Here is a 57,671-nt window from a genome sequence, read left to right on the forward strand (position 1 = left end):
AGGCCCGCGCCGCCGGCGTCGCCCTGCGCGATCCGGTGTCGGGTGAAATCGTGTTCAACTTGGTCGACGACAAGCACACGCGCCTGCGCCGCGTCTCGCTCGCCGAAGGACACGGCCTGGTCGGAACCGTGATGCGCAAGAACGACGTGGTGCTCGTCCGCGCGGATCAAAACGGCAAGAGCGAAAAGGGCGAGAGGACGGAGAAGGGCGAAAAGGCCGAGAAGCGCGGCGCGAAGTCGGCGGCGGGCAAGACGGCGCCGCCCGTCGACGAGAAGCTGGGCTTCGCCTGTCACTCGGCCCTGGGCGTGCCGCTCGAGGGCGAAGAAGGCGTGCCGATGGGGGCGGTGGTGCTCTACAACAAGCGCCACGAGAAGCACTTCACCGACGAGGATCGCGGGCTCCTGGCGCTCATCACGGCCAACGCATCGACCGCGATTCAGCTGCAGCTGGCGCGGGAGGCGCGCGAGCGCGAGGAGCGGCTCACGACCATCGGGCGCTTGATGTCCGGCATGATCCACGACGTGAAGACGCCGCTCACCGTCATCCGCGGCTACTTGCAGATGATGCAGAAAGAAGACCGCGCCGAGCTGCGCGATGGCTATGCCGAGCAGGCCCTCAAGCAGTTCGAGCACCTGAGCAGCATGACCCGCGACGTGCTGGAGTTCGCGCGCGGCGAGCGCACGGTGCTCATCCGCAAGGTGTACTTGAAGCCGTTCTTCGACGCCGTGAAGGCGGAGCTCGAGCCGGAGTTCCAACGGCGCGGGCTGGAGCTCGCGATCGAGCTGAACGACAAGGGAACCGCGCGCTTCGACGAGGGAAAGCTGCTGCGCGTGATCCACAACCTGGCGCGCAACGCCGAGGAGGCGATGACGGACAAAGGCGGGCGCTTCCTCATCAAGGTCACACGCGAAAAATCCGCCGATGCCGCCATCGTGATGACCTTCTCCGATACCGGGCCCGGGATCCCCAAGGAAATCGAGCATCGCCTCTTCGAGTCGTTCGTGACCAGCGGCAAGAAGGGCGGAACGGGGCTCGGCCTCGCCATCGTCAAAAAGATCACCGAAGAGCACGGGGGAACGATCACCGTGCACTCGACGAACCGCGGGGCGACGTTCAAGCTACGACTTCCGCAGAAGTGATGGCATGGTTGGCGCTTCGACGGTCCTAGCCTCCAGGCTCGGGCCTTCGCCGAGGGATGGCATATGCACATTGCACGGATCGGGCTCTCGACATTGGTGCTTGGCGCGCTTGCGCTAGCGCCGATGCTCGTCTCGAGGGTGGCGCACGCCGATCGCGCGTCGCACGAGCTGCCTCCGTGGACGGATCCGAACGACCTTCCGCTCTCGCCCTCCATGCGCTCGCTCGTCACCCAGCGCGCCGAGGTGCCGATCTTCTCCGTTCCTGGCAAGCTCGACACGCGCCGCGGCACCATGATGCCCAACGCCAGGCTCCCCGTTTACGGCGCCAAGCGCGCGCCGAACTGCAACGCGCGCTGGCTGCTGGTGGGGCCCTTGGCCTGGGTTTGTGCCGATGTGGTGGACCCTTCGCCGGAGCCGGCGTGGTCGATCAAAGAGCGCGGGCAGTGGGCGAGCCTCCCCGGCAGCGATGGGCTGCCCTTCCGCTACTACTTCGTGGGCCAGAACGGCGCGTTCGGGTACGAGGAGCCGGGCCAGTCCGAGGAGGCGTCGCCCGCGCAAGAGTACGAGTCGGGGTTCATCGTGGCCGGCGCCGAAGAGCGTCATGTGCGGGGTGAGCGCTGGCTGCGCACGCCGCGCCGAAGGTGGCTCTCGCTGCGCGAGCTCGCGCCCACGAGCCCCTCCTCGTTCCATGGCGAGAAGATCGAAGGCGAAGCGCGCGCCATGGATGTAGCTTGGGTCGTCTCCGACAATGCCAAGGTGCGCCGCGGGCCGCGCTCCAGCGACGCGGCGGTGGGCGCGCGTCCGCGGCTGGCGCGCGTGGTTTGGAAGGAGGAGCGGGCGGTGGTCGGTGGGGCCATGGTGCGCATCTCCGAGGATGGTGCGACCCCCGAAGAGTGGATGCTCGCGCGCGATCTCGCGCACCCGACCGTCTCCGAGCGCCCGCAGGAGGTCGCGGCCGACGAGCGGTGGATCGACGTGGATCTCGCGTCGCAAACGTTGACGGCGTACGTGGGCAACCGGCCCGTGTACACGACCTTGGTGTCCACGGGTCGGGGCACGCCGGGCAGCGATACGGCGACCCCCAAGGGCTCGCACCGCGTTTGGGTCAAGCTGGCCACGACCAACATGAACAACTTGGAGCGCGAGGACGCCGATCGGCGGTACTCGATCGAGGACGTGCCGTACGTTCAATTCTTCGATCGCGGGGTGGCCCTTCACGGTGCCTTTTGGCACAAAGACTTCGGCCGGGTGCACAGCCACGGCTGCGTCAACCTGGCGCCGCTCGACGCCGAGTGGTTCTTCAACTGGACCTTGCCGCACCTGCCCGCGGGCTGGAGCGCCGTATTTCCTACGGCGCTCGAGCCGGGGACCCTCGTGCGCGTGCGCTAGCGTACGTGCGCGGTGGTGCGCGCGGGAGGGACCTCGATGTGCCATACGTCGGGCGCCACCTCGGCGGCGGTGATGGTCACGTCGAGAAAGAGACGCAAAAGCTCGATTTGCGTCAAGCAATGCGTCGACGGTCGCACGGTCCGAAACGCGCCGCCTGCGCCGAGCGCCATGGGGAGCAGCAGCTGGTCGGCCAGGTGCTCGCCCACCGGCACATTGGCCGCGATGTAGCGCGCCGTTTCGGCGGCGACCGCGTGCGCGACCGTCTCCGCGCGCACCCCGCGCTCCCCGAAGCCCGCCACGATTTCGGTCACCGCGTCGCTCTCGACGATGGCCAGGAGCGCATTGCCCGGTCCCTCGGGGCGCTCGATCATGAGCGGCTTGCACCACGCGCGCTCCCAACCGAGCGCGCGCGCCAAGGTGTCCAGCTCGCGCAAGGCCACCGACGGCGACACCTGCGCGATGAGCGCCGTCGCGCGGCGCGCACGGATGTCCCCGCGTTCCAGCAAGGTGAGTCGGTCGAGGCTCTTGGCCGGCTCGATGGTCGCGGTCCATCGCCCGCCGCCCGCGGGGTAAAAGCCGTAGCGCGTGAGCTCGCACGACACCCGCGCCCCCATGCGCGCGAGGATCGGCAAGAAGGTCTGCGTGAGAAAGTCGAAGGGCGGGGCCATGGGGTTGTGCGTGCCGCCCTCGAAGGTCAGCTGCGAGGGCCCCGCGGCGCCCAGGAGCAACGGGAGAAACACGGTTTGAAACACCAACGTGGTGCTACCGGCCCCGCCGATGGCAAACGTGTAGTCCCCGCCGCGGAGGGCCTTCGGATGAAATTCGAGCTCGACCCCGCCGATTTCGGCGCCTCGAACCTCGGCCTCGCCGATCTGGGCCGCCGCCTGCACCGCCGCCAAGTGCTGGCGCATCAACCCCGGCTTCGCGCGGCCGCGCCGGATGTTGGCGATGCGGATGGGGGTCCCCGTCAAAAGAGAGAGCGCGAGGGACGAGCGCAGAATCTGCCCGCCCCCTTCGCCCATGGAGCCTTCGATCGTCAGCCATTCGGTCATCGTCGCTACCCCTTGACGCACACCACTTGACGCAAAGTGTGCACGATGTCGACCAGCGAGCGCTGGGCGTTCATCACATCGTCGATCGACTTGTACGCGGCGGGCGTCTCGTCGATGACGTCGGCGTCCTTGCGGCACTCGATCCCCTTGGTCGCCTCTTGGTGATCCTGCACGGTAAAGGTCTTCTTCGCCGCGGTGCGCGACATCTTGCGCCCCGCGCCGTGGCTGCACGAACAGAAGCTCTCGCGATTTCCCTTTCCGCGCACGATGAACGATTTCGCGCCCATGCTGCCGGGGATGATCCCGAGCTCACCCTCGGCCGCGCGCACCGCGCCCTTTCGCGTGACCAGCACGTCGGCACCATAATGGCGCTCGCGCGCCACGTAGTTGTGGTGGCAGTTCACGGCCACGTTGGTCAGCTCGAAGGGCGGCAGCGCGCTCTCCTTGGCCGTGCGCACCACGGCCTTCATCATCAGCTCGCGGTTCTTGGCCGCGAACTTTTGCGCCCAGCTCACCGCCTTCCAGTAATCGCCGAAGTGCTCCGTTCCCTCGGGGAGGTACGCGAGATCCTGATCCGGCAGGTTCACCAGCCACCGCTTCATGTCCTTCTTCGCCAGCTCGATGAAGAAGCTCCCGATGCGGTTTCCCACCCCGCGCGAGCCCGAGTGCAGCATGAACCAAACGCGGTCGCCTTCGTCCAAGCACACTTCGATGAAGTGATTTCCCGTCCCCAACGTTCCCAGGTGGTTGGCGGACGCACCGCGGTCCAGCTTGGGAAATTTGTCGATCAAGAACTTGTAGCCCTCGTCGAGCTCACCCCACGCGCCCACGACGTCGGCCGGCAGTTGGCCCCACGCACCGCGATCGTTGCGGCCGCCGTTGTCCGTTCGGCCGTGGGGAACGGCCGCCTCGATGGCCGTGCGCAGGCCGCGCAAATCATCCGGCAGATCCGACGCGCGGAGGGTCGTTTGCACGGCCATCATTCCACACCCGATGTCGACCCCCACCGCCGCCGGAATGATGGCGCCCTTGGTCGCGATCACGCTCCCCACCGTGGCGCCGATCCCGGTGTGCACGTCGGGCATCACCGCCACCCACTTGTGGATGAACGGGAGCGCCGCCACCCGGCGAAGCTGCGCCTGCGCCTCCGCCTCGAACGGAACTCCCACCGTCCAGGCCTTGATCGGAGCCCCCTCGGTTTCCATGGTGATGTGGGTCGCTTCGGTGATGTTCGCGTTCATGACCATCCTATAAGCACGGCCGGTGCCAACGGCACGCTTCGATGGTTTTGCCGGATTTGCGGCGGCTCGATGCATCCAGGCTGCGTTTGGCCTTATCCTATCGTATAAGATCGATACATCTCGATATGGCGCGACGAAAGCTGGTCGTCCTCGGTCTTTTGGGAACCACCCTCGACGCGGGGCATGGAAATAAGCGCTGGGAGCGCTGGCGGCCGACGGTGGCGCTCACGCAGCACGAGGACTTGCTGGTCGACCGGCTCGAGCTGCTTCACGGGAAGGACAGCGCCGCGCTGGCCGACACGGTCGTGGCCGATATCGGGCGCGTCTCGCCGGAGACGGCGGTCGTTCGGCACGCCGTGGAGTTCAAGGATCCTTGGGACTTCGAGCACGTCTACGGGAGGCTCCATGATTTTGCGCGGGCGTACCCCTTCAATCCCGACAAAGAGGACTACCTCGTTCACATCACCACCGGGACGCACGTCGCCCAAATCTGCCTCTTTCTTCTGACCGAATCGCGCTACCTCCCGGCGCGGCTGCTCCAAACATCGCCGGCGCACCGGCGCGATCCGAACGAGCCGCGCAGCGCACGTGATGGCCGCGATCCGCGGGACGGCCGCGACGCGCGCGACACGAACGCCAAGAGCTCCGCGCGGCTGGGGCCCGGGACGTATGCGATCATCGATCTCGATTTATCGAAGTACGATCGATTGGCGTCGCGCTTTCAGAAGGAGAAAGATCTCGGTCAGTCGTTCTTGAAGTCGGGCATCGACACCAAGAACGCCGCCTTCAACGAGCTGATCGAGCGCATCGAGCGGGTGGCCGTCGCCTCGCGCGCGCCCATCTTGCTCACCGGGCCCACCGGCGCGGGCAAGAGCAAGCTGGCCCGACGCATCTTCGAGCTGAAGAAAGCGCGCCGTCAGATCACGGGCGAGTTCGCCGAGGTCAACTGCGCCACCCTCCGCGGCGATGCGGCCATGAGCACCCTGTTCGGGCACACCAAGGGCGCGTTCACGGGTGCCGTCGCCGATCGTCCGGGCCTCCTCCGCAAGGCGCATCGAGGGGTGCTCTTCTTGGACGAAATCGGGGAGCTCGGCTCGGACGAGCAGGCGATGCTCCTTCGCGCCATCGAGGAGAAGGTCTTTTATCCCCTGGGCTCGGACCGCGAGACCAGCAGCGACTTTCAGCTCATCGCCGGCACCAATCGAAACCTGCTCGCGCGCAGCGACACCGCGCGCGCCCCCACCGGGTACGAATTCCGAGACGACCTCTTTGCGCGCATCAACCTCTGGACCTTTCGACTGCCGGCGCTGCACGAACGTTCCGAGGACATACCGCCCAACCTGGACTTCGAGCTGGAGAAGGCCTCGCGCGATCTCGGGGTGAACATCACCATGAACCGCGAGGCCACCGAGCGCTTCCTCCGGTTCGCCAGCAAATGGACGTGGCCCGGCAACTTCCGCGACTTCAACGCATCCGTGACGCGCATGGCCACCTTGTCGGACGGCGGCCGCATCACCGAAGACATCGTCGCCGCCGAAATCGAACACCTCCGCGCTCGCGCCCAACCTCCGCCCCCATCCGGCCCCCGTGCGGGCGAGCTCACGGCCCGCATCCTCGGCGCCGAACGGGCCGCCCGCCTCGATCGCTTCGACCGCGTCCAGCTCGAAGACGTCCTCTCCGTGTGCGAGCGCGCCCGCTCCCTATCCGACGCCGGCCGCGAGCTCTTCGCCAACTCCCGCACCGAACGCACCAGCGTCAACGACTCCGACCGCCTACGAAAATACCTGGCACGCTTCGCAATCGACTTTGCGTCCTTGAAGGACGATATACACAGATAAGCCCCTATCCCCTCGTATCGCCCCGCCGGGGCGGGGGAGCCGCCCAATGCACCCCTCGCGCAAAGATCCCTCGATGCCCGCACATGGCCCGCTCCTTGCTGAACCCGATGCAGCCGCCCGCGGGACTTCGGCGTGACTTCCGTTACCAGCCTTTGCAGCTGTCCTAGCCTCGTCGCGCTTCTTTCTCCCCGGGCGGCGCTCCACCATGTCCGCTGCCCTCGATCGCGTTACCCGAGAAGATTGGCTCATGTTCGTGAACGCCTGCTTTGCGTGCACGGGCCAGCGTGAGTTCTATTCGGATGGACACGGCCAGTCCGTGTCGATCGATTTCCTCCACCAGTACATCCTGGGAAACTACCGCCGCCTCTATGCGCGCGCCCTGGCGTGCGGTGTCAACGACTTCAACGCGTCGTTGATCCTCGCGAACCTGCTCGAGACGGGGAAGGCCACGCCCGCCGATCACAAGGCCGAGGAGGGCGCCTTGATCGCGCGCGCCCTGGAGACCTTGCCGGCCCACCGCGCCATGCACCTCCTGGAGCGGCTCGCCAAGCGGCGCGTGAACAACCGCCGAACGCGCGCCATCATCCGGCAATTCCTCGGGTCGCGGCCCAACCCGGAGCACCACGCCGTCAAGTACCGGCGCTCGTTCCGCCGCGCCGCGCTGCACGCGCACCTTCGGCTGGAGGGCGAGTATGCGACCTTCTTTCTGCGTGGGGCGAACATGCGCGCGTACGCAACGCCGCTCTTCGAGGCCTTCCGAAAGGCGCACTACAGCGCGAGCGCCATCTACGAGCTGCCCTTCTCCATCGCGGAAGGCCTCGCGCAAAAGCACGGCGTACCGCGCGATACGTTCCTGAAGCGCATCGAGCCGAACCTCACGCACACCGAGCGCCTCCGCCTCCAGAGCGCGAGCCACGACTCCCTCGGCGCCGCGTACGCCCTCGAGCCGAACAAGCTGCCGCTCACCAAGCTCGCGAGCTACATCGTGTCGCGCCCGGATCGGGCCGCGCGCCGCGCCGAGCTGCACGACGCGCTCTGGGCCTCCGCCCGCCGCGCCGTTCGTCGTTCGAACGCGCGCTTCGGCAAGGTGGCGTGCGTGCTCGACCGGAGCTACTCGTCGTCCGGCTCGACCGAGAAGCGCCGCCGTCCGCTCGCCGTGGCCCTCGCCGCCTCGTACTTCCTCCGCGCGGCCTCGGCCGAATACATCCCGTTCTGGACCCACCCCACGGGCGACGAGCTCCTCGTCGACGCGCGCGGCGCGACCGATCTCGCCACGCCCATCTTGGACGCGCTGGAGACCGAGCCGGATCTCTTGGTCATCGTCTCCGATGGCTTCGACAACGATCCGCCCGGGATCGCGGGCCAGGTCCTCCAAGCCGCGTGCGCCCGGCTGCGCGTGCCGCCCATCGTTCACATCAACGCGGTGTTCGACGCGGAGAGCTACGCGCCCAAGTCCCTCTGCCGCGCGGTTCCCACCATGGGCATCCGCGACGCGGAGGAGCTCCCCACCGCCATTTTGTTCGCGCGGTTCGCGCGCGCCGACGTTCACCTCGACGAGGTGCTCGCCTCCCTGGACGCGCGCGTTCGGCATTTCTTGCGACCCCCCACGAAGCGAGCTGCATGATGAAGACGGCAAAGCTTGCCCTCACCAACCTCCGCACCGGATCGCCGCAGACCCTCGGCGCCATCCGGCTCGTCCCCATTTGCCGCGACCGAGCGCCCGGCGATCTGCGCATTCGCCTGCGCGACCTCGTCCCCGCGCCCGCCATCGTGTCGCTCGACGGTGCCCCCGGCGAGCCGGGGTTGAAGTACGTCTCGTACGTGCCGCACGGCCTGGTCGTGGCGCATACCAAGGACGGCGCGCAGGCGAGCTTCGGGACCACCCTGGGCGAGGAGCGCGGGGCGCGCGGGCGCTGCGTGAACCTCTTGCACCGCATGGTCAAGCGGGAGGACGACGTTCGGGAAGGCGCGACGAGCACCGCCCGATTCCGCCTCTTGCCGCTTCATCTCGCGATGGAAGGCTTCCTCGCGCACCACTTCGGCGGACCGGACATCGCCTGGAGCGAATATTCGCAGCACGCCATCCGCCGCGGGCTGGACCCGCGCGCCGAATCGAGCGTGCGCGGACGGTCGCTCCCCGGCTTCGAGGCCGCGCTCCGCGTCTTCGAGATGCACCCCACGCAGGTGGGCGTGATGATCTTCGTGGCCGACGCGCTGGCCTCCGTCTTCGTGGTGTCCCACCCGAGCGACTACCGGCTCCTGCACCGCTCCGTGCTCGAGGACTTCTTCGGCCAGCTCGTCTACGAGTACGGCCTCCTCTATCCGGAGACGCCGCCCATCGAAACGCCGCTCCACGAAGAGCGCATCGCGAGCATCTCGGATCTTCGGGCCGAGGTGGCGCGGGCGCGCGGCGAGTGGGAGGAGTATGCGCGCCTCCTGGCGGACGGCTTGTTTCGCCGGGAGGTGCGGGTCGAGACGGTTCGCTCCATGGCCCCGTTTCGCCTCGAGCGCTTCATGCCCGACTTCGATCCCGACGAGGAGTGCCACCTCGGCGAGCGCATCGTACGCGATGACGGGACGGTCGAGTACATGAAGACCTTTCGCCTCTCGGCCGCGCAGGTGCGCCGTGCGCATTTGCTCGAGCAGCTCGCGCGCGCCGGTTGGAACCTCGGCGACGCGGCAGCACGACTCCGGTGTACGCGCGACGAGCTGGTCAAGCGGCTCGACAATGCCGGCTTCGGCTACTTGCTCGCGCCCCACGTGCTACGTGCCAGTGGAACGGCCCCTTGACTGAGTATACCGTACGGGGGTGATCGGCGTCGTTTCCGCTTTCCGCGATCTGGGGCGTCTGCGCGAAATCTCGACGGTGCTCGTGCGCCACGGCTTCGGCGAAATCGTCACACGAGCCGGCTTCGGCGGGCGCCATCGGGCCCCGCGCACGGACACGGCGCTGGCCACGGTGGGCGATGGCTCGGCCGAGCTCGCGCTGGAGGCCGGGGGTGACGAATTCTCCGACAGCGAGCGACAGCGCGGTGAGGAGGAGAAGAAGCGCATCTCCACCTCGGAGCGCCTGCGCCTGGTGCTGCAGGATCTCGGCCCCTCGTTCATCAAGCTCGGGCAAATCATCTCCACCCGCGGCGACATTCTGCCCGCGGAGCTCATCACCGAGCTGAAAAAGCTGCAGGACGATGTCCCGGCCGTTCCCTTCGCGGACATCAAGGCCGCCATCGAGGAGAGCCTCTCGGCCCCGCTCGATCAGCTCTTCGTCAGCTTCGATGAAAAGCCGCTGGCCACCGCATCCATCGGGCAAGTGCACCGCGCCGTTCTGGCCACCACCGAGCCCGATGGCGAAACCCGCAATGTCGATGTCGTGGTCAAGGTGCAGCGTCCCGGCGTGGGGGCCACGGTCACGCGCGACTTGGAGCTCCTGCACATCATGGCGGCGGCCGTCGAGCGCGCCATCCCCGAGACGCGGATCTACTCGCCCATCGGTCTGGTGCAGCAGTTCGATCGCTCCATCACCAACGAGCTCAATTACACGGTGGAGGCCGACAACGCCGAGCGGTTCGCGCAGAACTTCGCCTCCAAGCCCATCGCGCGCTTTCCACGCGTCTACAAGCAGGTGAGCTCCAAGCACGTGCTCGTGCTCGAGTACTTCGAGGGGCGCAAGGTCGACCGCGCGGTGGCCGATGGCTTCGACGGCAAGCGCATCGCGAAAGAGGCGCTCGCCATCGTCATCAAGATGGCCTTCGAGGACGGCTTCTTTCATGCCGATCCGCACCCGGGCAATGTCATCGTCATGGGCACGCCCGAGGCCCCCAAGATTGGCCTCATCGACGTGGGCATGGTGGGCCGCCTCTCCCCCGAGCTCCGCGACTACACGGTCGATCTCATGGTGGCGGCCTACCGCAAAGACTCGTACGGCGTCGCCGATGCGCTCTACAAGATCGGCCGGCCGACCAAGAAGGTCGACATGCGCGAATACCGCGCCGAGGCGGCGATGCTCGCGGAGAAGTACTTGGGCCGGCCGCTGAAGGAGATCGAGATGTCCGCGATGATCCGCGATCTCGTTCAAGGCGCCATGAAGTACGGCATCGAGATCCCGACGGACTTCATGCTGGTCGGCAAGGCGCTGATGACCATCGAGGGCATCGGCAAGCAGCTCGACCCCGATCTCGACGTCTTCGGCATCGCCGGCCCGCACTTCATCGAGATACTGCGGCTCAGGTACTCGCCGCAAAAGCTCGGCAGCGAGCTGCTTCGCGGGGTAGGGCAGCTCTCACGCGCTGGTTACGACATGCCGATGCAAGTGGGCGAGGTGCTGGAAGACCTCCGCCTTGGCCGCCTGGCGCTTCGCACCGTCGACCCCGAGCTTCCGCGCGCCACCGACCGCCTCGGCCGCCGCATCCTCACGGGCGCCCTGCTCGCGTCCCTCGTGGGCAGCGGCACCCTCCTTCTTTCACGCGGGACGCACGAGGGCTACGGCCAAGCGATGCTGGCCATCGCCGCCTTAATTTGGCTCGGCCACACGGTTCTCGACCTCTGGCGTGGTCCAAAGAAGCAATAATCCTCAGCTATTTTGCGAAGTGACATCATGCAGGCACAATTTGACTTTGTGCATGCGCGGGTTAGCGTGAGGGGCATGGTGACGTACAGAAAACGGGCGCCGCCGCGGAAGCTTCCGATCTCGGACGTGTCTCCGGCGACCCAGGCAGCCATACAAGCAGGCCAAGTAGGTCAAGCAGGTCAAGCGGCCAACCAACTAACCCAAATCACCGTGCGCGGCGTTTCCGCCGAGCTCACAAGGAGGCTTCGCGAAATGTCCGAAGCACGCGATCAAAGCATCAACACCATCGTGCTCGATCTTCTCGAGCAGGCTGTGGGCCTCAACGATCGGCGCGAGAGGCTCCGTCGCTACACCACATGGACCGAGTCCGAGCTGCACGAGTTCGAAGGCTCCCTCGACGCGCAACGAACCATCGATGACAAAGCTTGGCGCTAGCGCATCGAGCCGCATCGTCCTCGACACGTCGGCCTACTCGCATTTTCGTGCGAACCACGCCGAGGTCGTCGACTGGATTGCCCGTGCGGAAGTCGTCTACCTGCCGGTCACCGTGCTCGGTGAGCTCGAGGCGGCATTTCTATGCGGAACGCGCACCAAAGAGAACCAAGTCGCCCTGCGCGACTTTCTCGACGAGCCCTTCGTCGCGGTGCTCCCCATCACCTTGGATGTCGCTCGCGTCTACGGTGACCTCTTCGCCACCCTTCGCCGTGCGGGCACGCCCATCCCCATCAACGACGTCTGGATCGCCGCTACCTGCATCGACGCCGGAGCGCATCTCGTCACCTTCGACGAAGACTTCGCGCGCATCCCACGGCTCGCACAGACGGTCTGCTCGGTCACGAGCCAGAACCGAAGCCCGTCAGCACACGACCGCCGTAGCCAGTACGATTAAATGAAAACCCGCGGCACGCTTCTGTGAAATCTGCGCACCGCGGGACGGTTCGTTCGGATAGAGCCCTGCATCGCGAAAGCGATGCCGCTCGTCAGCCGATCTTGCCGAGGATGAACAGCGAAACGACGAGCGCGAACAGAACGAGCGACTCGATGAGCGCCAGGCCGAGAATCATCGGCGTCTGAATACGGGCGGCGGCTCCCGGGTTGCGGGCGATGCCTTCGAGGGCTGCACTGGCCGCGCGACCCTGTCCCAGACCGCCACCGAGCACCGCGAGGCCGATCGCGATCCCGGCGCCGATCCCGGCCCACATCTTGACATCATTCGCGTTCGAGCCGGCTTTGGCAGCCGTTTCCTGTGCGAACGCGGCGGTGGAGATGAGTAGCGTCGCGAGCGAGGCGAGTACGGGAGCGAGCTTCTTCGTGGTCGACATCTTCAGGGGCTCCTTTAGGAGGACCCGCCTTTGGCGGGGGCAATACAGAGGGTCAGCGAGAGAGGAGACGTTCGAGAGAGGAACGTTCTAGGGAGAGCTTCTAGGGAGAGCGTCTGCGAGCGAGCCGTTTAGTCGGTTTTGTACAGTCCGCGCAAGAGCATCGTTTGAGCAGCGGTTAAGCCGCAGTTATGCAGCGAATGGCAAAAAATGCCGGGAATCACGCAGGGGGCTGCAGGGGAATCTGCGTGATGTCATGTTTTTTTCCCGGCTGGTGATCCTCCACGTGCTCTTCGTGCTCGGTCGCGAGCGCGATGTAAACGGTGGACAGCAGGGTGAAAACGTACGCCTGGACGGCGATGACGAGGGTGCCGAGGAGCATGATGACCACGGGGATCACCAGCACCACCAGGGAGTGGAAGATCGAGACCAGCAAGTGGTCGACCGACATATTGAGCATCAAACGAACCGACAGGGTGATCGGCCGAATGAGAAGGCTCATCAATTCCAGCGGGAAGATCAGGAAGGCAAGCCACCAAACCGGGCCGGCCAAGTGCTTGATGTACCCAAAGCCGTTTTCCTTCAACCCGTAGTAGTTGAAGGCAAAAAACACGACGAGGGCCGATCCGAGCGTGATGTTCCACGAGGACGTGGGCGGGGCAAAACCGGGGATGAGACCCAGCAGATTGCCGAAGAAGACGAATGCAGCCGCTGTCCCGACCACCGGGAAGTAGCGCTTGGCGCGCTTGGCTCCCATCGCGTCCTTCATCGTGTCGTAGACGGTGCTGACGAACAGCTCGAGGAAGGTGCGGGTGGTGAGCTTGTCCTCGGGAAGAATGGCCGAATCTGCGACGCCCGAGGGACCTTGAGCGATCTTGGCGCGCGTGAGGAACGCCGCGACCACGAGGATCAGCACGATGAAAATGCTGACCACGAACGGTTCGATCGTATGGGCGGTGACCGGCTTGTGGCCGAAAAGCGTGGGGCCGAGGCTATGGGCCAGCTCTCCCAGGATCGGAAATTTCGCGATCAGGTACGTGAAAAACGACGTGTGCTCCGGCATGTCGGCCTCCGCTCTACACTAAGGAGAGGACAATTTCACTCGCGAAAGAGCGTACCGAGCACGATGCCCAATGGGAGGGCCCCAATTCCCGTCAAAAAAGGCAATGGGAGAAAGATCTTTCGCGAGAGAAGAAGGATGACCCCGGTGAACAGGAGGAGAAACTTGAGGAGCACCACGGGCGCCCACCGGGCCCCTTGACGGGCGGGGTCGATGCCGACCATCGCCGACACCATTCGCGTCAGCACATAGAGGTCGAGCACCGCGAGGGCCACGCCTGCCGCGGTGGACAGCGCAGCATGCGCACCGAGAAAAAGCCCGGCTCCGGCGGTCATCAGCGCGCCGGTGGCCAGCACCGGGATCAAGGAGGGGATGCGCGGCCTGGTGCCGGTGCCTTGGCTTTGGTGGTCCTTGCCGGGATCGTCGTCGTTAGGGGCGATCATCCGAGTTTTCCTTGGCGTCGTCCTTGGAGACGTCTTCGTCGATGCCCGGGGGCGGGCCGTTCTCACGGTCTTCTTTCTCGAGCGCGCGCTGCTCGAGCCGGGCCATCACGAACAGCGAGCGAAAGCCTGCAAACGTGCCGAGCGCGAGGCCCACCCACGTGAGGTACCCCGTGCCGAAACGGTGATCGAGAAAGCGACCGACGAAGAAACCCGCCACGATCAGCGCAGCGAATTCGAAGCCGACCACCGCAAATCGTCCGAGCTGCTTCACGTGTGAGCTGTTCTCCTCCCGTTTTCCGTTCATGCCCAACCGGCCCCGGGTGCCCGACTTTTCTCGGGCGGCGCGGGACGCCGGGCTCTATCATGCGCATTATGCACAAGCTTGAAATTGGTGCGAAGCCCTGCGTTTTCCCAGCTTCCGCACGTCCGTACGCTCGTGCCACAACGCTCTCGTGCGCTCTGGCGGCCGCGTTTTCCCTCTGCGCGACCTCGAGCGTCGCGCGGGCCCAGCAAGGAACCCTTCCGCCTCTTCCTCCCGCCGGGCCTTCCACTGCGCCGTCGCCGCCTCCTCCGCCTTATCCGGGCCCCGGCCAGCAGACCGCGCCGGCCCCGGCGCCCGCACCGGCCCCAGCGCCGCCCGTCTATTACACGCAGCCTTCGTCGGTGCCGCCGCCCCCGCCCCCGTTCGAGTACGCGGAAGCACCCGAGCCGGTTCATGCACCGCGCTACGCGCTCTACGTGGGGGCCTCGCTCCGTTATCTCGGCTTCGGTGGCAATTTCTACCGCAATCAGAACCGCGAGCTGGAAACCTCGGGGAACTTCGTTCGAAGCGGACCAGGGCTCGAGCTCAACGTGGGCGCGCGCCTGGGGAGGAAGTACATCCCGTTTCTCTTTTGGGAGCACGGCTTCATGCGGCAGGGGCACCGCTTCGAGGGGAGCGACGCCACGTCGTCCAGCGACTTGGTGGGGCTCGGCTTCCGCTACATCGCGGGCGACGTCGATCGGGCGGGGTTTCTCTCGGAGCTGTCGATTGGCATCCGCACCATCACCGTGAAGAAGGGCGGCGAGACCTACAAGATGTCCGGATGGGAGATCTTCCGCCTCGGTTTGGGCGCTGAGATCCGGCTGTCCAAGCTGTTCACCATTTCCCCGATGGGGCACATCTCGAGCGGTGTTCTGAACGACACCGATGGCGACATCACCTTTAGCGCCGAGGGGTCCCGCGATGGCCTTACGCACCCCACGTCCATCCACGGTCGCGGCATCCAAGACGGAAAAGCGTACGTGGTCGTCAGCATCGGGTGTGGTGCCCACTTCGACCTCTTTGGAAAATAGCCCGCCCGCGACCATGGCTGCAGGTTGGCCTCCGTATCTGCGCGGGGTGCGGGCGGCGGTCACCTTGCTGACCCGTCTTCCCGTCGGGGGCTTCCCCTATTCGGAGGCCGATTGGCGCTGGTCGGCCGCGTACCTTCCCCTGGTGGGCGCCTTTTTGGGCGCGGTGCTCGGGGGGGTGTGGCTCCTTACGGTGCGCGCGGGGCCCGCGGTCGCCGCGGTGGTGGTGCTCGCCATGTCGCTCTTGCTCACGGGGGCCATGCACGAAGATGGCTTGGCCGACACCGCCGATGCCCTCGGCGGCGCCACGACGCGCGAGCGCATGTTCGCCATTTTGAAGGATAGCCGCATCGGCACCTTCGGGAGCGCGGCGCTCGCGGTGTCGCTGCTCTTGCGCGCGGCCTTGCTGGCGCGCCTCGCGGAGATCGCGCCCATCGTGTTGGTCTTCGCCAACGCGGGCGCGCGCCTCGTTCCGGTGTGGCTGATGGCGGCGTTGCCTTATGTGACCGATGCGGCGGTCGCCAAGAGCTCGGCGATCGCTGCGGCGGGCCGCGTGCAGGTCGCCGTGGCCACGGTGATCTTCGGGGCGCTCGCGTGTGGTGTGTGTATGATGCATGCATTGAGCGCCGTGGAGCTGGGCGCGGCCCTGGTCAGCGTGGTGCTCGCGGGGTGGCTCTGCGCGGCGCGGTTTCGCGCGCGGGCCGGAGGGATCACCGGTGACTTCCTCGGCGCGGCGGAGCAAGTGAGCGAGTGCGTGCTGCTGCTGGCGGTGGCCGTGGCTCGTGGAGGTGCATCGTGAGCCGCGGCTCGCTCTGGGTGGCACGGCATCCCCCGGTGCACGCGCCCAACCTTTGCTATGGCCGCACCGATGTGGCCACGCGCGTCGCCCACGACGAAGCCGCTGCGCTCCTCGCCGACGCGTTTCCATCTGCGGCCGCGACCAACGACGCTGCGGCGGCCAACGACGCATCGGGGTGGCCGGAAATCGTTTGGACGTCGCCGGTGTCGCGTTGCCGCTGCGTGGCGGAGCATTTTTCCGCGCGCATCGGGGCCGAGCTTCGGGTCGACGGTGCGCTCCATGAGATGAGCATGGGCGCGTGGGATGGGCTCACGTGGGCCGAAATCGAAGGTCGGGACGGCGAAGCGTATGCGCGCTGGCTCGCGGAGTGGGAGAACGTGGCGCCGCCGGGGGGCGAGGGGCCGCGCGATTTGGAGCGGCGTGCGGTCGCCTGGTTGGCGGCGCTCGACCCCGAGCGCCGGCATGCGTTGGTGGCGCACGCGGGCTTCGTTCGGGCGCTGCACGTGGTGCTGGCGGATCGAACGTGGCCCGAAGCCATGGAAATTCGAGTGGAACACCTTGTGTGGAGTCGGATGCATTGGCCGGCTGCGCTTGACAGCGGGAGCGTGTGTGGGTCAGCATGCGCGCCGTTGTTGACAAGCTAATTCGCTTCGGGTGCCCGCAAGGGTACAAGAGGGAAGCCGGTGACATGCCGGCGCGGTACCGCCACTGTATGTGGGGAGTTACGGTCCATCGCCACTCACGCTCCATGTGGAGCGCGGGGAAGGGGAGCGTAACGTTGCAGCTGCCAAGCTGCTGAACCTGCGAGCCAGGATACCTGCCCGAGGCTTCACGCGAGAGGTGCGCCATGCACTCTGCTCCGTGGCTTCCGGGTGCGGACTACACCCTGGCCACCGAACGCCCGGCTGATACGTGCGTTCTCCTCGTCGGTCACGGCAGCCGAAACCCCGAGGCCAACGCCGAATTCGAATCGCTGGCCGACGTGTACCGGCAGGCCCGAACCGATCTGGCGGTCCAGATTGGCTACATCGAGCTCGCGCGACCGCTCGTCCCCGAAGCGCTCGCGATGGCAGCACGCATGGCGCGCCGCGTTGCCGTGGTGCCGCTGTTCCTCTTCTCCGCCGGCCACGTCAAGAACGACCTGCCGCTCGCCATCGACGAAGCGCGCCGCCGTTTTCCATCCCGGACCTTCGCGGTCGCGCCCGCTCTCGGGGTGCACCCTTCGCTGGTGGCCATGGCGCACGATCGGGTGGCGCCGCTCCTGTCGGACGACGCCGCCCAGCGCGCGCGGACCATGCTCCTCGTGGCCGGCCGCGGCTCCAGCGATCCCGACGCCAACGCCGACTTTTGCAAGCTGGTGCGCCTCATTGGCGATGGGCGCGATCTCTTCGATGTGCAGCCCTCGTTCATGGGCATCACCGGACCCAAGGTGGAGACCTCGCTCGATCGGATCGCACGCATGCGCCCCGAGCGTCTGGTGGTCTTGCCGTATCTGCTCTTTGCCGGCCGCCTCGCCACGCGCCTCACGGCGCAAGTCGCCGCGTTCGCCGAGCGTCATCCCTGGATCCGCGCCTCGCTCGCGCCGCACCTCGGCCACGATCCGCGCCTCTTCGAGCTCATCGACGAGCGCGCAGCGAAGGCGCTCGCGGGTGAAGACCTCCTTCCGTGCGATACGTGCCAGTACCGCACCGCCCTTCCGGGGCTCGCGCACCAAGTCGGCGGGCTGCGCGCGCTCCTCTACAGCGTGCGCCACACGTTGACGCACGCGCAAGCGTCGATGCCCGTGCACATGCACAAGCCGCTGAAGAAGCACGTGCTCGTGTGCTGCAACACCGACTGCGTGGACCGCGGGAGCACGGCGCTCCTCGCGGCCTTGCGGCGCGAGGTCAAAGACGCCGGCCACGCGCGCACCATCAAGGTCACCCGCACCGCGTGCATGGGCCGCTGCGGTGAGGGACCCACCGTGGCCGTTTACCCCGACGGCGTGTGGTACCGCGGCGTTCGCGAGGCGGATGCCGCGGAGATCGTACACGAACACCTCCTCGAAGATCGTCTCGTCGCCCGACTCGTCGACGACATCTTGCAGTGAACCGACACCTCGAACCTCGACGCCAGGCAGCAAATCGAACGGGAGCTACGACATGAAATACATTCAATGGACCGCGATGGCCGCCACGTTGGCCGCGGGAGCGACCATGGCCGCCGGCTGCAGCAGCTCGTCACCCGATCCTGGACCCAGCTGCGTGATGACCTCCGAGCTCACGCCGGCGGCCCGCTCCGGTAACCTCTTGCGCCGCGCGTACGTGGCGAGCCGCGACTCGGGCAATGTCACGGTCATCGACCTCGACACCCTGGAGATCGTCGGCTCGGTCAATACGTGCAGCAAGGGCTACCACATGGTGGAGCTCAACGCGGACTTCACCAAGGTGTACGCGAGCGGCACCGAAGAAGCGAAGATCGACGTGCTCGACGCGCGCACCCTGGGCCTCAACACGCAAATCTCCGTGGGCGCCGAGCCCTCGCACTTGAACTTGAGCCGCGATGGAAAGCTCTTGGCCATCGTCGACGAGAAGGACAACGCGGTCTCCTTCGTAGACCCCGCGCGCGACGTGGAGGTCAAACGCGTGCCCGGCTTTCACACCCCGCACTTCGTCCGCTTCGACCACGACAACCGCTACGCCTATGTCGCCAACATGGGCGCCTACCACGTCACCCGCGTGGATCTCTCCACCTTGGCCATCGACGCCACCATCCCGCTCGACGGCCACAAGGACTCGGACGTGATGCCCGAGGGTGAAGAAGGCGGCTTCGCCGATGTGCAAATCGATCAAGACGGTGTGCTCTGGGGCGCCCACGCCGAGAGCGGCAAGGTGCTCCTCTACGACACCAAGGCGCACAAGAAGCTCCCCGAGTTCCGCGCCGGCCAGCGTCCTTGGGTCGTCTACGCCGAGCATCCGTTCGCGGGCATCGAGGCTCGGGTGGTGCCGGACCACCGCAAGCTCGGCGTGTCGCTGCTTCAGCGCTCGTCGGTGGGCTCCGCGCCGCCGGAGGACGCGCCCACCATCCGCACCGAAGAGCCCGAGTCTTACGGGGTGAACTACTCCTCGCTCGTCCCCGACAAGGCGTTCGTGATGAACCGCATGCGCAAGGAAATTGCCGTGATCAATACGCGCACCAAGGAGCTGACCGCGCGCATTGGCGTGGGCGGCAACACGGAGACGGCGTCCACCACCCCCGACGGGAAATGGATCGTCGCCGCCGTGAGCGACGCCAACCGGGTCGTGGTCATCGACGCGCAGACGAACGCCATCGTGAAGACGTTCGACGACGTCGGCAAGTACCCGTGGACGGTGACGATCCCGCAGGGCCAGAACTACTGCCACTGACGGTGAGCGGGATGCAGCGCCTCGTACGAAAGATCCACCTCACCGCGACGGCCATCCTCGGCGTGCAGCTCGTGGCTTGGGCGGTCACCGGCTTTGCCTTCACGCTGTTCGACTTCCGTGCGGTGCGAGGCACCGACGACCGCGCGCCGGCCGCGGTCTTGCCGCGCGAGGTGCTCCCTCCGCTGCTGGGGGAGGATCGCGGTCGTGGATGGACGGCCGAGGAGCGCGCGTCGATCCAATCCGTGCACCTGACGATGCTCGCCGGCCGCCCCGTCTACGCCGTCGCGTTCGCGGGCGAGCGCGGCGAGCGCCTCGTGGACGCCGTCGATGGCCAGCGGCTCACGATCGACGAGCCGCTGGCCGCGCGCATCGCGACGGGGGCCTTTCGGGGTACGGCGCGTGCGCTCGGCGCGACCCGCAGAGACGACGAGGGGCGCGACGTCTGGATCGTTCGCCTCGATGATCGGCGCGCCACCGAGGTCGCCGTCGATGCGGCGACCGGCGAGATCGCCTGGTGGCGCAACGATGTGTGGCGGGCGTTCGACACGCTCTGGTCGATTCACGTGCTCGGCTATGTCGACCGGCGCAGCCCGGCGCATTGGCCGCTCCGCGTGGTGGGCCTTTTGGCCAGCGTGGCCGCCCTCAGCGGCGCGGGGTTGCTCCTCGCGCGGCTCGCACTCCGCCTTCGCCGGCGCGCGGCCCCTCGTGCCGCGGCCGCGCTGCCCAAAGCCCACTGACCAAACTTCGGAAGGAACAAAGGAAAAGACGATGGCTTGCCACGAAATTGCCGCACTTCGCCTGGGGTTGATGAAGATTCTCGGGGTCGACGACGAAGCCGAGAAGGCGCACGAGCTCGCGGAGCTCGGCCCCGCGGCGCACGAACCGGGACCGCTCGCATCGCTCACCAAGGCCGCCGATCTCGATTCGCTCGTCAAGCTGTTCACCACCTCGCTCATCGACTTGAACGAGAAGGTGGCGCGCACCGGGGCCGGCGATCCCAAGCTCCCCTACCTTCGAAGCTTGGTGGTGCTGACGAAAAAGGTCGAGCTCGAGCTGCGCGCGCAAGTGGAGGGCCTTTCGCGCATGAACCGCGAGCTGGAAGAGATGCACGATCTCGTGCACGAGCTCTTCCCGGCGGAGTGACCCATGGCCGCGAACCCCAAGACGCTCCGAATCCTCGCCTCGCACCCGGAAGGGAGCAGCGCGCGGGCGCTCGAAATCGAGACCATCGACGGCTCTCCGCTGGCCCCCACCGCCGGCAAATACATCATCGTCAACACGGGCGTGGTCGTCGGCGAAAAGGCGATCAAGCGCGCTTATTCGCTCCTGCCCGTGCCCGGCGTGCCGCACCGCGCGCGGCTCTTGGTCAAGCGCCTGGGCGGCCCCGGCTCCGAGGTGATGCATGCCGCGCCGGTCGGCACGGAGCTGTCGTTCAGCGGTCCGTGGGGGAAGTTGATCGCGCCGGGCCATGACGCGCCGGTGTCCGATGGCGCGGATGCGCCGCGCACCTTGGTCGTGGCCACCGACACCGGCATCACCACGGCGCTCGGTATCGCGCTGCACGCGAGCACGTTGTCCACCTGCCGCGTGCTCGAAGTGCTCTGGCTGCGCAGCGAGGACGAGACATTTCTCGATGTCGACTCCGTCGAGGCGCGCATCGAGCAAGCCGGTGTCCGTTTCGTGCACGCCGCCGTTCTACCGGCGAGCGATCCGAATCGCGTCCACACGGCGTGGTCCCACGTGGACGCACGGGTCGCGGAGCTGGGCGCGGAGCTCGTGATCGCCTCGGGCGATGGCGCGATCATTCACCCGCTGCGAACCCGCTGGGCCCTCCCCGAGGTGCGCATCGAGTGCTACTTCCACAACCCCGAAAAGAAGAGCGCCTAGGCGGAGGAAGACGAGGCTCCCGTGGACCTACCGCGCACGCTACGAACGGTGGTTCCCCCGCGCGATCCGAAGGGGCAGCGCGAAGGGTTCACCACGGGTGCGTGCGCCGCCGCCGCGGCCAAGGCGGCCGTCCGGCTGCTCCTGCGCGGCGAGGGGTCGTCCGAGATCGAGTCGACGCTCCCCAATGGCCAGCGCCACACCTTCGTGCTGGAGCGATGCGAGCGCACGGACGATGTGGCGGTGTGCAGCATCGTCAAGGACGCGGGCGACGATCCCGATTGCACGCACGGCGCGGAGATCGTGGCGGAGGTGAGCTTGCGCGCGGAGCCCGGCATCGAGCTGCGCGGCGGCGAAGGCGTGGCGCGGGTGACCAAGCCGGGGCTGGGGCTGGAGGTGGGCGGGCCTGCGATCAACCCGGTGCCGAGGCGCAACATCACGGCCATGGTCCTCGAGGAGCTCGCGGGCAGCGCCTTTCGCGGCGCCGTGGTGACCATTCGTGTTCCGGGGGGCGAGGAGCTCGCGAAGCAGACTATCAATGCCCGGCTCGGGCTCCTCGGAGGGATTTCCATCCTCGGCACCACCGGCATCGTCAAACCGTATTCGACGGCCGCGTACAAGGCGAGCGTGGTGCAGGCCATCGACGTGGCGCGCGAGCGCGGCCAGACGATTTTGGTGCTCACCACCGGCGGCAAGTCGGAGGCGTACGCCATGAAGCTCTACCCGGAGCTCGCCGAGGAGGCCTTCGTGCAGGTGGGCGACTTCGTGGGCGTCGGGGTCAAGCATTGCGCACGGCGCGGCGCGGAGCGCGCGGTGGTGGTGGGCATGATCGGCAAGCTCTCCAAGATGGCCGACGGTCGCACGATGACCCACGCGGCCGGCTCCGAGGTCAACATGGAGCTGCTCGCCGGCATCGCGCGCGATCTCGGGGCAGGCGAGCCCGTGGTCTCCGAGATCCGCGCGGCCAACACCGCCCGCCACGTGATGGAGATCGCGGCGCGTGAAGGCATCACCCAGTTGTGCAGCAGCATCTGCGAGCGCGTCGTCTTCCACCTCGGAGAGCACGTGGGCGGCGCGCTCGACATTCATGCGGTGCTCGTCGATTTCAACGGGGCGGTGCTCGGGCGATACCCGAGCCCGGCCCCTACGGAGGCTTCATGACCAGCGACATGCGACAGATGACCGCGCTCGGGCGCGGGATCGAGGACCGGAGCTTTGCCATCATCGACGCCGAGGTCGGCCCCCACGGCTTCCCCGACGCCGAGTGGCAAGTGGTCAGGCGGGTCATCCACGCCACCGCCGACTTCGAGTTCCGCTCGCTCATGCGCTTCGGCGGCGACGCCATCGCCTCCGGGATCCGCGCGCTCCGCGCCGGGTGCCCCGTGGTGGTCGACGTGAAGATGATCGCCGTCGGCCTCAACGAGCAGCGCCTCGCGTCCTACGGCTGCAAGGTGTTCTCGTTCATCTCCGACGAAGACGTCATCGCGAGTGCCACCGCCTCGAACTCCACGCGCGCCATCGAGTCGATGCGCAAAGCGCACCGCGAGGGCGTCCTCGACGGCGCCATCGTGGCCATCGGCAACGCGCCCACCGCGCTGCTCGAGGTCCTGCGGCTGGTGCGCGAGGAGAACGCCAAGCCGGCGCTGGTCCTCGGGGTGCCGGTGGGGTTCGTGTCGGCGGCGGAGTCGAAGGACGAGCTCATCGCCTCCACCGTGCCGTTCATCGCCGCCCGCGGCCGCAAAGGCGGAAGCACCATCGCGGTCGCCATCGTTCACGCGCTGCTCCTTTTGTCGGCGCAAGAAGCGCAAGGTGCGCACGAAGCGCGAGGGGCACACGACGCGCAAGCTCCGTCGCGGGATCGGGGAGGTGCGCCATGAGCACGCGGCGGGCGGTGACGGTGATCGGCATCGGGGACGACGGCTGCGCCGGACTGACGAGCCGCGCGGCGAACGAAGCGCAAGCTCCGTCGCGGGATCGGGGAGGTGCGCCATGAGCACGCGGCGGGCGGTGACGGTGATCGGCATCGGGGACGACGGCTGCGCCGGATTGACGAGCCGCGCCGCGAACGCCGTGGCGCGCGCCCACGTGCTGGTGGGCGGCGAGCGGCACCTCGCGTTCTTTCCGCAGTTCACGGGCGAGCGGATCGCGCTCAAGGGCGGGCTCGGCGCGGCGTTGGACCGCGCCTCCGAGCTCGCCAACGAGCACCAGGTGTGCGTGCTCGCGTCGGGCGATCCGCTCTTCTTCGGCATCGGGCCGCTGATCGCCAAGCGCTTCGGGGCGGAGCACGTCGAGTTCCTCCCCGCGCCCAGCTCCATCCAGTGGGCGTTCGCGCGCACGGGCATCGCATGGGAGGACGCCGAGGTCCTCTCCGTGCACGGCCGCAGCATGGACGGCTTCGTGAGCCGCCTGCGCCATGTCTCGAAGGTGGCGGTGCTCACCGACACGGAAAATACGCCCGCCCGCCTGGCCGCGCGCCTCCTCGAGTACGGCGACGACCGCTGGCAAGCGTGGGTCTGCGAGCGCCTCTCGGGCCCCGGCGAGCGGGTCCGAGCCTTCGCCCTCGCCGATCTGGCTGCCCAGACGGACATCGATCCGCTCAACGTCCTTTTGCTGGTGCGCGAGGGCGCCTTTCGCCCGCGGCCTGCCATCCCGTACCTGCACGAAGACGCCTTCGCCAAACGCATGCCGAAGAACGGCTTGATCACCAAGCGCGAGGTGCGCCTCCTCTCGCTGGCGTCCCTGGCCATCGCCCCCGACGCCATCGTCTGGGACATCGGCGCCGGCTCCGGCTCCGTGGCCATCGAGGCCGCGATGCTCGCGCCGCGCGGGTGGGTCTACGCCATCGAGGTGGACCCCGAGGGGGTGGCCATCTGCCGCGACAACGTGCGCACCCACGGGGTCGACAACGTCGAGGTCATCGCGGGCCGCGCCCCCGAAGCGCTCGCGGGCCTGAAGGCGCCCGACGCCGTCTTCGTCGGCGGCAGCAAAGGCAGCATGGAGGCCATCGTCGCCGCGTCCCTCGAAGCGCTCCGCCCCGGCGGCCGCCTCGTGGTCAACGCCGTCACCCTCGAGAACGTGGCCGAGGCCTACACCACCCTGCGCGCGCACCGGCTCGACCCCGAGATCACCCTGGTGCAAATCGCCCGCGGCGTGCCCCTCGCGCACTACCGCCGCTACGAGTCGCTCAACCCGATCCACATCATGGCCGCCTCCAAGCCGGTGGCGTCATGAGCGACCTCGGCACCCTGTATGGCGTTGGCGTCGGCCCCGGCGCGTCGGATTTGATCACCTTGCGCGCCGTGAAGGTGCTCCAGTCGGCCGAGGTCCTCGCGCTTCCGCGCAGCTCCGACTTTGGCGCGTCGGTCGCGTGGGAGATCATCGAGCCGATCCTCACCGAGCCTCGTCCCGGGCAAAAGCGGCTGCGTCTGACATTCCCCATGACCAAGGACCCGTCGAAGGTGCGCCCGCACGTGGACGCGGCGGTCTCCGCCATCGGAGCGCACCTGGTGGAGGGGCGCTCGGTCGCCTTCGTCACCGAGGGCGACCCTTCGCTCTTCAGCACCTTCGGCTATGTGCGGCAGGAGGCGCGCAAGCGCTGGCCGGGGTTGCGCGTCGACGTGGTCCCCGGGGTGACGTCGATCACCGCGGTGGCCGCCGTCGGCGGGATGCCGCTCGCCGACGGGCACGAGCGCATCGCCATCGTACCGGCCACCTATGGGGTGAGCGATCTGGTCGACTTGCTCACCCGCTTCGACACCGTGGTCCTGATGAAGCTGGGCGGCGAGATGCCCACCATCCTCGCCGCGCTGGAGCAGACGGGGCTCACCGACCGCGCCTTCTTCGTCTCGAAGGCCACCATGGCCGAGCAGCGCCTCGAGACCGACGTTCAAAAGCTGCGCGACGAGCGCGGCGGCTGCTTCTCCATGTTGATCGTCAAACGCCAGGACCGCAGCGGCGTGCTCCTCGGCGGCGCCCCGAACGAGGAGATCCCGTGACCACCCCCCGCCGTCCCTTCGCCATCTACGCCATCACCCGCCATGGCATCGACATCGCACGAAAGCTCGCCGCAGGGCTCCCCGGCGCGGATCTCTTCGTCTCCGCCAAGCTCGCGCACTTGGCCGCGCCGCTCACGATCAAGCCCTTTGCGCTGCCGATGGGGCCTCTCTTGTCCGACACCTTCACGGCCTACGATGGGCACATCTTCATCATCAGCGTGGGCGCCGTGGTCCGCATGATCGCGCCGCTCCTTCAAAACAAGAAGGTCGACCCGGCCATCGTCTGCGTCGACGACGCCGCGCGCTTCTCCATCTGCGTCCTCTCGGGCCACGTGGGCCGCGGCAACGTCTTCACCGAGCGCGTCGCGTCCATCTTGGGGGCAGCGTCCGTGGTGACCACCGCATCGGACGCCATCGGCACCTTGACCGTGGACATCCTCGGACGCGATCTCGGCTGGACCCTCGACGACATGGATCGAAATGTGACGCGCGGCTGCGCGGCGGTGGTGAACGCCGCCCCCGTCTTGTTCGTGCAGGAGACGGGCGAACCGCACTTTTGGCCCGTGGATCGCCCGCTCCCCGATGGCGTGCAGTACGCCACCAGCCTGGATGGCGTGGACCCCCGCGCGTGGGAGATCCTCCTGGTCGCGACGGATCGTGAACGAGCGCGTATCGACGCGGCGCAGTGGGACAACGCCGTGGTGTATCGGCCCAAGAGCCTGGTGGTCGGTCTGGGTTGCGATCGCGATGCTTCGCCCGAGATGGTCGAGCGCGGGGTGGACGCGCTGCTCGCGGCGCATGGCTTGTCGTCCAAGTCGGTGAAGGCCATCGCGACCATCGACAAGAAGGCGGACGAGCGCGCGTTTCTCGCGCTGTCCGAGCGGAGGCGATGGCCGCTGCAGATCTTTACGCCCGAGGAGCTCGATGCGGTGCCGGGCATCGAGAACCCGTCGGAGACGGTGAAGCGCTTCGTGGGTGCGCGCGGCGTCGCGGAGCCGGCGGCGCTCCTCGCGGCCGGGGCGGAGAAGCTCTTGGTGCCCAAGCAGACGTACACGGAAGAAGGGGCGGGCCGCTCGATGACCTTTGCCGTGGCGCGCATCCCATTTTCGCGCCGCACCCCGAGTGAAACCAAGAAGGACGCCAACCATGAGTGACGTGAAAGGGCTGCTCTCCATCGTCGGCATCGGACCCGGTGCTTCGCAGCACACCTCGCCCGCGGCGTTGGAGGCGATCGCAATGTCCGACGTCATCGTCGGGTACACCACGTACATCAAGCTGGTGCGCCACCTCATCGAGGGCAAAGAGGTGGTTCGCACCGGCATGACGGAGGAAATCGGCCGCGCGCGCGCCGCCGTCGAGCGGGCGCGCGATGGGGCCAAGGTGGCCATCATCTCGTCGGGCGACGCCGGCGTGTACGGTATGGCGGGGCTGGTCTTTCAGGTGCTCCAAGAGATCGGCTGGAAGCGCGGGGACTCGCCGGAGCTGCGGATGGTCCCCGGCATGACGGCGCTCAACTCGTGCGGCTCGTTGGTCGGCGCCCCGCTCGGTCACGACTTTTGCGCCATCTCGCTCTCCGATCTGCTCACCCCGTGGCCCGTGATCGCGCGGCGCATCGAGGCCGCGGCGTCGGCCGACTTCGTCATCGGTCTTTACAACCCGGCCAGCGGCCGGCGCACCCGCCAAATCGTGGAGGCGCACGACATCATCGCGCGCTACCGCCCCGGCTCGACGCCGGTGGCGCTCGTGAAGAGCGCGTATCGAAAGCTCGAGCAGGTGACCTTGAGCGATCTCGATCACTTCCTGGAGTTCGAGATCGGCATGCTCACCACGGTGCTCGTCGGCTCGACCAACACGTTCGTCTTCGAGGGCTACATGGTCACGCCGCGCGGCTATACGAACAAGTACACCTGGGACGGCAACGCCATTGCCGGTCAAACGCCGGGGCGTTCGTTGGTCCTTTCGGAGGAGAACGTGCCCGTGCGGTCGGAGGGCGACGCGCGTGTGCGGTCGGAGGAGAACGTGCCCGCCCCTCGCGATCGAGCCCCGCTCGCGGTGCTGTCGGAGGAGGAATAATGTCGCGCGTCGGTCGACTTGCGGGGGCCATCCTGGCCGAGAGCCGCGGGGAGTATTTTCTGGTGGGGAACACCAAGGCCCCTTGCGATTGGGCGGCGGCCGGCTTCGAGCGCCCCGTCGAAATCGATCCGGCGAAGCGCCCCTTCGTGCGCCTCGCGCCCGTCGGTCCCATCGCACCCACCGCGCTCGGCGCGCCGTGCTTGACGTTCGACCTCGAAGGCGAGGAGCTCGCCCGCACCCTCGCCGCGCGGCTCCTCATCGAGCGAAATGGCTCCGTGAGCGAACGTCTGTGGCGTCTCGTCGTTCATCGGGGCGATCCCGATGCGGAGGAGGATGTGGAGGACATGATCGATGCGCGGTGGCTGGGGGAGATGCCCGCGCCCATTTGGCGGATCGTTCGCGATACGGTCCTTCGTTGCCTTTGAGTGCGGGTCCTAGGCCCGATGACGTCTCGTTCGACGATTCGAGGAGTTTCATGCGCGTTTACATCATTGGAGCCGGCCCTGGAGATCCCAAGCTCATCACCTTGCGCGGCGCGGAGCTGATCGCGCGGTGCCCGGTGGTCTTGTACACGGGGTCGCTCGTGCCCCGCGAGGTCGTCGCCATGGCCGATCCGAGCGCCACCGTGCTCGACTCGTCGGGCATGACGCTCGACCAGATCCTCGAGGTCATCGTTTCGGCGCGCGACGCGGGCCATGACGTCGCGCGCGTGCACACCGGTGATCCGGCGCTGTTCGGGTCGACCGCCGAGCAGATGCGAAGGATGGAGGAGCTCTCCATCCCCTACGAGATCGTGCCGGGTGTGTCGTCGTTCTCGGCGGCCGCCGCCGCGCTCGGCCGTGAGCTCACCTTGCCGGAGCTCTCGCAAACCGTGATCCTCACCCGCGCCGAAGGGCGCACACCGATGCCCGAACGCGAGAAGCTCGCCGACTTGGCGACCCATCGCGCCACCCTGTGTCTCTTCCTGAGCATCACCTTGATGCGCGATGTGGTCGAAGCGCTCATCCCGTCGTATGGCCCCGATTGCCCGGTGGCCGTCGTGCACAAGGCGAGCTGCCCCGATCAGAAGATCGTGCGTGGAACTTTGGCGGACATTCGTGAGAAGGTGCGCGAGGCCGGGATCAAAACGCAATCCATGATCCTGGTGGGGCATGTCTTGACATCGACCGACTTTGCGAACTCCAAGCTCTACGATCCCGAGTTCAGCCATCGCTTCCGCCGCGCGGTAAGGAGTCCATCATGAGCACGAACGATGCGAGCGACGCCGCCGAGGCCGGAGAGGCTGAAAAGGCCGGTGCGCCGGCGCCGAAAGCGCGGGGGTTGCTCGTGGTCTACACCGGGCACGGAAAAGGGAAGACGACCGCCGCCCTCGGGATGGTCTTTCGAGCGCTGGGCCGCGGCCTTCGGGTCACCGTGGTGCAGTTCATCAAAGGCAAGTGGAAGACCGGCGAGCGCATCTTCGCCGAGACGCTTCCGGGGCTGCAGTTTCATGTCATGGGGCTCGGCTTTACGTGGGATAGCGACGATCTCGGCAAGGACAAGGCGGCAGCACGCGCGGCTTGGGAGACGGCGCGCGCGGCCATCGCGTCGGGCGAGCGCGATCTGATCGTGCTCGACGAGCTGACATACACGTTCCACTACGACTTCATCTCGGAGGACGAGGTGCTCGAAGCGCTGCGCGCGCGGCCCGCGCACGTGCACGTCGTGATCACGGGGCGCAACGCGCCCGAGGCGCTCACGGAGGCCGCGGATTTGGTGACCGAGATGGTCGCCGTCAAACATCCTTTTGCGGCCGGCGTGAAGGCCCAGGTCGGGGTCGACTTCTGATGGGTACTGCAGACATGGCGTCCGCCTCGTTTCCTCGCCTGGTGCTGGCCGGCACCGCCAGCGGCGTGGGGAAGACCACCGTCACCATCGCGCTCACCCGCGCCTTGCGCGCCCGCGGCTTGCGTGTGGCGCTCTTCAAATGCGGCCCGGATTACCTCGATCCGACCTACCATACGCGCGCCCTCGAGGCGCCGCCGCCGCCGTCGCTCGAATCGCCGCCCTCGTCGTCGTATGGGGCGTCGCGGTCGTCGCATGGATCGCCTCCGTCGTACGCGTCGCAGAACCTCGACGGGTGGATGATGGGCCAAGAAGCGGTGCGCACCACCTTCCTCCACGCGGCCCGTCACGCCGACATTTCGCTCATCGAGGGCGTGATGGGGCTCTACGATGGCGCGAGCCCCACGGGCGAAGAAGGCTCCACCGCCGAAATCGCCAAGTGGCTCGAGGCGCCGGTGGTCCTGGTGGTCGACGCCGGCGGTATGGCGCGGAGCATCGCCGCCCTCGTGGGTGGCTTTGCGTCCTTCGATCCGGCGCTGCGCCTCGGTGCGGCCATCGCCAACCGGGTGGGGAGCCGCGGCCACGTCGATCTTCTGCGCCGCGCCTTGAAAACGCCGCCCCTCCTCGGAGGGCTCCCGCGTGAGCCCGAGCACGCGTTCGCCGAGCGTCACCTGGGCCTGCACACGGCCGACGAGCGGACCCTTCCCACGGCGCTGCTCGATCATTGGGGCGAGCGCGCGGCGTCTTGGCTCAGCCTCGATGCCCTGCTCGATCTGGCGGAGTCGGCGCCTCCTCTCGCCGTGAACGTCGCGGTGAACGCGCCCGCGAGCGTGAAGGTGTCCGCGCCCGTTTCGGCACCGGGGGGCCTGGCCGCCGCGGATCCCGTATCGGTGTCGGCCGCGGATCCCATATCGGTGTCGGGCATCCGGTTGACGCCGGCGTCCGTGAGGGGCGCGGCGTTGGCATCGGGCCCCGCATCCAGCCCTGCGCCCGTATCGGCATCGCCGCGATGCCGCATCGGTCTCGCGCGCGACGAAGCGTTCCACTTCTATTACGCCGACAACCTGCGCCGGTTGGAGACGCTGGGCGCCGAGATGGTTCCGTTCTCGCCCATTCGCGATGCGAGCCTCCCCGACGTCGACGGCCTCTACTTCGGCGGAGGATACCCCGAGGTGCACGCGGCCGCGCTCTCCGCCAACGCGGCGATGCGCGCGGAGATCGCCGCCTTTGCGCAGCGGGGCGCGCCCATTTACGCCGAATGCGGCGGCTTGATGTACCTGGCCGGGGCCATCGTCACCCTCGACGGCGTGCGCCATCCCATGGTCGGCCTCCTCCCGAGCGAGGCGCGCATGTGCAGCAAGCTCCAGGCGCTGGGCTATGTCGAGGTCGAGACGCAGACGAAGACCATCCTCGGCGGCCCCGGCACCCGCTTTCGCGGGCACCAGTTCCGCTATTCGGAGCTCTCCCCCGAGCTGCCACCGGCCGTCGAGCGCGTCTACTCCGTCCGCCGTCGGCGCGGCGACGATACATTGCGCGAAGGCTACCGCGTGCGCAACGTGATCGCCTCGTACGTGCACGCGCATTGGGCGTCGAACCCGAAGATCGCCGCGTCGCTGGTCGAGAGCTGCGCGGCGTACCGCCGGGAGCGCGCGAAATGACGGATCCTGCGCGAAGGTGTTCACCGCGGGCCTCGGCCGAGGCCGAGACGGTGGCGCACGCGGAGACCCGCGTGGAGGCGCACGCCGAGGCGCAGACCATCGCGGTGCCCGGCGCGCGAGGGACCCTGACATTGCGGGATCGATGGCTGGTCGCTTCGTTCGAGGAGCCGGTGCGCGCGTGCAGCTGGGCCATCGTGGGCGGCGGCATCGCGGAGGTGCGCCATGTGGCATGGCTCGAGGTTCGCGACGCGGATTTGCGCCCGCCCATCGATCCGCGCCGCATGCTCGTCGAGCGGCTGCGCGACGCGGGGCTTCACCCCGCCGTCGGCCTTCTCACGAGCCGGAGCGTGGCGACGTACACGGTGGCCACCGCGCAAAGCCACGGCGTGACGGCGTGGTGCGTGGCCACCGTCGGCTTGGGCAATGCGCTGCGCGCCGGCGATCCGCCCGGGGTCGCCGGGCGAATCGGGACGATCAACACGTTGGTTTACGTCGATGCGCCCCTGACCGACGAGGCGCTCCTCGAGGCGAACGCCATCGTCACCGAGGCAAAGTGCGCCGCCGTCCTCGAGGCGGACGTGCGCAGCCGCCGGAGCGGACGCCCTGCCACCGGCACCGGCACCGATTGCACCGTGGTGGCCTGCGCCCTCCCCGCGAAGCACACGGAGCGCGCCGTCGCGCACGAGGCGTCGCCATCGGCCGCGTACGCGGGCAAGCACACCGTGATCGGCTCGGTGGCGGGCGCCGCGGCCTTCGACGCGATCGCCGCGGGCGTGCGCCGTTGGACCTTGGAGAACGCGCCGTGAGCGCGCCCGGCTTTGCGTTGATCGGCGGCGGCGTGCGCTCGGGCAAGAGCGCCTTTGCGCTCCGCCTCGCCATGGCGCACGGAGGGCGCCGCGTGTTCTTCGCCACGGCGGTGGCCTTCGACGACGAGATGCGCGTGCGCATCGCGCGCCATGTGGAGGAGCGCGCGGCCGACTTCACCACCATCGAAGCCACGCACGATCTCGACCTCGCCGTCGGGCGGCTTTGCACGCAACCGCCGGCCGCGGACGTCGTGGTCATCGATTGCCTCACCCTGTGGCTCTCCAATTTGCTCCTGGCCGACGACTCGCACGAGGCCATCGAGCGCCGCGTCGATGGATTGGCCGGTACGCTCGCGGCCGCGCCCTTTCACACCTTGCTCGTGACCAACGAGGTCGGCATGGGCATCGTCCCCGAAACGGCGCTCGGCCGCGCCTTTCGCGACATCAGCGGGCGCGCGCACCAGCGGCTGGCCCGCTCGGCCCAGGAGCTGTACCTCGCCGCGCTGGGGACGGTCCTTCGCCTGCGACCCGGTCCGGTGCAGCTCGTCTTTCCCGAGGCGGAAGGCGAAGGGGATCGCCCATGATGCGGCTGATGGCGTCCGTCGTATCCGCCGCATCGACGGCGTCCGCCGCATCGATGGCGTCTGCAGCATCGATGGCGTCTGCAGCATCGATGGCGTCCGTGGCGCCCATCGCATCGATCGCGTCCGTGGCGCCCATCGCGTTGGTCGCCTCGTACGCCCTCGATGGCGCCTTCGGGGAGCCGCCCAATCGGCTGCACCCCGTCGCGTGGATGGGGCATACCATCGCCGCAGGCCGCGCATGGGCGCTAAAGCCCAAGGGAAGGCTCGGCCAGCTGGTGCGCGGCGCGGCGGTGGCTTTCGCCGTTCCGACGGCGTTTGCCGGGGCGGCGTACGCGGTGACCCACGCCCTTGGTCGCTCGGCGGTGGCGGCGGCGGTGGTGACGACCCTCTTGCTGAAGCCCATGTTCGCCGTGCGCGCGCTCCGCGACGCCGCATACGTCGTTCGCGACGCCCTCGAGCGCGGCGATCTCGCGGCCGCGCGGCGCGGGCTTGGCAGCCTTTGCAGCCGCCGCCCCGACGAGCTCGACGCCGCCGCGCTCACCGCGGCCACCATCGAATCGGTCGCCGAAAATCTCTCGGACAGCGTCGTCGCGCCGCTGCTCTTCTTCGCCGTTTTCGGCTTGGAGGGCGCCGTCTTCTACCGCTGCGCGAACACCCTGGACGCCATGATGGGCTACCACGGGCACCTCGAGTACGCCGGCAAGAGCGCCGCGCGGCTCGACGATCTCCTGAACCTCGTGCCCGCCCGGTGGACGGCGCTCGGCCTGCTCGCCGCCGGCGCCCTCACCGGTGCCGACGTTCGCCGCGGCATCGCCACCCTGCGCCGCGACGGTGCCCGCACCGAGAGCCCCAACGCCGGGCGACCCATGGCCGCCATGGCCGGTTTGCTCGGCGTGCGCCTGATCAAGGCGGGCCACTACGAGCTGGGCGACCCGCACCGCGCGCTTCACCCTTCACAGATCACCGAGGCTTGGCGCATCGCGTCCGTGGCCTCGCTCGGTGCGTTGATCACGTCGGCCCTCCTCGCGGGAGCTCTCCATGGATGATCGCATCGCGTCCCCGCTGGCAGCAGCAGCCCCGCAGCACGGCGGCCTCCTCGACGACGAGCTCGTGGCCCTCGGGCTCTCGGCGGACCAAATCCTCGACGTGAGCGTCAATGTCAACCCGTACGGCCCATGCCCCACCATGCGCCGGGCCATCGCCGAGGCCGCGATCGAGCGCTACCCCGATCCCACGTCGAGCCGCGCGCGCCAGGCCATCGCCGCGCTCTCGGGGGTGCCGCGCGAGCGCGTGGTGCTCGGCAACGGCGCCGTCGATCTCTTGTGGACCCTCGCGCGCGCATGGCTCCGTCCCGGCGATGCGGCCATGATCGTGGAGCCCGCGTTCTCCGAGCTCGGCCGCGCGGCCACCCAAATGGGCGCCCGCATCGCCTCGCACCGCGTGTCCCCCCACGACGATTTCGCCCTCCACCTCGGCGCCCTCGACGCGCACCTTCGAAGCGTTCGCCCGCGGCTCCTGTACCTCTGCACCCCGTCCAACCCGGCCGGTGTGTGCGTGCCCCTTCAGGGCATCGAGGAGCTCGCCGAGCGCCACCCCGACACATTGATCGTCTGCGATCTCTCGTTTCTCTCCCTGAGCCGCGACCACGACACGATCCCGCGCTCGCCGCGCGTCGCCTGGATCGTGTCGCTCACGAAGGACCACGCGCTCGCCGGTCTGCGCGTGGGTTACGCGATCGCGCCGGCACCCGTGGCCGCCCGCCTCGAATCCGAGCGCCCGCCGTGGTCCGTCAATGCGCTGGCGCAAGCGGCGGCCATCGCGGCGACCGAGCCCGAGGCGCGGCGCTTCGTCGACGAGAGCCGGGAGCGGCTCCTTCGCGATCGCGCCTCCTTGGAGCACGCGCTGCGCCGCCTCGATCTGCGCTTCCACCCGAGCGAGACGATCTTCGTCCTGGTCGATCTCGGCCCCGCGCGCAAAGCCGGGGAGCTGCGGCGCCGCCTGCTCGAGCGTCACGCGGTGCTCGTGCGCGACGCAACGTCGTTTGGGCTACCTCACCACGTTCGCTTGGCGGCGCGCCCCGAGGCCGACGTCGAACGCCTGTTTTTGGCTTTGAATCGAGAGCTTTACCTATGACCGCCCGCACCATCATGGTTCAAGGAACCGCGTCCTCCGTCGGAAAGAGCATCGTCTGCGCGGCGCTCTGCCGCCTCTTTCGTCAAGACGGTCTGCGCGTCGCGCCCTTCAAGTCGCAGAACATGGCCCTCAACGCCTTCGTGACCCCCGACGGCGGCGAGATCGGGCGCGCCCAAGCGGTGCAAGCGGAGGCCGCGCGCGTGGTCCCCACCGTCGATATGAACCCCATCCTGCTCAAGCCGGAGGGCGACGCGCGCTCGCAGGTGGTGGTGCTGGGCAAGTCGATCGGCAGCCTCGGCGCCGCCGATTACCACACGCGCAAACCCGAGCTGCGCACCTTGGTGCGCGAGGCGCTGGATCGCCTGCGCGCGTCGCACGACTTGGTGGTGATCGAAGGGGCGGGGAGCCCGGCCGAGATCAACTTGAAGGAGCGCGACATCGTCAATATGTATGTTGCACAGATCGCCGACGCGCCGGTGGTGCTGGTGGGCGACATCGATCGCGGCGGGGTGTTCGCGGCCTTCGTGGGGACCATGGAGCTGCTGGAGCCGCACGAGCGCGCGCGGGTCGCCGCGTTCGTGGTCAACAAATTCCGCGGCGACATTCGCCTGCTCGAGCCCGGGCTGCGCTTCTTGGAGGAGCGCACCCGGGTGCCCGTGCTCGGGGTGCTGCCGTACGTGAAGCAGCTGCGCGTCGCCGACGAAGACTCCGTGTCCCTCGAAGAGCGCCGCGGTCGCCGTCGCGCGAAGGCGGACGAGATCGAGATCGCCGTCGTGCGGCTCCCGCGCATCTCGAACTACGACGATTTCCAGCCGCTGGAGCACGAGCCGGGCGTGGTGGTGCGCTTCGTCGAGCACGAAGGCGCGATCGCCGGCGCCGATCTGGTGGTCGTCCCCGGCACCAAGAGCACGATGGCCGATCTCGCGTGGCTGCGTCAGAGCGGCCTCGCCGCCGCCATCGTCGCGCGCGCCCGGCGCGGCGAGCCGGTCCTCGGCATTTGCGGCGGGTGTCAGATTTTGGGCGAGACCATCGCCGACCCGCACGGGGTCGAGTCGCCCGAGACCTTCGCCGAGGGGCTCGGGTTGCTCGCGTTCCACACGCAGTTCGGCCGCGAGAAGCGCACCTCCCAAGTCCGCGCCCGCGGCGCCCGCGCCACGTTTTTGTGCGATCCGGACGCACCCGCCGGACCTTCGGGGGGCGATCTGTTCGGCTACGAGATCCACATGGGCCGGCTGGCGCGCCTTCCCCATGCGTCGGGCGCCTTTGCGGTCGTGGCACGCAACGGGGTCGCCGATCGCGATCTCGACGGCGATGCATCGGGCGATGGCGCGGTGGTCGGCACGATGATCCACGGACTGTTCGAGAACATCGAGGTGCGCAGGACCTTACTCGCGCACCTTCGCCGCAGAAAAGGCCTCCCGCCGCCTCCTCCCGGCACCGCGGTCCCATCCGCCTCCGACGAGTACGACCGGCTCGCCGACGTGGTCCGCAACAACGTGAACATGGATCTTCTGCGCCGCTTGGTGCAGCCGTGAGCGCGATCCCCGTGCGGTTCGACGAGGCCTCGCGCGCGGCGCTCTACCGGGTGATGGAGCTGCGCCGCGACATCCGCCATTTCCGTCCCGGCGCCATCGACGACGATGTCCTCGCGCGCATCCTCTCGGCGGCGGAGCTCGCGCCCAGCGTGGGCTATTCGCAGCCGTGGGGCTTCGTCGTGCTGCGCGATCGTACGGTGCGCGCGCGCATCCGCGAGAGCTTTCTCCGCTGCCGCGAGGCGGAAGCCGCGCGCTTCCCCGAAGACCGCCGCGAAGCGTACCTGGCGTTCAAGCTCGAGGGCATCGAAGAGTCGACCCTCAACGTGTGCGTCGTCGCCGACCTTCGCCCCCGCGACGAGGCGATCTTGGGCACCACGGTGCAGCCCGAATCCGTGCGCGCCAGCGTGTGCTGCGCCGTGCAGAACCTCTGGCTCGCTGCGCGCGCCGAGGGCCTCGGTGTCGGTTGGGTGAGCATCGTCGAACCCGCCGTGCTGCGCGAGGAGCTCGCGTTGCCTGCCGGCGTGGAGCCCATCGCATACCTCTGCGTCGGCCACGCCGAAGAGTTTCGTGAGCGGCCCATGCTCGAGGAGAACGGCTGGCGCCCCCGCCGCCCCTCCGTGGTGCACCGCAACCGCTGGTCCGATCCGCCTACCCCCGGCCCTGGCCCTAGCTCCGCCCCTGCCCGCAGCCTCAGGCCCGCACCCGCGCCGATCCCCCTCTTCGACGAAGCCGTTGCACGCCAAGCCCGTGAGCACCAACGCCTCCTTACGAAGCCGCCGGGAAGCCTTGGCCGCCTGGAAGAAATCGCCGTCTGGTACGCGGGTGCCCATGGCCGTTTCCCGCCTCCGCGGCCCGAGCACCCGCTGGTCGCCGTCTTCGCCGCGGATCACGGCGTCGCGGCCTCCGGCGTGAGCGCATACCCCTCCTCGGTCACCGCCGCGATGCTCGCCAATGTCATGGCCGGCGGGGCCGCCATCAGCTGCATGGCACGCCGCCTCGGGGTGGACGTCGCGCTCGTCGATGTCGGCGTCGCGGGCGATCTCTCGATGCTCCCCACCAAGCCGCTCATCCCTCTCACCCGCGCCAGCATCCGCGCCGGCACCGCCAACCTGGCGCACGAGCCCGCGATGACGCTCGCCGAAGCCGAGCGCGCGATGCACGCCGGCGAAGAGATCGCGCTGCGCGCCGCCGCCGAAAATCGCGAGCTCCTTGCCATCGGCGAGATCGGCATCGGCAACACCACGTCCGCCGCCGCACTTCTCTGCGCCTTCACCGGCGCCTCCCCCGCCGACGTGGTCGGCTTCGGCACCGGCATCTCCCCCGAGGCCCACGCCCGCAAAATCCGCGTCGTCGAAGACGCACTCCGCCGCCTCGCCCTCGCTCCGCACGGCAGCGCGCCACACGGCAGCGCCCCGCACACCGTCGATCCGGACGGCGCCTCGCCACACACCGTCGCTCCGCACGGCGGCTCACCGCACACCGTCGATCCGGACGGCGCCTCGCCACACACCGTCGATCCGGACGGCGCCTCGCCACACACCGTCGATCCGGACGGCGCCTCGCCACACACCGTCGCTCCGCACGGCGGCGCCCCGCACACCGTCGATCCGCACGGCGGCGCGCCACACACCGTCGATCCGCACGGCAGCGCCTCGTACCCCGCCCGTGACCCACTCACCACCCTCGCGGCCGTGGGCGGCCTGGAGCTCGCAGCCATGAGCGGCTTTATGCTGGCAGCCGCCCGCCGCCGCATCCCCGTCGTCCTCGACGGCTTCCTCGCCACCGTAGCCGCCATCGTAGCCGCCGCATTCGATCCGCGCGTCACCGACTACCTGCTCGCGTCACACGCCTCGGCCGAACGTGGTGCCACCATCGCGAGCGCGGCCCTCGGCAAAACACCGATCTTGAACCTCGACATGCGCCTCGGCGAAGGAACTGGCGCCGTGCTCGCGCTGGATCTCGTACGCACCGCCGTGGACGCGCAGTTCTCCATGGCGACCTTCGCCACCGCCGGCATCGTCGGCCGCTCCGGCGTTTCGGTTACGTGAGCTCCGCCCTACCGAGGCGCTAATCGCAAATCTTCCGAATCTGCCGTTCGCGCGCGAACAGAAGCTCCGACAGCACGGGCCGGAGCGCCGCGAAGGCGCGCGCCCGATGGCTCACCTCGTTCTTCTCCGCCTCGGAGAGCTCGGCCATCGTCTTCTCCACGCCCGCGAGCACGAAGAGCGGATCGTAGCCGAAGCCGCCGGAGCCGCGCGGGATGCTGGTGATGCGCCCCTCGCAGACGCCTTCGACCACGATGGGCTCCGCGTCCTTGCCGAAGGGGTCGATCAGCGCGAGCGCGCATCGAAAGCGCGCGCCGTAGGTCGGATTTTGTGCGGCGGAGACGGGATCGCCCAACGCCTCCAGCTCGTCGAGGAGCGCGGCGTTGTTCTCCGAGTCGGTCGCGCGCTCGTGCGCAAAGCGTGCAGAATACACGCCAGGGCGGCCGTCGAGCGCGTCGACCTCGAGGCCGGAGTCGTCGGCGAGGGCCAGCATCATGGCGCCGCTGGCGGCGGCGCGGGCCTTTTTGATGGCGTTCTCGGCGAAGGTCCTCCCGTCTTCCACCACCGGGAGCGCGTTGGGCAACACGTCCGGCAGCGCATGAATCTCGAGCGGAAGATCCGCCAGCAGGTGCCGGAGCTCTTCGACCTTGCCGCGGTTGCGGGTCGCGAGGACCAGCGCGTGCTTCACGCGGTCACCGCGGCGTCGCTCGCGAGCAGCGAATCGAGCGCCACGCCGGCGCCAGCGAGGGCGGTGCGCTGCAGCCGCGTGAGCTCGGCCACCCCGTCGAGCGCCAAGTCGAGCATCGCGTCGATGCGCGCGCGCGGCGCGGGCGCGCCCTCGGCCGTGCCTTGCACCTCGATGATGGCACCCGACGCCGTGGCCACCACGTTGAGATCGACCTCGGCCGCCGAGTCCTCCGTGTACACCAGGTCGAGCGCCAGCTCGTCGCTCTTGAGGAGCCCCACGCTCGTCGCCGCCACCGGCTCGCGCAGCACGGGCCCCGTCACGGTGCCCCGCTGCCGCAGCTTGGCCACGGCGAGCGCCAGCGCCACGAAGCCCCCCGTGACCGAGGCGGTCCGTGTTCCACCATCGGCCTCGAGCACATCGCAGTCGATGGTGATGGTCACCTCCCCCAGCCGTTCGAGCAGCACCGCCGCCCGCAGCGCTCGCCCCACCAGCCGCTGAATCTCTTGCGTGCGCCCGCTGGGGGCTTTGCCTCGCCCATCGCGATTTTCCCGTCGCGGCGGGTTGGCACGCGGGTGCATCTGGTACTCCGCCGTGACCCATCCCTTGCCCTTGCCCTCCAAAAACGGCGGCACCTTCGGGTCGACCGACGCCGTGCAAAGAACGATCGTTCCCCCCGCGCGATAGAGCACGGACCCCTCCGAGGGACGGTGAAATCCTAGAATCATTTCCACGGGACGAAGCGCATCGAACGCGCGGCCATCGGATCGCATGGGGCCTTACTTAGCGTGCCCGCGCGCTGCGCGTCCATGGACCTCGCCGCGTATGGCGCAGTATGTGTGGCGAGGTGATGCCTCATCCGGCGTCTTGATCCAGGGGAGCGCCCCCACCTCCACGGAGCGAGTTCGAGCAACGACGGCGCGGACGCGGTCGAATATCGAATGTCGAATGAGGGAAAAGGGAGCGCTCTTTGCCCGCACCGTCGAGGACCATCGATGCACATTTCGTTCGTAGGCACATCCGCCGTCGCGGGGCTCCTAGCCGCGTCCACAGCGTTGACCGCGTCCACAGCGTTGACCGCCTGCGGAGGGGCCACGCCCGAGGCGGTGCATGCAGCCCAGTACCGCAGCGCCTTTCGAGCCTGCATGGCGCGCATTGAGCCGCTGCCAAAACCTCGAACCGAGACGGGCGAAGTCATCACCCCCGGCGAAGGGGAGCGCCCTCGTCTCATTTCGGGAGAGGAGTACCCCATTTTTCCGGGAGACGCCCTCCTGCGCGTTCGAAGCACGGTTGTCGTGGCCGCGCGGTGTTTGATTCGCACGGACGGCACCGTGTCCAACTGCACGATGGTCTGCTCGGACCCCGCCTTCGACGAGATTGTTCTCCAAAACTTGCAGACGCGCCGGTACACGCCATTCCTCTTTCGAGGCCGTCCCATGGACGTCACGTACACGTTCCCTTTTGCCATTTACCCACCCTCGACCGCCATTCGCCCCGCCGCGACGTTTTGATGTCCCTCCTCGTCCAGTGTCCGCCCGCCCGCCTCGCCAATCTCGCGCGCTCGCATGGATCGATTCGAGCCAGCGGGGTGCTCGACACGGTCTCCCGGCCGCGATCGGCCCGGCGCACGATGATCTTCGCCGAGCGGGCGATCCCCGGGCGCAGATCGCGGGCCCCATGCGATAAGGCGCGCGTTCGCTATTTCGATATCGCCTGACGCGCCGGCGGGAGCGCCGGACGGCCGCCGCGCGGCTCGGAGGCGCGCGCCGGTGCGATGGGGAGCGCGACGCGAAAGCTGGTGCCGCCGCCCTCGCGCGGCTCGGCGGTGACCGAGCCGCCGTGGGCCACCACGATTTGGCGTGTGATGGCCAGCCCCAGGCCCGTCCCTTCGCCCTTGGTGGAGAAGAACGGATCGAAGACGCGCGGGCGGATTTCGTCGGGGATGCCGCCGCCCCGGTCGTTCACGCGCACCACCACGCTCATACCTTCGGCGCGCACGATGACGTCGATGTCGCCGCCGCGCGGCATCGCCTCGCGCGCGTTGCGCAGGAGGTTCAGCAGCGCTTGGCGGATTTGGGACTCGTCGAACAGGGCGGGGGGCAGCTTGTCGGCGATGTCCACGCGCACCTTGCAGTCGGCTCGGTCCATCTCGGCCCGCGAAAAATTCACCACCTCGTGGACGGCGCCCGCGATGTCCTCCGCCTCCATGCGCGGCGAGGGGAGGCGCGCCAGGCGCAGGTACTCCTCGGAGAGGTGCTCGAGCCGCTGCACCTCGCGCGCGATGGCTTGCAGCAGCGACCGTGACTCGCCGGCGCCGAGCTCCTCCTCCAGGAGCTCGATGTTCAACCCGATCGACGAGAGCGGATTGCGGATCTCGTGCGTGACGTGCGCCGCCATTTTTCCGATGGCCGCCAGGCGCTCGTTGGAGAGCGCCTGCGCCTGCGCGCTGGCGACGGCGCCGACCATGCGCTCGAACGCCATGGCCAGATCGCCGATCTCGTCGTTGGTCGGCACCACGGTTTGCGGCGTCAGATCGCCGTGCGCGACCGCCTGCGCGCGCTCGGTGACCCGCGCCAGCGGCGCGAGCAGCCGCCGCGTGTGGATGGAAACGAGGACGCCGACGCCCAGGGTGAGCACGGCCAGCGCGATGAGCGCATAGATGGCCCGCTGCTCGCGGCGCTGGGCGTCCTCGGAGATGCGGTCCATCGAGGTGCGGATGCGCTCGGCCACGTCGCGCAAGCGCCGCGCCGCCCTGTGCTCGAGCGGGCCCGCCTCGACCAAGATGCGGTTGACGGCGTTTTTGTCGCCCTCGCCGAGGGCCGTGAGCAGCGCCTCGAAGTGCTCCTTGTCGCCCTCGAGCTCGTCCTCGATGGCCGTCAGCTCCAAGGTGAGCGCGGCCGCCAGCTCGCGCGAGCTGGGGCTCCCCACGGTGGCGAGCCCCTGCCGGAGAGACTCGCGCGTATCGACGAACGTCTGGTGCCGCACCCGCGCCAATGTCTCCAGCACGTAGCGCATGGCCTCGGGGTTGCGCTCGTCGGGGCTGCCCTCGACCAGCGCCGCGAGCGTCCCTTGGCTCGCGCGCAGCTGCCCCAGGCCGAGGGCCGCGGGCAGGTAACCGCGCGCGAGCTCCTCGTTGTCCTGCGCGGCGCGCCGCTGGGCCACGACGCTCCACCCCACGGTCATGGCAAACGCGATGACGGTGACCGCGAACGACGCCAGCACCCGGGTCGCGATGGTCTTGCGCGGCGGCGCGGCGCTTCGCCGGTTCACGCGGCGGGCCCCGTTCGCGCGGCGCGCAGGCTTCGCGCCATCCACGTGACGATGTCCTCCACCGCGCTCGCCCGCGCATGCCCCGCACCCGACGCGCGGCGAAGCGCGTGCAAGCTGGAGGCGCAGCCGGTCACCACCCGCCCGCCGCCGGCGCGCGCGTGCTCCTCGAGACGGGCCTCGGCGATGGTGCGCGCCTGTTCGGGCATGGTCACGGGCAAGAGGCCGCCGCCGCCCGCGCAGGTCGCGCGCTCCCTTCGCGCATCGAACTCCGCCGGCGCCTCGCCCAAGATGCGCGTGAGCACCGTGCGCGGCGCCTCGTAGATCCCGAGCCCGCGCCCGAGCTGACAGGGATCGTGCCACCGCACCGCCTCGCGCACCTCGCGCCCGCTGCGCGCGTCCAACCTGGCAAAGCGCGCCGCTTCGCGCGCCGCCCACTCCACGAGCAATGAGACCGGCTTCTCCAGCTCCACGTGCACCGCACGGTAGTGCAGGCGAAGCGCCGCCGCGCACCCTGCGTCGACCACCGCCACCCGCTCGAACCCCCGCAGGCGCTCGGCCATGGCCACCGCCCGCCGCTCGAAGCCTGGCGCATCGCCCGCCATGAGCAAGGGCAGCCCGCAGCACGCGTCGATCAAGGCCACGTCCTCGCCCGCGAGCGCCTTCGCCACCTCCACCGCCTCCCGCGCCACGTCCGGCGCTTTGCGCGAATAAGTGCATCCTACAAGCAATCCCACGCGCGCATCGCTCCGCGCACCCGCGTCCTCGGCAAGCCTCGCGATCGCCGCGCGGGTCTCGGCCTCGCGCCCGCCCTGCTGCGCGAGGGTCCGCGCCGCCTGCTCGGGCGCGGTGCCGCGCGCCTGCCACGCGGAGCGCGCCAGGTAGAGCGCGGAGGTCACGTCATTTCGGTGATCGCACAGCTCGCGGCACCCGTAGCAGCCCGTGCAGGCCCACGCGGTGCGGGCGTACGACGTCTCCGCGGGCACGTCGCCGTGGGCGGCGAAGTAGGCCATCGACATTTTGCCCCACGGGGTGAGCGTCTCGCGCGGCTCCGCGTTGGAGACGGGGCAGGCGCTGCGGCACAACTTGGGGCAGAACACGCAATTTTCGAGGGCGGTGCGCTTCGTCTCCAAGATGGGGAGCGCCTTCATGGGCCTCGAATCGGGTCTTCGCTTCACGAGGGCATCATGCCACCGAACCGGGCCCGCGAAGACGGTCGCGAAGCTCGGCCATCGCTTCGTGCGGCAGGCTGCGCTCGCGAAAGAGCTCCACCATCTTTTCCGCCATTTGCAGGTTCTGCGCGCGCAGCTTGCGGCCGAAGTGCTCCTCGACGTACGCGACCCCCTCCGGCGAGCGCCTCCGCGCGAACCCCACGCCGAGCCGGAGCGACTGCGCGACCATGGCCTTGGGCGCCCAGGCCCCGAGCCGCGACCGCGACAAGAACCGCACGAACCAGTCCGCCCAAATGGCCGGCTTGCCGTAGTGGCGGGCCAAAATCCGCGCCTCTTCGGCCGCGCGAAGCACCAAGTCGAGCGCCGTGTCGTCGCCGAGCAGGGCGTCGATGCTCCCGGTCACGTCGATGCCCATCATCACCGGCACGAAGGTGCACGTGGTCGCGACATTGGTCGCGTGCACGCCGGCCTGAGCGCGGCTGGAGATGCCCGCGCCCTCGAAGGCCTGCGCGAGCGCGTCGATGGCCGGCACGCGCCGCTCGGGTTGCTCGATCAACGTGGTGGCGGCCCGCGGGAGCCAATAGCGGTAGCGCACGCAAGGGGCACCCTCGCCGTTGCTCGTTTCACCCGGCCCTGGCGAGTACGCCACCACGCCCGGCATGCCCGGAAAGAGCCGCTCGGCGCCCAGCTCCCGCACCAACAAGGCGTGATGCTGCGGAAAAATCGGCGTCATGGTGACCACGGGCGCCCGCGATGGCGCGAGCAGCGCGGCCAGCGCTCCGTCCACCTGCTCGAACCGCACGCACACCAAGATGACGTCGGCATCCGCCGGAATCGCCGTCGTTCGCACCGGGGCCTCGAGCGCGAGCACGCCCGAGCCGCGATCCACCTGCTCGATGCGCATGCCCAGCGGCTCCCGCCCAGGGGCCGGCGCCGAGCGCATAACGAACGACACGCGCACCTTTTCCGCGCCGTTCGCGAGCCGGACTCCAAATACCGACCCGAGCGAACCCGCGCCGACGATGGCAACGTGCACTGGCAACCCTCACGATCTTAGCTTCGCCCCCATCTTTCGCCACCCCGTCCACGAAGCACCGCTCAACCCGCACGCAACGGCCACGAACCGCGCCCCACCCCGCGTTCAACGTCGCCTCCGTCTTTCGCCCGCCCCGTCCACGCGACGCGGCCCATCCCGCGTTCAACGTTACCCCGTCTTTCGCCCGTCCGGCTACGAAGCGCCGCCTACCCCGCGTTCAATGTTGCCCCATCTTTCGCCCGTCCGTCCACGAAGCGCCGCCTACCCCGCGTTCAGCGTCGCCCCTGTCTTTCGCCCGTCCCGTCCACGAAGCGCGCCCCACCCCGCGTTCAACGTCGCCTCCGTCTTTCGCCCGTCCGGCTACGAAGCGCCACCTATCCCGCGTTCAGCGTCGGCCCCGTCTTTCGCCACCCCGTCCACGAAGCGCCGCCCACCCCGCGTTCAGCGTCGCCCACGCTTTCGCCACCCCGGGGCCACGAAGCGCCGCCCCACCCCGCGCTCACCGATACGTGAAGCGAAGATCGTGGTCGCAAATTTTGAAATGATCGCCCTCGGCGATTTGCTTTCGCGCGATGCGCTGGCCGTTGAACTCGACCCCGTTGGTCGAGCCCATGTCGACCATGAAGTAGATGCCGTTCTGGAACTCGATCATGGCGTGCTGCCGCGACACGTTCGGGTCCTTCAAGGTGAGATCGCTCGACTGCTTGCCGCGGCCGATGACGAAGCGCTCCTTGTTCACGGGGATTTTCTCCCCCTGGTACATCACGCAAAGCTGGGGGGCGCCGTGGGTGGGCGGGTAGCCGTTGGAGGCCATCCCCATGGGGCTCGCCATCCCACCGCCGCCGCCCATCGCGTTCGGCACGTTGCCGCGCGGGATGGGCGGGGGAACGCTGCGCGCGGGGGGAGGAACGGAGCGGGGAGCGGCGGGGATCGGGCCGCTGGGACCGCGCTGCGGCGGCGCGGGGAGCCCGCCGTGTTGCCCGCCGTGCTGCATGCCGGGACCGCGCGCGGCCTGCTGCGGAGGCGGAGGGAGGGGACCCGGTGCTTGACGCTGGGGCCGGGCCGGCGGCGGAGGCAAACCGCCCGCGCGGGGTGGGGGCGGAGGCGGCGGATAGCCTCCGCCGCGATCGGATGGGACGGGGGCGGAGTCGCGCGTGGGCGAGCTTGGAAATTGCGGACGCGTTCCTTGCGCCCCGTAGCTGCGCTGGCGGGCGTATTGCTTCATCGCCTCGTTGATCAGGTAGTCCACGCTGCATTCGAGCTCGCGCGCCATCTGTTCGAACGTTTCCCAAAGCACATCGCGGCATTGGAACGTTCGACCGCTCTTCTTGTTCGGATCCGAGCTCATGGCGTCGTTACTCTGGCAGGTTTGACAGGTCCTGTGCGCGAAGGGCGCTCAATTTACCATTAGGAGCCGCCGCCACCCTCCATCGACGGCACGATGCAGAATTTTACAAACTCGCCGACTGTGTGAATCTCTTTCGATTCCCGTTCTTGCGACCCGGGTGACTTGGCCACATCACAGGACCAGCCGCACTCGTCGTCCTTTTCGCACTTGGGAACCTGTTGCCCGTCGCCCTCGAGCGACTGAACCGTGGCAAGATCCCCTTTCTTCCCACCGTAGAAGAACCCGATGGCCGTCAACTTAGCGCCAAGATCGTTCGAGCGCAGGTAGGACGCGATGGCTTCGCGCGGTTTGGGCTCCCCGCCGGGGGCCTCCATTTTGGCGATGAGGCCACCGTAGGAGATCGGCTCGGTCATGCCCATCTTGGTTCCCGGGGTCTTGGGCAAACGCGCCATGAACTCGGGGACCCCCTTGGTGGTCATGGTGCGGAGCACCAAGGAGGCGGCCACCCAGCGCACCTTCCACTTCTTTTGATTGTCGAAGAGCGCGTACATCTTCGGAACGACGACTTCTTTCGGAAGCTCGCCCAGCCGCTGGAACGCGAGATCGCGCACCGGGTCGGGGGTGTTGTCGTCCTTGGCGATGTCGAAGAGCTTCTCGATGTCGGCCGTGTTGTTCTTGTCGACCCGCCCCTCCAGCGAGGCCAGTGCCGCTTTGCGCCGCTCCTCGCTGTTGTCCTTGTTGGCGGAGAAGGCGAGGGCGTAGTCGATGATCGGCCGCCCGCCGACCTTCTTCATGGCCGTGAAGACCTTGATGAGCTCTTGCTCTTGGTACTTCTTGATCTGCTCCGTCACCTGCTCCTTCGTGACCTTGGCCCCCGCCCGCTTGTTGGCCTCCTCCACGAGCGGCATTTGCTTGTTGATCCAGGCCTGGGAGTCGATCTGCTTGGCGATGGACACCAGCTGCACGCTCGCCTTTTGCTTCGTCTCCGCGTCGCCCAAGTCGGCGATCAGGCCCGCGATGCGGTCCGTCTTGCTCGATTCTTCCTTGAGCAGCGCTGGAAGACCCTTCACGGTCGAGGCGCCCAGGTATCGAAACATCTGCTCGATGCCGTATTGCTGCAGCGTGTAATCGAGCCGCGACTCCAGGTTCGACGTGGCCCACTCCGTGATGGCCGTGGCCAGCTGCCCGCGCATCCCCTCGTCGGTGACCAGCGGCGGATCGTGCGAAAGAAGCGCAAACGCCACGTCTTTGAAGGGCACGCTCGGATCGGGCGGCTGCGTCCCGTCGGGATTCTTCGCCGGGAGCGGCTGCTTGATCTGGTTGAGCAGCTCCGGCACCAGCGACTCGAGCATCTTTTTGCGGTCTTCCGGGTTGAGCGCCACGATGGCGCCCTCCCGCCCGGTGCCTTCGTCGTCGACGTAGCCATCCACCAGGTACGGGATCGCCCACACCTTGCCGCCCCGAGGCTTCATCTTGATGAGGGAGAGCGCCGCCTCGATCCGCAGAGGCCATGCATATTTGCCGTGGGTGGCCACCGCGTAGAGCTTGCGTGGCCCCTGCTCGGTCCCTTCCCAGCGGTGCACATCGCTCTCGCTGACCGCACATCCCGCGAGGCTTGCTGCTCCACCGGCCATGCCAGCCGCCGCAACCAGCGCACCCAGCATCACCTGCGCGATCGTCTTCTTCATTCGCTCGGTCCTCTGCATCCCGCCTCGTGTTGCGTCCAGAAAACCACCAATGCCGGGGCCGATGCTAGTCCAGGGTGGGCAAACTTCCTAGAACCCTGACGCGCGGCCCCATTCCGCCCACGTTCTGGACACCAAGGCTTTCCTTGGCTACTTGTACGACAACGTAAGGAAATGGCGCTTCCTCTCTTTGCTCCCCGTCGGGCCGTCACGCATCCCGCATCGGCTTTACCCGAAAACACGCGCGCGCCCTCATTTCTGGGCGCGGGTGCCGTCCTTCAACCGCGCAACCGCGAGGTTGCGGCGCTGCTTTTGTGGACGACGGCGGTCTTTCTCACCTTGGCGCTCAGCTCCTACGAGCACGATCCGGCCACGGGGCAGGGGACGGGGGCCGATTGGGTGGGCCCCGTTGGCGAGTCGTGCGCGCGGGCGCTCGTCTCCCTCATTGGCGTGATCGCATGGGCGGTGCCGCTCGAGACGGTGCTCCTCGGGATCCCGTTCGTTCGGGGACGTCGAAGCGCCATCACCCTGGCGCGGCTCGCGGGCGATCTGCTCATCGCGTTGACGGCGGCCGCGATGGTGCAGGTGGGTTGGCCCGGGCAATTGGCCTTTGGGCACCATCTGGCGGGGGGCTGGGTCGGCGAGCTTTTTGGCGAGCTTTCGCGCTCGCTCTTCTCGACCATCGGCTCCTTCCTCGTGGGATTTGCGTTCCTCGGCCTCATTTTGATCGGCCGCGCGTCGTTCTCGTTCATCGCCTTGATGCGGTGGCTGGCCCGCTTCGGGGAGCGCAGCGCGCGCGGCACGGCGTCCGGGGCCCGAAGCGTGGCGGAGGCCTGGCAAACGGCGCGTCAAATCGAGCGCGAAAAGACGGAAAAGGCGCGCCTCGCCGAGCTGCCCCGCATCGGTGCGCCCGCCGAGGGCCCGGCCACGATTGCCGTCTTGCCGGACGAGGCGGACGACGATGGGTTCGACGCGGTGCCCGAATCGGGCGATGCACCCGACGTCGACATGGGCGACGTGCTCGCTCCAAGCGACGCGCCCAAACGGCGCACGCGAAAGCCGCGGGCCGCGGCGGGCGCGAATGCGGCGGGCGCGAATGCCGGAACGGGCGGCGCCGGCGCGAATGCGTCCGGGGCGGATGGCGCCGGCGCGAATGCGTCCGGGGCGGATTCCGCGGACGGTGGCAACAGCGCCCCGGCGCCCCAACCCCGGCGGGGGAGGGGAGCCGCATCGGCATCGGCCGAGGCGAAATCCGCCGACGGCAAGTCCGAAGGCAAGGCGGGCGACGGCAAGAGCACCGACGGCAAGAGCACCGACGGCAAGAGCACCGACGGCAAGACCACCGACGCCAAGGCATCGACCAAGAGCGCCGACGGCCGCACCCCCGACCGATCCGACCCGGTCGACCTCGAAGAGCCCGAAGGAGCATCGGAGCCCGAGCCGAAGGCCGGACGCCGTCGCCGCGGCGCCGCAGGCGGAGCGCAGGGCAAAGACGCCGCCCCCGTCGAGAGCTCCGGCCCCACCATCATCGACACGTCGGCCGCCCTCGCCAAGGAGCTCGCCACCCCCGAGCCCCCGCCCGAGACCCTCGCGTCCGCACCGCCGCCGGCCTCCGAAGCCCACGGCACCTCCGGCGCCGCCGCGCACGGCACCCCCAGCACCCCCAGCACCCCCAGCACCTCCAGCGCCGCAGGGCACGGCGCCCCCAGCGCACCCAGTGCCGCCACCGCGCATAGCGCACCCGGCGCAGCAAGGCCGAAAGACGGCACGCCCACGGTGGCCGCGCCACCACCCGCACCTGTCAAAGCCGGCAAGGACAAGCTCGTCCCCGCCTTTGCCGATGGCTTCCGCCTGCCGTCCATCGACTTTCTCATCCCGTCGAAAGAAGACCCGAACCTCACCATCGACCACGAGACGTTGCTCAAGAACGCCGAGCTGCTCGTCAAAACGCTGGGCGACTACGGCGTCAGCGGCAAGGTGGAAGACATCCTCCCCGGCCCCACGGTCACCACCTTCGAGGTCTCGCCGGCCGCTGGCACGAAAGTGTCCAAGGTGGCTTCGCTCGCCGACGACTTGGCGCTCGCCCTCGCCCGAAAGGTCCGCATCGTCGCCCCCATTCCGGGCAAAAACCGCATTGGTTTCGAGCTCCCCAACGAGCGCCGCCTCCCGGTCAACCTGCGCGACTTGGTCGAGGACCGCCGCTTTCAGACCTTGGATGCCCCGCTGCCCGTGGTGCTCGGCCGCGACATCCTGGGAAGCCCCGTCTATGCCGACCTCGCGAGCATGCCGCACGTCATCGTGGCCGGCGCGACGGGGGCCGGAAAGAGCGTCGGGCTGAATGTCATGCTCTCCTCGCTCCTGTACCGGCGCACCCCCGACGAGCTTCGCCTGTTGATGATCGACCCCAAGGTGGTCGAGCTCGCGCCCTTCGATCGCATCCCCCACATGCTCTTGCCGGTGGTCACCGACATGAAGCAGGCCGCCAACGCGCTCAAGTGGGCGGTCGACGAGATGGAGCGCCGCTACCAGCTCTTTGCCGATGCCGGTACCAAGAACATCGGCACCTTCAACGGGTGGGTCGAGCGGGTGCACCGCGGCGAGGCCAAAAATCCTGCTCCCAAGGTGGTCATGGCCAAGGACCACAACGGGCTCCCCGAGGCCATCAACCCCGACTTCACCAGCGGTGAGCAAGGCGAGGCGCCTCTCCCCGAGAAGCTGCCGCTCATCGTCATCGTGGTCGACGAGTTTGCCGACTTGATGATGCAGCAGGGCAAAGAGGTGGAGGCCGCCGTGGCACGCTTGGCACAGAAAGCCCGCGCCGCCGGGATGCACGTCATCTTGGCAACGCAGCGCCCCAGCGTCGATGTCATCACCGGCATGATCAAGGCGAACTTCCCCACCCGCGTCGCCTTCCGCGTCGCGCAAAAGGTCGACAGCCGCACCATCTTGGACGAGCAGGGCGCCGAGCATCTCCTGGGCCGCGGCGACATGCTCATCAAGCTGAATGGCACGAACGAAACCAAGCGCGTGCAGTGCCCGATGATCACCGAGGAAGAAGTCCAAGCGATCACGGACTTTCTGCGGCTGCAGGGCGAGCCCGTGTACGACGAGAACATCCTCAAGCCGCGCGATGAAGACGACGCCGCCGACGCCGAGCAGGACGCCGAACAGGATGCCATGTACGATGACGCGGTGCGTCTGGTGGCCGATACCCGGCGTTGTTCCACGTCGTGGCTGCAGCGCAAACTGGGTCTCGGCTACAACCGCGCGGCCCGCATCGTCGAAATGATGGAGCGGCGCGGCTTGGTCGGCCCGGCCAACGGCGCGAAGGACCGCGAGGTCCTCATCAGCAGCTTGTAAGCAAGCCGCGCGCGCGAGCGAAGGCGACGCCATCGCACATGAGGGGCGTTCTTTGCGCAACGGCAGCAGCATTTTTCAGCTGCCGGCCATATATGTCTTGGAAGGGGGGGAGCGTAGGCGGCAGATGCCTGGAAAGTCGGCAACCCCAGCAACTGGCCCTCCCTAGTAGAAATTTCGCAAGAAATCTACAAAAATCGACAATGAATTACGCCAAACACTCGACGGCCGCCAAAAAAACGCTAGACTCTGCCGGCGCTTGTAACCGAGATGGCAATGAGCATGAAAAACGCCGCCGCGGACAACGCGGGGTTCCGCAGTAGCGGTGCAATCGGAGGATGGCGAGTGGCTGACGAGGCTGATCGCACGAGGCTAATCGGTGAAATTTCGCGCGTGATTCAGGAGCCCGCCACGCCGGAAAGCACTCGGTGTGCGGGGCTTACCCTGATCGGGTGGCTCGCGAGACGGATGCCGGGTGAAAAACCGCACGCTCTCGGCGTCGAAGAGGCGCGCGAGTCGGAGCGTAGGCTGGTGGCGGCGAGCCTTGCGGCGGCCTGTGGTGGCGGCGAAGCGGAAGCACCCGGCTCGACGGGGTTTGCCGGCGAGCCTCAGTCGGGGATCGTGGCGTCCACCACCACGCACCGCGTAGCGTCGTCGTATGCACCCGCACCCGCGGACCCGAGCGCCCGAAACGTGCCGGCTCTTCGCGTGGCGCGGCGTTCACGCGGCGCGGCCCGCTGATTCGCGAACGCCTGCGCGCGGCACCCCTGGTGGTGCTGGTGACGTTGGTGCTGGTGCTTGCGGTGGTTCGCATGCGCCGTTCGCGGAGCTCGGCCACGGCTCCCCCGGCTCATGCTGGCGCCGATGCTTCGGCCGAAGGGGGATCGCTTCGCGGCCCAGCATACACGGCGTCCTCGGCGCGCCTGCCGGACGCGGTCACCCGCATGCAGCACGGCGACCCGCGCAGGACGCACCGCGCCCGCGGCACCGGGCCGCGTGAGGCGAAGGTCGCCTGGAAGGCCGACGTGGGCGGTCCCGTGCAGGGACAGGTCGTGGCCTCACCCGACGAGAAAACGCTCTATGTCGGGTCGCTGGGGGGCACCCTGACGGCACTTGGCCGCGATGGGCGGATCGCGTGGAAGGTCGACCTCCACGGAAGGGTGTACAGTACACCTTGTGTGGGCGCCGACGGGACCATCTATGTCGGCAGCGACGCCCGGCAGTTCTTTGCCGTCAACCCCGCCGGATCCATTCGCTGGAAGCTCGACACCGAGGGCGACGCCGACACCGGCGCGGCGCTGGCACCCAACGGCAGCATCGTCTTTGCCTCCGAGCGCACCGTGTACTCCGTGCGACCTTCGGGCGAGGTCGCCTGGCGATTCCGCGCCCGCGGGAAAATTTTTACGACACCGGCCGTGGCCGAAGATGGCACAATTTACGTCGGCTCGCAGGACGACCGTGCCTATGCGCTGGCGCCAAATGGCACGGTGCGCTGGTCGACCGAGCTGGGCTCCGATGTCGATGGCTCGCCCGCGCTGGGGGATGATGGCGCGCTGTTCATGGGGACGGACGGGGGCGAGGTCGTGCGGCTGGGCTCGAAAGGGGAAATCGTCTGGCGGGCCTTGGTCGGTGGGTTCGTCCGCGGACCGCTTGCGATTGGCCGCGATGGCGATGTGCTCGCGGGTGTCTACGGGCCATCCCCGCGTGAGGTTCGCATCTCGGCCGCGACCGGCAGCGTCTTGGGATCGATGGGCGTGCAGGGAACGGGGGCGCGCGAGTTTGGCGTCCATGGTGGCGCGCTGGAGGATGACGACGGCACACTTTACTTCGGGGCCCAGGACGACGCGGCCTATGCCGTCGACCGGCAAGGAAGCTTGCGCTGGCGTTTTGCGACCGGAGCGGACGTGGATGCACCGCTCACGTTGCTCGGTGACGGTTCGCTGATCGTCCCCTCCGACGACGGAATCGTGTACCTACTTGCCGGCTCTGCGCATTAACGCGTAGTAGAAAGTAAGGTGTTATGGACGGCATCCCGCCTGCCGCAAAAACCGACGCGGAGGACGTCGTTTGGGCCCTCCAGACCGCCGACGCCCTCTGGAAACGACACGAGAGGGTCGACGCGATCGTGTGGCTTCGACGAGCCGCGCAAGCCGCCGCCGAGTCCCAGAACGACGACCGCGCGCTGATCCTCGCCCGCTACGCGGCGGAGCTCTCCGAGTGGATCGCGCGCCACCCCGTCCCCGGCAACGCCGGCTCGAGGGGCGGCGCCAGCGAGCTCGGGACCTCCGGTTTGCGCGTCGGCGGCGAGCCGGGGATCTCCGTGGGCGGCGACGTCCTGCCCGACGATCTCGAGCCCCCGCCGGGCTTCGAGGACGAGATCATCACCAACGCCCGCACCCTGGCCGCCATCAGCGGCGAGGTCCTGGTGCCGCCCGAGGTGCGCGGCATGCCGCGGCCGACCTTCGACGTGGAGCCGCGCTCGAGCTCCGCGCAAGCGCAAGAGCGCCTCGAGCTGCCCAAGCGTGTACCGCCCAACCTGGGCGTCGATTCTTTGCGGCGGCCGCGACCTCCGCGCCCGGGGCCTCCGTCCGAAACGGGGCCGCGCCCGCGCGCAGATGTACCTCGTCCGTCGGCGTCATCGCCATCCATGTCGAAAAAACCGATCCCACCGCCGCTTCCCCCGAGGCGCCCGGCCGCCCCGCCGCTGCCCTTGCCCGAACCGCCTGCCCCGGAGCCGCCCGCGTCGATGCGCTCGCCGGAGTCGATGCGCTCGCAGGAGCCCACGATGCTCGTGGAGGACGAGGAGCTCCTGCCCAGCCTCAATTTGTCGCTCATCGAGGAAGAAGAGGACGAGGCCAACCAAATCAGCCAGGAGCCGCCGCCCGCCGTGGCATCGTCCAGCTCCGCGGAGGCGGCGATTGACTCGTACGAGCCGGTGAGCCTCCAGGATCCGCAGCCGCCTCCGGAGCCCGAGTTGGAGCTGGAGCGGCCGCTGCCGGAGCCGGAGCCGCTGCCCGAGCCTCCGCCGCCGACCGACGCTGCGGCGTTCGACAGCGTGACCCAGCGAATCAAGGCGGACTTGCGCGCGCTCGACGTCTCGACGCGCCGCACCGCGACCTCCGAGATGGACACACCCGCCGAGATGGAAACGCCAGCACCTGGCTCCACCACCCCCATACCGCCCGGATCGGTGACCCCCGCGCCGCCGAGCCCCACGCCGGTGCCGCGCTCGGGCGGGCCTCTCTTCGAGGTACCCCGCCTCGATCCCCCGCGGATCGAGCGGGAGTCGGTCGACCTTTCCCGGTCGGAGGCCTTCTCCGACCTCCCCGACGATGCGCGCGAAGCCTTCGCGGCGGCCGCGCAGATTCACGAGCTGCGGTCGGACGAGGAGGCCGCAGGTTTTGCGCTGGCCGTGGTGATCGAGGGCGATGTCGACGTATGTGCAACCATCGTCGATGCCATCGGCGAGCGCTTGACCACGGGCGCCGTGCTCCGGGCGCAGGGCTCGATTGGCATCGGCGCCCCGCTGCGGTTCGTGTGCGCGTCGGAGCAAGCGCGCGTGGCCACGTGGGATGCGTCCGCCGTGGAAGAAGCTTTTCGCACCTGCCCGTGGGTGGAGGAAGATCTCTGCGAGGCGGCCAACCGGACCCATGCCATCGTGGGTGCAACCATGGGCCCGCTGGGCGAGCGGCTCGACGCAACGCTTCGCAGGCAGATCACCGATCGCCTCGATGTGCGGGCCTTGGAGCCGGGCGACGTCCTGGTCGAGAAGGGGCAGCCCGTTCCGGGGGTGGTCCTGGTGGGCGTGGGTACGCTGGAGATCGTTCGGGATGGTGCCGTGGTCGAGCACGTTTCATCCGGGCAGTTCCTCTTCGCGTCCTCCATCCTTGGGGGCGGCGCGGCACCGGCGACGGCGCGGGCATCGGCCGAGGGGGCGATCATCCTCTTTGCCGATCGCATGGTGGCGCACGAGCTCCTCGTCACGTGCCCTCCGTTGCTCGAAGTTCTGGCGGGGATGTAAAATCCGCCAAAGATGGCGACCGACGAGACCCTGTCCAAGCGCTCCCACGAGGTGAATGCCGTTCGCCTCGCGTCCGTGCGGCCGTACCTCGTCCTGGCCGTTCAGTGCGAACAGCCGCTCGAGCGCGCGCGCCGCTACTGGCTCCACGGCGTCGACGAGGTGCTCATCGGCCGCGGCGAGCTCGAACCCGAAGGCGCGCAGGTGGTATCCGAAGAGCGCCGCACGATCGTGGTGCGCGTCCCCGATCCGCGGGCCTCCCGGGAGCACGCGCGGCTCTTGCGCGCCGACAACCGCTGGGTGCTGGTCGACGAGAACTCGAAGAATGGCGTGTTCGTCAACGGCGTGGCGGCGCAGCGCGCATGGTTGAACGATGGCGATCTCTTCGAGATCGGGCACACGTTCTTCCTCTTTCGCGAAGACGCGGTGTCGCCCGAGGACGATGCGCTCGACGCTGCGCCCAAACCCGCCGCCGACGAGTTCGCGACCTTGCTCCCTTCCTTTGCGCGGGAGCTGGACAAACTCGCGCGGGTCGCGCGCACGCAGGTCCCGGTGCTGCTCGAGGGTGAGACGGGCACCGGAAAAGAGGTCATCGCCCGCGGATACCACCGCTGCTCGCTGCGCCCGGGGCCCTTGGTCCCCGTCAACTGTGGCGCGCTGCCGGAGACGCTGCTCGAGACGGAGCTCTTCGGCTATCGCAAGGGCGCGTTCTCCGGCGCCGACGAGCAGCGCGCGGGCCTGGTGCGGAGCGCCGACGGCGGCACCTTGCTCCTCGACGAGGTGGCGGAGCTTCCGTTCCCGTCGCAGGCGGCGTTCCTCCGCGTTCTGCAGGAGAGCGAGGTCGTGCCGGTGGGCGGCACGCGCCCGGTGCGCGTGGACTTTCGTCTGCTCTCCGCCACCCACGGCGATCTGGCGCGCATGGTGGAAGATGGCGCCTTTCGCGCCGACCTCTATGCGCGGTTGGTCGGCTTCAAGCTCCGCCTGCCCCCGCTGCGCGAGCGCCGCGACGATCTCGGGCTCATCATCCCCGCCATCCTCGCGCGCTCCGGCCCCGAAGCGGCGCGCGTCTCGTTCAGCCCCAACGTCATCCGCGCGTTCTTCGCCTACTCCTGGCCGCTCAACATCCGCGAGCTCGAACGGTGCTTGACGGCGGCCCTGGCCATCGCCCGCGACCGCATCCAGCCGCAGCACCTCCCCGAGGCGATTCAAAAAGTCCTCGCGTTCCCCGAGGAGAGCTCCGCGCCGCTTTCACTTGCTCCGGCCGCCGCGCCCGAGCATCCGAAGAACGGTGAGCGCGAGCGGCTGATCGCGCTCCTCCGCGAGCACCGCGGAAATATCCGCCGCGTCGCCGAGGCCCTCGCCACCTCCCGCGCGCAGGTGCATCGCCTGCTCGACCGCCACGCGCTCGACGCGGCCGAGTTCCGGCGGTAGCAAATCGCGACAAACCCCGGGTAATCCGGCGGTTTGCATGCCCCAGCCTGCTAGGTTCGAGCGCGCCCTGCTCTAGGCATTTCGCGCGCGGCGTGCGATGGATTCGTGTGGCCCTGAGGGGGAGAGAGCACGATCTGGAGACCGCGGAGGACGTGGAGCGTCGCATTCTGCCCGTGCGCGACCGCAAAGAGCCGTTCCCCCCCGGCACCGTGCTCCTCGGAAAATACCGGGTGGAGCGCGTGCTCGGTCGAGGAGGCATGGGGGTGGTCGTCGCCGCGCTCAACGTGGATCTCGAGCAGCCCGTGGCGCTCAAGTTTCTCCTGGCCGAGTCGAACCGCCCGGCGGACACGCTCGAGCGTTTTACGCGGGAGGCGCGCGCGGCCAGCAAGCTGCGGAGCGAGCACGCGGCGCGGGTGATCGACGTGGGGAAGCTCGCCAGCGGAGAGCCCTACATCGTGATGGAGCTGCTCGAGGGGCGCGATCTCAAGGAGCTGCTCGTGGACGAGGGGCCGCTGCCGTTTGCGTCGGCCGTCGACTACGTGCTCCAAGCCATCGACGCGGTGGCCGAGGCGCACCAGCTGGGCATCGTGCACCGCGATCTGAAGCCGTCGAACTTGTTTCTGGCCAACCGCCCCGCCGGTGAGCCGCTCATCAAGCTGCTCGACTTCGGCATTTCCAAGATGCTCGATCCGCTCGACGAGTCGGGGGATCGGGTCGCCATCACGGCCACCACGGCGTTTTTGGGCTCGCCCGCGTACATGTCCCCGGAGCAGTGCCGCTCGCCGCGGGACGTCGACACGCGCACGGACATTTGGTCGTTGGGCGCCATCCTCTACGAGCTGATCACCGAGCGGCGTCCGTTCCCTGGCGCCACCGAGGCCATGGTGCTGGCCGCCGTCCTCGAGCGCGAGCCCGCGCCCATGGGGACCGTGGTCCCCGGCTTGCCGCCCGCGCTGGAGGAGGCGATTTTTCGCTGTCTGCGAAAAGCGCGGGAGCAGCGCTTCGAGACGGTGGCCGATCTCGCGCTCGCCATCGCTCCGTTCGGAACGGGCCAGGCGACGCGAAGCGTGGAGCGCGCCGTTCGCCTTCTCCGCCGCGATTCGGCGCCGGCCATCGCGCGAACGGGGGCGTCTTCGTCGGTGGCGGCGTCGTCGTCCAGGGCGTCTTCGTCCGGGGTGACGCCGTCGATGGGCGTGTCGGCGAGCGCGAGCTCCACGGCGACGGCGCGCACGCGGCGCCTGGCGGTGGGCGGCGTGGTGGCGCTCGTCCTTGCGGCGGCCGGCGCAGGCGGGTTCATGGCGCTTCGGCGCGGGCTCGGGGAGACGCCGGAGGTTCGGAAAATGCCGGAGGCGTGGGGGACGCCCTCCGCCGCTGTCTCGATGGCGGCCTTGCCGCAAGCTCCGATCTTGGCGGCATCCGCTTTGGGTCGGCCCCCGCCGGTCGCATCCGAAGCTTCGAGCGCGAGCGCGCCGGCGTCGTCGGCGCTTTTGGAGCTGCCCAAGGAAAAAGCGGCAAGCCCGCCTCGTTCACGATCGCGCCCCGCAGGCGCGCATCCGGCGGCCGGTGCGAC

The 57,671-nt window shown here is 68.6% G+C and carries 51 protein-coding genes and 1 riboswitch (2 of these 52 only partly in view); of the genes, 38 read left to right on the plus strand and 13 right to left on the minus strand.

The annotated features are described in order from the left end of the window. Both LZC94_47370 and LZC94_47375 read left to right on the plus strand, forming a co-directional pair. A protein-coding gene (locus tag LZC94_47370) for a GAF domain-containing protein (protein ID WXB15430.1) crosses the window boundary here: on the plus strand, positions 1-1,139 show its 3' portion. It extends 739 nt beyond the left edge of the window; only the last 1,139 of its 1,878 coding nucleotides appear in the window; its start codon lies beyond the left edge, outside the window; its stop codon occupies positions 1,137-1,139. 63 nt (positions 1,140-1,202) lie between these two features. Next, positions 1,203-2,528, plus strand: a complete 1,326-nt coding sequence (locus tag LZC94_47375; GenBank protein WXB15431.1) for a L,D-transpeptidase — start codon at positions 1,203-1,205, stop codon at positions 2,526-2,528. Here LZC94_47375 and rtcA read toward each other — a convergent pair. Together rtcA and LZC94_47385 are read right to left on the minus strand one after the other, a co-directional pair. Continuing rightward, positions 2,525-3,580 (minus strand): RNA 3'-terminal phosphate cyclase, encoded by a 1,056-nt coding sequence (rtcA, locus tag LZC94_47380; protein WXB15432.1) that lies wholly within the window; start codon positions 3,578-3,580, stop codon positions 2,525-2,527. The genes LZC94_47375 and rtcA overlap by 4 nt on opposite strands. Positions 3,581-3,585: 5 nt before the next feature. Continuing rightward, complete coding sequence (locus LZC94_47385) at positions 3,586-4,821, minus strand: RtcB family protein (GenBank protein ID WXB15433.1); 1,236 nt, start codon at positions 4,819-4,821, stop codon at positions 3,586-3,588. Between the two features lie 125 nt (positions 4,822-4,946). On the opposite strand from LZC94_47385, the gene rtcR reads away from it, so the two are divergent. From rtcR to LZC94_47415, 6 genes are all read left to right on the plus strand, one after another. Continuing rightward, positions 4,947-6,659 carry an RNA repair transcriptional activator RtcR gene (gene rtcR, locus LZC94_47390; GenBank protein WXB15434.1) on the plus strand — a complete coding sequence of 571 codons (1,713 nt, stop codon included), beginning with the start codon at positions 4,947-4,949 and terminating at the stop codon, positions 6,657-6,659. A gap of 205 nt (positions 6,660-6,864) precedes the next feature. After that, complete coding sequence (locus LZC94_47395; protein WXB15435.1) at positions 6,865-8,283, plus strand: hypothetical protein; 1,419 nt, start codon at positions 6,865-6,867, stop codon at positions 8,281-8,283. Then, positions 8,280-9,449, plus strand: a complete 1,170-nt coding sequence (locus LZC94_47400) for a hypothetical protein (GenBank protein WXB15436.1) — start codon at positions 8,280-8,282, stop codon at positions 9,447-9,449. Before LZC94_47395 ends, LZC94_47400 begins: the two co-directional genes overlap by 4 nt. 19 nt (positions 9,450-9,468) lie before the next feature. Next, positions 9,469-11,226: an AarF/UbiB family protein gene (locus LZC94_47405; GenBank protein ID WXB15437.1), complete on the plus strand. Its 1,758-nt coding sequence runs from the start codon at positions 9,469-9,471 to the stop codon at positions 11,224-11,226. A gap of 252 nt (positions 11,227-11,478) precedes the next feature. Further along, entirely contained in the window at positions 11,479-11,661 is a 183-nt protein-coding gene (locus LZC94_47410; protein ID WXB15438.1) for a hypothetical protein, read from the plus strand. After that, positions 11,642-12,115 carry a type II toxin-antitoxin system VapC family toxin gene (locus LZC94_47415; protein WXB15439.1) on the plus strand — a complete coding sequence of 158 codons (474 nt, stop codon included), beginning with the start codon at positions 11,642-11,644 and terminating at the stop codon, positions 12,113-12,115. The genes LZC94_47410 and LZC94_47415 overlap by 20 nt, the downstream gene beginning before the upstream one ends. Positions 12,116-12,206: 91 nt before the next feature. Here LZC94_47415 and atpE read toward each other — a convergent pair whose 3' ends face one another. The 4 genes from atpE to LZC94_47435 all read right to left on the minus strand — a co-directional run bounded on the left by atpE (position 12,207) and on the right by LZC94_47435 (position 14,352). Beyond that, positions 12,207-12,548: an ATP synthase F0 subunit C gene (gene atpE / locus LZC94_47420; GenBank protein WXB15440.1), complete on the minus strand. Its 342-nt coding sequence runs from the start codon at positions 12,546-12,548 to the stop codon at positions 12,207-12,209. A gap of 217 nt (positions 12,549-12,765) precedes the next feature. Beyond that, on the minus strand, positions 12,766-13,608 hold the full coding sequence (atpB, locus tag LZC94_47425; GenBank protein WXB15441.1) for a F0F1 ATP synthase subunit A: 843 nt from the start codon (positions 13,606-13,608) through the stop codon (positions 12,766-12,768). A 35-nt stretch (positions 13,609-13,643) separates the two neighbouring features. Continuing rightward, positions 13,644-14,048, minus strand: coding sequence for a hypothetical protein (locus LZC94_47430; protein WXB15442.1), 405 nt, complete (start codon positions 14,046-14,048; stop codon positions 13,644-13,646). Then, complete coding sequence (locus LZC94_47435) at positions 14,035-14,352, minus strand: AtpZ/AtpI family protein (protein WXB15443.1); 318 nt, start codon at positions 14,350-14,352, stop codon at positions 14,035-14,037. The genes LZC94_47430 and LZC94_47435 overlap by 14 nt, the downstream gene beginning before the upstream one ends. Before the next feature lie 359 nt (positions 14,353-14,711). Here LZC94_47435 and LZC94_47440 point away from each other — a divergent pair, with 359 nt between their 5' ends. The 24 genes from LZC94_47440 to bluB all read left to right on the plus strand — a co-directional run bounded on the left by LZC94_47440 (position 14,712) and on the right by bluB (position 38,105). After that, entirely contained in the window at positions 14,712-15,383 is a 672-nt protein-coding gene (locus tag LZC94_47440; GenBank protein ID WXB15444.1) for a hypothetical protein, read from the plus strand. 13 nt (positions 15,384-15,396) lie between these two features. After that, positions 15,397-16,179, plus strand: coding sequence for an adenosylcobinamide-GDP ribazoletransferase (locus LZC94_47445; GenBank protein ID WXB15445.1), 783 nt, complete (start codon positions 15,397-15,399; stop codon positions 16,177-16,179). Beyond that, on the plus strand, positions 16,176-16,823 hold the full coding sequence (locus tag LZC94_47450) for a histidine phosphatase family protein (protein WXB15446.1): 648 nt from the start codon (positions 16,176-16,178) through the stop codon (positions 16,821-16,823). Before LZC94_47445 ends, LZC94_47450 begins: the two co-directional genes overlap by 4 nt. Further along, positions 16,815-17,019, plus strand: a riboswitch (cobalamin riboswitch). Its footprint overlaps the gene before it by 9 nt. Positions 17,020-17,026: 7 nt before the next feature. Continuing rightward, entirely contained in the window at positions 17,027-18,268 is a 1,242-nt protein-coding gene (locus tag LZC94_47455) for an NAD(P)H-dependent oxidoreductase subunit E (GenBank protein WXB15447.1), read from the plus strand. A gap of 52 nt (positions 18,269-18,320) precedes the next feature. Next, positions 18,321-19,565 (plus strand): hypothetical protein, encoded by a 1,245-nt coding sequence (locus tag LZC94_47460; GenBank protein ID WXB15448.1) that lies wholly within the window; start codon positions 18,321-18,323, stop codon positions 19,563-19,565. An 11-nt stretch (positions 19,566-19,576) separates the two neighbouring features. Continuing rightward, on the plus strand, positions 19,577-20,302 hold the full coding sequence (locus tag LZC94_47465) for a PepSY domain-containing protein (GenBank protein WXB15449.1): 726 nt from the start codon (positions 19,577-19,579) through the stop codon (positions 20,300-20,302). A gap of 31 nt (positions 20,303-20,333) precedes the next feature. Beyond that, positions 20,334-20,708: a DUF3209 family protein gene (locus tag LZC94_47470; GenBank protein WXB15450.1), complete on the plus strand. Its 375-nt coding sequence runs from the start codon at positions 20,334-20,336 to the stop codon at positions 20,706-20,708. Positions 20,709-20,711: 3 nt separating this feature from the next. Next, positions 20,712-21,452: an FAD-binding oxidoreductase gene (locus LZC94_47475; protein ID WXB15451.1), complete on the plus strand. Its 741-nt coding sequence runs from the start codon at positions 20,712-20,714 to the stop codon at positions 21,450-21,452. Positions 21,453-21,473: 21 nt separating this feature from the next. After that, positions 21,474-22,610, plus strand: coding sequence for a cobalt-precorrin-5B (C(1))-methyltransferase (locus LZC94_47480; protein WXB15452.1), 1,137 nt, complete (start codon positions 21,474-21,476; stop codon positions 22,608-22,610). 8 nt (positions 22,611-22,618) lie between these two features. Further along, positions 22,619-23,326, plus strand: coding sequence for a precorrin-8X methylmutase (locus LZC94_47485; protein ID WXB20330.1), 708 nt, complete (start codon positions 22,619-22,621; stop codon positions 23,324-23,326). A 112-nt stretch (positions 23,327-23,438) separates the two neighbouring features. Beyond that, the gene (gene cbiE / locus LZC94_47490) at positions 23,439-24,680 is read left to right on the plus strand and encodes a precorrin-6y C5,15-methyltransferase (decarboxylating) subunit CbiE (protein WXB15453.1); all 1,242 of its coding nucleotides are present in this window, start codon (positions 23,439-23,441) and stop codon (positions 24,678-24,680) included. Beyond that, on the plus strand, positions 24,677-25,444 hold the full coding sequence (gene cobI / locus LZC94_47495; protein ID WXB15454.1) for a precorrin-2 C(20)-methyltransferase: 768 nt from the start codon (positions 24,677-24,679) through the stop codon (positions 25,442-25,444). Before cbiE ends, cobI begins: the two co-directional genes overlap by 4 nt. Further along, positions 25,441-26,598: a cobalamin biosynthesis protein gene (locus LZC94_47500; protein ID WXB15455.1), complete on the plus strand. Its 1,158-nt coding sequence runs from the start codon at positions 25,441-25,443 to the stop codon at positions 26,596-26,598. Before cobI ends, LZC94_47500 begins: the two co-directional genes overlap by 4 nt. After that, a complete protein-coding gene (gene cobJ, locus LZC94_47505) occupies positions 26,591-27,517 on the plus strand; it encodes a precorrin-3B C(17)-methyltransferase (protein WXB15456.1) in 927 nt (308 codons plus the stop codon). The genes LZC94_47500 and cobJ overlap by 8 nt, the downstream gene beginning before the upstream one ends. After that, positions 27,517-27,942 carry a precorrin-3B C(17)-methyltransferase gene (locus tag LZC94_47510; GenBank protein ID WXB15457.1) on the plus strand — a complete coding sequence of 142 codons (426 nt, stop codon included), beginning with the start codon at positions 27,517-27,519 and terminating at the stop codon, positions 27,940-27,942. Before cobJ ends, LZC94_47510 begins: the two co-directional genes overlap by 1 nt. Before the next feature lie 50 nt (positions 27,943-27,992). Continuing rightward, positions 27,993-28,760, plus strand: a complete 768-nt coding sequence (gene cobM / locus LZC94_47515; GenBank protein WXB15458.1) for a precorrin-4 C(11)-methyltransferase — start codon at positions 27,993-27,995, stop codon at positions 28,758-28,760. Further along, positions 28,757-29,344, plus strand: a complete 588-nt coding sequence (cobO, locus tag LZC94_47520) for a cob(I)yrinic acid a,c-diamide adenosyltransferase (protein ID WXB15459.1) — start codon at positions 28,757-28,759, stop codon at positions 29,342-29,344. The genes cobM and cobO overlap by 4 nt, the downstream gene beginning before the upstream one ends. 14 nt (positions 29,345-29,358) lie before the next feature. After that, positions 29,359-30,999: a cobyrinate a,c-diamide synthase gene (locus LZC94_47525; GenBank protein ID WXB15460.1), complete on the plus strand. Its 1,641-nt coding sequence runs from the start codon at positions 29,359-29,361 to the stop codon at positions 30,997-30,999. Beyond that, positions 30,996-31,805 (plus strand): adenosylcobinamide amidohydrolase, encoded by an 810-nt coding sequence (locus tag LZC94_47530; GenBank protein WXB15461.1) that lies wholly within the window; start codon positions 30,996-30,998, stop codon positions 31,803-31,805. Before LZC94_47525 ends, LZC94_47530 begins: the two co-directional genes overlap by 4 nt. After that, positions 31,802-32,389 (plus strand): bifunctional adenosylcobinamide kinase/adenosylcobinamide-phosphate guanylyltransferase, encoded by a 588-nt coding sequence (locus tag LZC94_47535; GenBank protein ID WXB15462.1) that lies wholly within the window; start codon positions 31,802-31,804, stop codon positions 32,387-32,389. Before LZC94_47530 ends, LZC94_47535 begins: the two co-directional genes overlap by 4 nt. Then, on the plus strand, positions 32,386-33,435 hold the full coding sequence (gene cbiB / locus LZC94_47540; GenBank protein WXB15463.1) for an adenosylcobinamide-phosphate synthase CbiB: 1,050 nt from the start codon (positions 32,386-32,388) through the stop codon (positions 33,433-33,435). Before LZC94_47535 ends, cbiB begins: the two co-directional genes overlap by 4 nt. After that, complete coding sequence (locus LZC94_47545) at positions 33,428-34,522, plus strand: histidinol-phosphate aminotransferase family protein (GenBank protein ID WXB15464.1); 1,095 nt, start codon at positions 33,428-33,430, stop codon at positions 34,520-34,522. Before cbiB ends, LZC94_47545 begins: the two co-directional genes overlap by 8 nt. Further along, complete coding sequence (locus tag LZC94_47550) at positions 34,519-36,057, plus strand: cobyric acid synthase (protein WXB15465.1); 1,539 nt, start codon at positions 34,519-34,521, stop codon at positions 36,055-36,057. Before LZC94_47545 ends, LZC94_47550 begins: the two co-directional genes overlap by 4 nt. Continuing rightward, the gene (bluB, locus tag LZC94_47555; GenBank protein ID WXB15466.1) at positions 36,054-38,105 is read left to right on the plus strand and encodes a 5,6-dimethylbenzimidazole synthase; all 2,052 of its coding nucleotides are present in this window, start codon (positions 36,054-36,056) and stop codon (positions 38,103-38,105) included. Before LZC94_47550 ends, bluB begins: the two co-directional genes overlap by 4 nt. 19 nt (positions 38,106-38,124) lie before the next feature. Here the strand turns inward: bluB and rdgB are convergent, their stop codons facing one another. Together rdgB and rph are read right to left on the minus strand one after the other, a co-directional pair. Continuing rightward, a complete protein-coding gene (gene rdgB / locus LZC94_47560; protein WXB15467.1) occupies positions 38,125-38,790 on the minus strand; it encodes an RdgB/HAM1 family non-canonical purine NTP pyrophosphatase in 666 nt (221 codons plus the stop codon). Continuing rightward, positions 38,787-39,560 carry a ribonuclease PH gene (gene rph, locus LZC94_47565; protein ID WXB15468.1) on the minus strand — a complete coding sequence of 258 codons (774 nt, stop codon included), beginning with the start codon at positions 39,558-39,560 and terminating at the stop codon, positions 38,787-38,789. The genes rdgB and rph overlap by 4 nt, the downstream gene beginning before the upstream one ends. Positions 39,561-39,932: 372 nt before the next feature. Between rph and LZC94_47570 the strand changes: the two genes are divergently transcribed. Then, positions 39,933-40,298, plus strand: coding sequence for an energy transducer TonB (locus tag LZC94_47570; protein WXB15469.1), 366 nt, complete (start codon positions 39,933-39,935; stop codon positions 40,296-40,298). A gap of 187 nt (positions 40,299-40,485) precedes the next feature. Here the strand turns inward: LZC94_47570 and LZC94_47575 are convergent, their stop codons facing one another. The 5 genes from LZC94_47575 to LZC94_47595 all read right to left on the minus strand — a co-directional run bounded on the left by LZC94_47575 (position 40,486) and on the right by LZC94_47595 (position 47,298). Further along, the gene (locus LZC94_47575) at positions 40,486-42,057 is read right to left on the minus strand and encodes an ATP-binding protein (protein WXB15470.1); all 1,572 of its coding nucleotides are present in this window, start codon (positions 42,055-42,057) and stop codon (positions 40,486-40,488) included. Beyond that, complete coding sequence (locus LZC94_47580; protein ID WXB15471.1) at positions 42,054-43,232, minus strand: (Fe-S)-binding protein; 1,179 nt, start codon at positions 43,230-43,232, stop codon at positions 42,054-42,056. The genes LZC94_47575 and LZC94_47580 overlap by 4 nt, the downstream gene beginning before the upstream one ends. A 7-nt stretch (positions 43,233-43,239) precedes the next feature. Beyond that, positions 43,240-44,262 carry a 2-dehydropantoate 2-reductase gene (locus LZC94_47585; protein ID WXB15472.1) on the minus strand — a complete coding sequence of 341 codons (1,023 nt, stop codon included), beginning with the start codon at positions 44,260-44,262 and terminating at the stop codon, positions 43,240-43,242. 499 nt (positions 44,263-44,761) lie between these two features. Continuing rightward, a complete protein-coding gene (locus LZC94_47590; protein ID WXB15473.1) occupies positions 44,762-45,610 on the minus strand; it encodes an FHA domain-containing protein in 849 nt (282 codons plus the stop codon). Between the two features lie 59 nt (positions 45,611-45,669). Further along, positions 45,670-47,298: a hypothetical protein gene (locus tag LZC94_47595; protein ID WXB15474.1), complete on the minus strand. Its 1,629-nt coding sequence runs from the start codon at positions 47,296-47,298 to the stop codon at positions 45,670-45,672. Positions 47,299-47,469: 171 nt separating this feature from the next. Between LZC94_47595 and LZC94_47600 the strand changes: the two genes are divergently transcribed. The 5 genes from LZC94_47600 to LZC94_47620 form a co-directional block, all read left to right on the plus strand. Next, positions 47,470-50,655, plus strand: a complete 3,186-nt coding sequence (locus LZC94_47600) for a DNA translocase FtsK (protein ID WXB15475.1) — start codon at positions 47,470-47,472, stop codon at positions 50,653-50,655. A 767-nt stretch (positions 50,656-51,422) separates the two neighbouring features. Continuing rightward, a complete protein-coding gene (locus LZC94_47605; GenBank protein ID WXB15476.1) occupies positions 51,423-52,649 on the plus strand; it encodes a PQQ-like beta-propeller repeat protein in 1,227 nt (408 codons plus the stop codon). 23 nt (positions 52,650-52,672) lie between these two features. Beyond that, positions 52,673-54,673, plus strand: coding sequence for a cyclic nucleotide-binding domain-containing protein (locus LZC94_47610; GenBank protein WXB15477.1), 2,001 nt, complete (start codon positions 52,673-52,675; stop codon positions 54,671-54,673). Positions 54,674-54,685: 12 nt separating this feature from the next. Beyond that, positions 54,686-56,101, plus strand: coding sequence for a sigma 54-interacting transcriptional regulator (locus LZC94_47615; protein WXB15478.1), 1,416 nt, complete (start codon positions 54,686-54,688; stop codon positions 56,099-56,101). Between the two features lie 92 nt (positions 56,102-56,193). Further along, positions 56,194-57,671: the 5' portion of a serine/threonine protein kinase gene (locus LZC94_47620; protein ID WXB15479.1), read on the plus strand. The gene runs 136 nt beyond the window's last position; only the first 1,478 of its 1,614 coding nucleotides appear in the window; it begins with the start codon at positions 56,194-56,196; its stop codon lies off the right edge, out of view.

It is taken from the genome of Sorangiineae bacterium MSr11954, from assembly GCA_037157815.1.
In the GTDB taxonomy this organism is placed as follows: Bacteria; Myxococcota_A; Polyangia; order Polyangiales; family Polyangiaceae; genus Pendulispora; species Pendulispora albinea.

What these genes read in the sequence shown, in the direction of transcription:
- LZC94_47455 (WXB15447.1), top strand. Translation starts at nt 17,027, where the DNA reads ATGCACTCTGCTCCGTGGCTTCCGGGTGCGGACTACACCCTGGCCACC.
- LZC94_47550 (WXB15465.1), top strand. Translation starts at nt 34,519, where the DNA reads ATGACCGCCCGCACCATCATGGTTCAAGGAACCGCGTCCTCCGTCGGA.
- cbiE (WXB15453.1), top strand. Translation starts at nt 23,439, where the DNA reads ATGAGCACGCGGCGGGCGGTGACGGTGATCGGCATCGGGGACGACGGC.
- LZC94_47590 (WXB15473.1), bottom strand. Translation starts at nt 45,610, where the DNA reads ATGAGCTCGGATCCGAACAAGAAGAGCGGTCGAACGTTCCAATGCCGC.
- LZC94_47415 (WXB15439.1), top strand. Translation starts at nt 11,642, where the DNA reads ATGACAAAGCTTGGCGCTAGCGCATCGAGCCGCATCGTCCTCGACACG.
- atpB (WXB15441.1), bottom strand. Translation starts at nt 13,608, where the DNA reads ATGCCGGAGCACACGTCGTTTTTCACGTACCTGATCGCGAAATTTCCG.
- rtcA (WXB15432.1), bottom strand. Translation starts at nt 3,580, where the DNA reads ATGACCGAATGGCTGACGATCGAAGGCTCCATGGGCGAAGGGGGCGGG.
- LZC94_47465 (WXB15449.1), top strand. Translation starts at nt 19,577, where the DNA reads ATGCAGCGCCTCGTACGAAAGATCCACCTCACCGCGACGGCCATCCTC.
- cobO (WXB15459.1), top strand. Translation starts at nt 28,757, where the DNA reads ATGAGCACGAACGATGCGAGCGACGCCGCCGAGGCCGGAGAGGCTGAA.
- atpE (WXB15440.1), bottom strand. Translation starts at nt 12,548, where the DNA reads ATGTCGACCACGAAGAAGCTCGCTCCCGTACTCGCCTCGCTCGCGACG.
- LZC94_47385 (WXB15433.1), bottom strand. Translation starts at nt 4,821, where the DNA reads ATGAACGCGAACATCACCGAAGCGACCCACATCACCATGGAAACCGAG.
- LZC94_47485 (WXB20330.1), top strand. Translation starts at nt 22,619, where the DNA reads ATGCGACAGATGACCGCGCTCGGGCGCGGGATCGAGGACCGGAGCTTT.
- LZC94_47430 (WXB15442.1), bottom strand. Translation starts at nt 14,048, where the DNA reads ATGATCGCCCCTAACGACGACGATCCCGGCAAGGACCACCAAAGCCAA.
- LZC94_47435 (WXB15443.1), bottom strand. Translation starts at nt 14,352, where the DNA reads ATGAACGGAAAACGGGAGGAGAACAGCTCACACGTGAAGCAGCTCGGA.
- rph (WXB15468.1), bottom strand. Translation starts at nt 39,560, where the DNA reads ATGCGATCCGATGGCCGCGCGTTCGATGCGCTTCGTCCCGTGGAAATG.
- cobM (WXB15458.1), top strand. Translation starts at nt 27,993, where the DNA reads ATGCGCGTTTACATCATTGGAGCCGGCCCTGGAGATCCCAAGCTCATC.
- LZC94_47615 (WXB15478.1), top strand. Translation starts at nt 54,686, where the DNA reads ATGGCGACCGACGAGACCCTGTCCAAGCGCTCCCACGAGGTGAATGCC.
- LZC94_47525 (WXB15460.1), top strand. Translation starts at nt 29,359, where the DNA reads ATGGCGTCCGCCTCGTTTCCTCGCCTGGTGCTGGCCGGCACCGCCAGC.
- LZC94_47530 (WXB15461.1), top strand. Translation starts at nt 30,996, where the DNA reads ATGACGGATCCTGCGCGAAGGTGTTCACCGCGGGCCTCGGCCGAGGCC.
- LZC94_47460 (WXB15448.1), top strand. Translation starts at nt 18,321, where the DNA reads ATGAAATACATTCAATGGACCGCGATGGCCGCCACGTTGGCCGCGGGA.
- LZC94_47395 (WXB15435.1), top strand. Translation starts at nt 6,865, where the DNA reads ATGTCCGCTGCCCTCGATCGCGTTACCCGAGAAGATTGGCTCATGTTC.
- LZC94_47400 (WXB15436.1), top strand. Translation starts at nt 8,280, where the DNA reads ATGATGAAGACGGCAAAGCTTGCCCTCACCAACCTCCGCACCGGATCG.
- rtcR (WXB15434.1), top strand. Translation starts at nt 4,947, where the DNA reads ATGGCGCGACGAAAGCTGGTCGTCCTCGGTCTTTTGGGAACCACCCTC.
- LZC94_47470 (WXB15450.1), top strand. Translation starts at nt 20,334, where the DNA reads ATGGCTTGCCACGAAATTGCCGCACTTCGCCTGGGGTTGATGAAGATT.
- LZC94_47475 (WXB15451.1), top strand. Translation starts at nt 20,712, where the DNA reads ATGGCCGCGAACCCCAAGACGCTCCGAATCCTCGCCTCGCACCCGGAA.
- LZC94_47595 (WXB15474.1), bottom strand. Translation starts at nt 47,298, where the DNA reads ATGAAGAAGACGATCGCGCAGGTGATGCTGGGTGCGCTGGTTGCGGCG.
- LZC94_47410 (WXB15438.1), top strand. Translation starts at nt 11,479, where the DNA reads ATGTCCGAAGCACGCGATCAAAGCATCAACACCATCGTGCTCGATCTT.
- LZC94_47610 (WXB15477.1), top strand. Translation starts at nt 52,673, where the DNA reads ATGGACGGCATCCCGCCTGCCGCAAAAACCGACGCGGAGGACGTCGTT.
- LZC94_47375 (WXB15431.1), top strand. Translation starts at nt 1,203, where the DNA reads ATGCACATTGCACGGATCGGGCTCTCGACATTGGTGCTTGGCGCGCTT.
- LZC94_47510 (WXB15457.1), top strand. Translation starts at nt 27,517, where the DNA reads ATGTCGCGCGTCGGTCGACTTGCGGGGGCCATCCTGGCCGAGAGCCGC.
- LZC94_47445 (WXB15445.1), top strand. Translation starts at nt 15,397, where the DNA reads ATGGCTGCAGGTTGGCCTCCGTATCTGCGCGGGGTGCGGGCGGCGGTC.
- cbiB (WXB15463.1), top strand. Translation starts at nt 32,386, where the DNA reads ATGATGCGGCTGATGGCGTCCGTCGTATCCGCCGCATCGACGGCGTCC.
- LZC94_47545 (WXB15464.1), top strand. Translation starts at nt 33,428, where the DNA reads ATGGATGATCGCATCGCGTCCCCGCTGGCAGCAGCAGCCCCGCAGCAC.
- cobI (WXB15454.1), top strand. Translation starts at nt 24,677, where the DNA reads ATGAGCGACCTCGGCACCCTGTATGGCGTTGGCGTCGGCCCCGGCGCG.
- LZC94_47600 (WXB15475.1), top strand. Translation starts at nt 47,470, where the DNA reads ATGGCGCTTCCTCTCTTTGCTCCCCGTCGGGCCGTCACGCATCCCGCA.
- LZC94_47570 (WXB15469.1), top strand. Translation starts at nt 39,933, where the DNA reads ATGGCGCGCATTGAGCCGCTGCCAAAACCTCGAACCGAGACGGGCGAA.
- cobJ (WXB15456.1), top strand. Translation starts at nt 26,591, where the DNA reads ATGAGTGACGTGAAAGGGCTGCTCTCCATCGTCGGCATCGGACCCGGT.